36 protein-coding genes (1 of these 36 cut by a window edge) are annotated in these 41,577 nt (G+C 49.8%); 10 read left to right on the forward strand and 26 right to left on the reverse strand.

The genetic code is table 11. From position 1 onward, the window contains the following. Window positions 1–738: the 5' portion of a M24 family metallopeptidase gene (locus ACN0YR_RS18980; RefSeq protein WP_417850786.1), read on the reverse strand. 384 nt of this gene lie to the left of the window's left edge; the window shows 738 of its 1,122 coding nt (coding positions 1–738); it begins with the start codon at window positions 736–738; its stop codon lies off the left edge, out of view. A 216-nt stretch (window positions 739–954) separates the two neighbouring features. On the opposite strand from ACN0YR_RS18980, the gene ACN0YR_RS18985 reads away from it, so the two are divergent. Together ACN0YR_RS18985 and ACN0YR_RS18990 are read left to right on the forward strand one after the other, a co-directional pair. Next, entirely contained in the window at window positions 955–1,692 is a 738-nt protein-coding gene (locus ACN0YR_RS18985; RefSeq protein ID WP_417850787.1) for a DUF4339 domain-containing protein, read from the forward strand. Window positions 1,693–1,768: 76 nt separating this feature from the next. Further along, window positions 1,769–2,503 carry a HisA/HisF-related TIM barrel protein gene (locus ACN0YR_RS18990; protein ID WP_417850788.1) on the forward strand — a complete coding sequence of 245 codons (735 nt, stop codon included), beginning with the start codon at window positions 1,769–1,771 and terminating at the stop codon, window positions 2,501–2,503. Window positions 2,504–2,548: 45 nt separating this feature from the next. On the opposite strand, the gene ACN0YR_RS18995 is transcribed toward ACN0YR_RS18990, so the two are convergent. From ACN0YR_RS18995 to ACN0YR_RS19015, 5 genes are all read right to left on the reverse strand, one after another. Continuing rightward, window positions 2,549–4,630: an alpha/beta hydrolase family protein gene (locus ACN0YR_RS18995; protein WP_417850789.1), complete on the reverse strand. Its 2,082-nt coding sequence runs from the start codon at window positions 4,628–4,630 to the stop codon at window positions 2,549–2,551. A gap of 69 nt (window positions 4,631–4,699) precedes the next feature. Next, complete coding sequence (locus ACN0YR_RS19000) at window positions 4,700–5,596, reverse strand: alpha/beta hydrolase (protein ID WP_417850790.1); 897 nt, start codon at window positions 5,594–5,596, stop codon at window positions 4,700–4,702. Between the two features lie 92 nt (window positions 5,597–5,688). Continuing rightward, window positions 5,689–6,456, reverse strand: coding sequence for a 3-ketoacyl-ACP reductase (locus ACN0YR_RS19005; RefSeq protein WP_417850791.1), 768 nt, complete (start codon window positions 6,454–6,456; stop codon window positions 5,689–5,691). A 21-nt stretch (window positions 6,457–6,477) separates the two neighbouring features. Then, on the reverse strand, window positions 6,478–7,521 hold the full coding sequence (hemE, locus tag ACN0YR_RS19010) for a uroporphyrinogen decarboxylase (protein ID WP_417850792.1): 1,044 nt from the start codon (window positions 7,519–7,521) through the stop codon (window positions 6,478–6,480). A 260-nt stretch (window positions 7,522–7,781) separates the two neighbouring features. After that, window positions 7,782–9,323 (reverse strand): DUF4080 domain-containing protein, encoded by a 1,542-nt coding sequence (locus ACN0YR_RS19015; protein WP_417850793.1) that lies wholly within the window; start codon window positions 9,321–9,323, stop codon window positions 7,782–7,784. Between the two features lie 492 nt (window positions 9,324–9,815). Between ACN0YR_RS19015 and ACN0YR_RS19020 the strand changes: the two genes are divergently transcribed. Beyond that, entirely contained in the window at window positions 9,816–10,349 is a 534-nt protein-coding gene (locus ACN0YR_RS19020) for a DUF456 domain-containing protein (RefSeq protein WP_417850794.1), read from the forward strand. A 103-nt stretch (window positions 10,350–10,452) separates the two neighbouring features. On the opposite strand, the gene ACN0YR_RS19025 is transcribed toward ACN0YR_RS19020, so the two are convergent. Genes ACN0YR_RS19025 through ACN0YR_RS19035 form a run of 3 tightly spaced genes read right to left on the reverse strand, consistent with a single transcriptional unit; the run spans window position 10,453 to window position 13,523 of the window. After that, the gene (locus ACN0YR_RS19025) at window positions 10,453–11,379 is read right to left on the reverse strand and encodes an inositol monophosphatase family protein (protein WP_417850795.1); all 927 of its coding nucleotides are present in this window, start codon (window positions 11,377–11,379) and stop codon (window positions 10,453–10,455) included. Window positions 11,380–11,382: 3 nt separating this feature from the next. Further along, on the reverse strand, window positions 11,383–12,252 hold the full coding sequence (locus tag ACN0YR_RS19030; protein ID WP_417850796.1) for an ATP-grasp domain-containing protein: 870 nt from the start codon (window positions 12,250–12,252) through the stop codon (window positions 11,383–11,385). Then, window positions 12,249–13,523 (reverse strand): hypothetical protein, encoded by a 1,275-nt coding sequence (locus tag ACN0YR_RS19035; protein WP_417850797.1) that lies wholly within the window; start codon window positions 13,521–13,523, stop codon window positions 12,249–12,251. Before ACN0YR_RS19035 ends, ACN0YR_RS19030 begins: the two co-directional genes overlap by 4 nt. A gap of 458 nt (window positions 13,524–13,981) precedes the next feature. Here ACN0YR_RS19035 and ACN0YR_RS19040 point away from each other — a divergent pair, with 458 nt between their 5' ends. After that, complete coding sequence (locus ACN0YR_RS19040; protein WP_417850798.1) at window positions 13,982–14,572, forward strand: hypothetical protein; 591 nt, start codon at window positions 13,982–13,984, stop codon at window positions 14,570–14,572. An 18-nt stretch (window positions 14,573–14,590) separates the two neighbouring features. Here ACN0YR_RS19040 and ACN0YR_RS19045 read toward each other — a convergent pair whose 3' ends face one another. The 3 genes from ACN0YR_RS19045 to ACN0YR_RS19055 form a co-directional block, all read right to left on the reverse strand. Then, window positions 14,591–16,345, reverse strand: a complete 1,755-nt coding sequence (locus tag ACN0YR_RS19045; protein WP_417850799.1) for an NCS2 family permease — start codon at window positions 16,343–16,345, stop codon at window positions 14,591–14,593. A 181-nt stretch (window positions 16,346–16,526) separates the two neighbouring features. Continuing rightward, a complete protein-coding gene (locus tag ACN0YR_RS19050) occupies window positions 16,527–17,972 on the reverse strand; it encodes an MFS transporter (RefSeq protein ID WP_417850800.1) in 1,446 nt (481 codons plus the stop codon). 417 nt (window positions 17,973–18,389) lie between these two features. After that, window positions 18,390–20,303, reverse strand: a complete 1,914-nt coding sequence (locus ACN0YR_RS19055; RefSeq protein WP_417850801.1) for a divalent metal cation transporter — start codon at window positions 20,301–20,303, stop codon at window positions 18,390–18,392. Window positions 20,304–20,594: 291 nt separating this feature from the next. On the opposite strand from ACN0YR_RS19055, the gene ACN0YR_RS19060 reads away from it, so the two are divergent. Then, on the forward strand, window positions 20,595–21,728 hold the full coding sequence (locus tag ACN0YR_RS19060; RefSeq protein ID WP_417850802.1) for a methyltransferase: 1,134 nt from the start codon (window positions 20,595–20,597) through the stop codon (window positions 21,726–21,728). Window positions 21,729–21,893: 165 nt separating this feature from the next. Here the strand turns inward: ACN0YR_RS19060 and ACN0YR_RS19065 are convergent, their stop codons facing one another. The 6 genes from ACN0YR_RS19065 to ACN0YR_RS19090 all read right to left on the reverse strand — a co-directional run bounded on the left by ACN0YR_RS19065 (window position 21,894) and on the right by ACN0YR_RS19090 (window position 28,161). Then, window positions 21,894–23,135 (reverse strand): PQQ-binding-like beta-propeller repeat protein, encoded by a 1,242-nt coding sequence (locus ACN0YR_RS19065; protein WP_417850803.1) that lies wholly within the window; start codon window positions 23,133–23,135, stop codon window positions 21,894–21,896. Window positions 23,136–23,217: 82 nt separating this feature from the next. Beyond that, on the reverse strand, window positions 23,218–24,174 hold the full coding sequence (locus ACN0YR_RS19070; protein WP_145199546.1) for a cation diffusion facilitator family transporter: 957 nt from the start codon (window positions 24,172–24,174) through the stop codon (window positions 23,218–23,220). Window positions 24,175–24,258: 84 nt separating this feature from the next. Next, window positions 24,259–25,554 carry a PQQ-binding-like beta-propeller repeat protein gene (locus tag ACN0YR_RS19075; RefSeq protein WP_417850804.1) on the reverse strand — a complete coding sequence of 432 codons (1,296 nt, stop codon included), beginning with the start codon at window positions 25,552–25,554 and terminating at the stop codon, window positions 24,259–24,261. A gap of 164 nt (window positions 25,555–25,718) precedes the next feature. Continuing rightward, window positions 25,719–26,192 carry a hypothetical protein gene (locus ACN0YR_RS19080; RefSeq protein WP_417850805.1) on the reverse strand — a complete coding sequence of 158 codons (474 nt, stop codon included), beginning with the start codon at window positions 26,190–26,192 and terminating at the stop codon, window positions 25,719–25,721. Window positions 26,193–26,297: 105 nt separating this feature from the next. Continuing rightward, window positions 26,298–27,119: a DUF2310 family Zn-ribbon-containing protein gene (locus tag ACN0YR_RS19085; RefSeq protein WP_417850806.1), complete on the reverse strand. Its 822-nt coding sequence runs from the start codon at window positions 27,117–27,119 to the stop codon at window positions 26,298–26,300. A 70-nt stretch (window positions 27,120–27,189) separates the two neighbouring features. Continuing rightward, a complete protein-coding gene (locus tag ACN0YR_RS19090; protein WP_417850807.1) occupies window positions 27,190–28,161 on the reverse strand; it encodes a sugar kinase in 972 nt (323 codons plus the stop codon). On the opposite strand from ACN0YR_RS19090, the gene ACN0YR_RS19095 reads away from it, so the two are divergent. Together ACN0YR_RS19095 and ACN0YR_RS19100 are read left to right on the forward strand one after the other, a co-directional pair. Next, entirely contained in the window at window positions 28,153–28,347 is a 195-nt protein-coding gene (locus ACN0YR_RS19095) for a hypothetical protein (RefSeq protein ID WP_417850808.1), read from the forward strand. The two genes, ACN0YR_RS19090 and ACN0YR_RS19095, sit on opposite strands and share 9 nt — an antisense overlap. A 74-nt stretch (window positions 28,348–28,421) precedes the next feature. After that, window positions 28,422–29,555 carry an alpha/beta hydrolase family protein gene (locus ACN0YR_RS19100; protein WP_417850809.1) on the forward strand — a complete coding sequence of 378 codons (1,134 nt, stop codon included), beginning with the start codon at window positions 28,422–28,424 and terminating at the stop codon, window positions 29,553–29,555. A gap of 32 nt (window positions 29,556–29,587) precedes the next feature. Here the strand turns inward: ACN0YR_RS19100 and ACN0YR_RS19105 are convergent, their stop codons facing one another. From ACN0YR_RS19105 to ACN0YR_RS19140, 8 genes are all read right to left on the reverse strand, one after another. After that, window positions 29,588–30,499 carry a hypothetical protein gene (locus ACN0YR_RS19105; protein ID WP_417850810.1) on the reverse strand — a complete coding sequence of 304 codons (912 nt, stop codon included), beginning with the start codon at window positions 30,497–30,499 and terminating at the stop codon, window positions 29,588–29,590. A gap of 71 nt (window positions 30,500–30,570) precedes the next feature. Then, entirely contained in the window at window positions 30,571–32,007 is a 1,437-nt protein-coding gene (locus tag ACN0YR_RS19110) for an FHA domain-containing protein (protein ID WP_417850811.1), read from the reverse strand. Continuing rightward, window positions 32,007–33,596, reverse strand: a complete 1,590-nt coding sequence (locus ACN0YR_RS19115; protein ID WP_417850812.1) for a response regulator — start codon at window positions 33,594–33,596, stop codon at window positions 32,007–32,009. Before ACN0YR_RS19115 ends, ACN0YR_RS19110 begins: the two co-directional genes overlap by 1 nt. A 123-nt stretch (window positions 33,597–33,719) precedes the next feature. After that, the gene (locus tag ACN0YR_RS19120; protein WP_417850813.1) at window positions 33,720–36,572 is read right to left on the reverse strand and encodes a response regulator; all 2,853 of its coding nucleotides are present in this window, start codon (window positions 36,570–36,572) and stop codon (window positions 33,720–33,722) included. 1 nt (window position 36,573) lies between these two features. Then, window positions 36,574–37,947 carry a methyl-accepting chemotaxis protein gene (locus ACN0YR_RS19125; protein WP_417850814.1) on the reverse strand — a complete coding sequence of 458 codons (1,374 nt, stop codon included), beginning with the start codon at window positions 37,945–37,947 and terminating at the stop codon, window positions 36,574–36,576. 84 nt (window positions 37,948–38,031) lie between these two features. Beyond that, complete coding sequence (locus tag ACN0YR_RS19130) at window positions 38,032–38,556, reverse strand: chemotaxis protein CheW (protein WP_417850815.1); 525 nt, start codon at window positions 38,554–38,556, stop codon at window positions 38,032–38,034. Between the two features lie 85 nt (window positions 38,557–38,641). Further along, window positions 38,642–39,013 carry a hypothetical protein gene (locus ACN0YR_RS19135; RefSeq protein WP_417850816.1) on the reverse strand — a complete coding sequence of 124 codons (372 nt, stop codon included), beginning with the start codon at window positions 39,011–39,013 and terminating at the stop codon, window positions 38,642–38,644. Window positions 39,014–39,069: 56 nt separating this feature from the next. Next, window positions 39,070–39,399, reverse strand: coding sequence for a hypothetical protein (locus ACN0YR_RS19140; protein WP_417850817.1), 330 nt, complete (start codon window positions 39,397–39,399; stop codon window positions 39,070–39,072). Window positions 39,400–39,780: 381 nt separating this feature from the next. On the opposite strand from ACN0YR_RS19140, the gene ACN0YR_RS19145 reads away from it, so the two are divergent. The 3 genes from ACN0YR_RS19145 to ACN0YR_RS19155 all read left to right on the forward strand — a co-directional run bounded on the left by ACN0YR_RS19145 (window position 39,781) and on the right by ACN0YR_RS19155 (window position 41,354). Further along, window positions 39,781–40,152 (forward strand): rhodanese-like domain-containing protein, encoded by a 372-nt coding sequence (locus tag ACN0YR_RS19145; RefSeq protein WP_417850818.1) that lies wholly within the window; start codon window positions 39,781–39,783, stop codon window positions 40,150–40,152. A gap of 48 nt (window positions 40,153–40,200) precedes the next feature. Continuing rightward, on the forward strand, window positions 40,201–40,356 hold the full coding sequence (locus tag ACN0YR_RS19150) for a hypothetical protein (protein WP_417850819.1): 156 nt from the start codon (window positions 40,201–40,203) through the stop codon (window positions 40,354–40,356). Between the two features lie 713 nt (window positions 40,357–41,069). After that, entirely contained in the window at window positions 41,070–41,354 is a 285-nt protein-coding gene (locus tag ACN0YR_RS19155) for a ferredoxin family protein (protein WP_145199584.1), read from the forward strand. The last annotated feature ends 223 nt before the right edge of the window (window positions 41,355–41,577 follow it).

Raw genomic sequence — 41,577 nt, forward strand, 5'->3', positions numbered from 1 at the left:
GCAGTTGTCCGCATAGTACCCACGGTATGCTGGCCCGAGATCAAGAATGTATAACTCTCCATCAGCTGCAATTCTTTGCCGCGGAGCACCGCCGGGAGAGTTGCACTGATAGTCATTCCCCAACGCGGTCAGTGGCTCTCCTGCTTCAATCACAGCAGCGGCGTGCAGCTGATTAAAGACTTCCAGTTCAGAAATTCCGGGCTGAATGATTTCCCTCGCCTTGGCATACATCGCCTCCGTACAGGAAATCGCCTTGCGGATCATCTCCAGTTCGTCGGTATCTTTTCGCCTCCGAAGCTTCCAAAGATCGACATCAAGATCTGTGAAGTTGGGATTTGAACTGCTCAAGTTACGAATCATCAAATTTCCGCCAGCGGTCCCTTCAAGGCCAACATGATGCTTTGACTCAGAGCCGACTGCCTCGAACAACACTTTCAGCGCAACCGCGAGTTGTTCCTGTCGCAATGTCGAATGCCACTGTGCTGCGAAGGTGACACATTCATCAACAGCCGCTTCTTCAGGTATTTGATTTGGTGCCGCCAGCGTACAATTCCCGTCAAGTTCCAGACATAATGCCGCCTGCATCAATCGATGGGTTCGGACACCGGTCAGGTACTGAATATTTTCCCGAGAGGTGATGATCGCCCGATCAAGAGAATGTTGTTCCAGGACTTTTTTGAGACGCAATTGTCGCTCACGACATAGTTGGGGTGAGAGCACGGGAGAATGTTCGGTCATGTTGTGATTTATGCTGAATTGACGGAATGGTTTTGCGCAATGGTTTTGATGTTGAATTGTGAGAATCCAATGGAAGCGTTGCAAGGACAGCGTACAACATCAATGAAAATGTGAAGCAATCAAACTGGTCACCGATGTCGGGGCAGTTGAAAACTGACACCCTCGAAGAGTAGCCTCACACGAGACTGAATTGGTTTGAGAAGAAGTTGCTGAATTATGGCAGTTGAGTACCACTATCGACTGAACGGAGAGATTCATGGGCCGATCGCTTTTCGTGAATTAGTGATGCATGTCCGTGAAAAAAGACTATCGACCGATGATCTCGTCAAAGCGGACTGGGATTCCCAATGGGTCCCGGCAGCAACTGTTGTCGGGTTGTTCCACATGGCGGGTCGAGACGATGTTCTGGCAATTTGGGAAGCTGAACAACGAGAAAAGCAAGCATCGATTGCCGTTGTTGAAACGAACGAAGATTCAACGGAAGCAGTCCCTCCCGAGATTGGACGATTTCCTCGAATCCCGGGCAATTTGAATCGTTCGCCAATCCTCAACAACTTAGAGGACGACCCGGACGATTTTGATCTCACTCGCGAAATCGCAAACGTTGCTGCAGAGGCATTGAGTGAGAGATCTTTCAAACCAAAGTCGCTGAGGAGAAAAATCGCAGATGCTTCTCATTCGTTCTTTTCCAACGCTGTACTCTATCGATGGTTCCGATTTGGCTCAGCGATCGTATCCGCAAATCTGGCAGGCATTTTGATCGTGAACTGGTCAATTGCGAACATGCAGCGATTTCCCAAACCGGGGCAAAGTCAAACTTTTCCCGACGAATTCCCCTTTTGGGGTGAATGCACTCCGATACTGTTCATCACACTCTTGGTTGATACCATGCTCCTGACTGGTTTTCTGGGTTACTGGGCTGCTCGAGGAGTAGAACTTATCCTCGACGATTAGCGCATGCTCAATGATGTCTCACAGAAGCAGGATGTGAACACTCATTCGAAAAATGTTATAGAGCAGGAGCAGGCTGTTGGAATTGATTCCCGTACTTGACCTGATGAGGCATCAAGTTGTTCGTGGTATCGCTGGAAACCGAAAGGAGTATCAGGCGAATGAGAGTTGCCTCCTTGAAGGCTCGGATGCAGTCGAAACCGCTCTCGCATTCAAAAAACATTTCAACAGCGACACCCTCTACATCGCCGACCTTGATGCATTAACCGGACATGGAAAATCAACCGCAGAGATTTCCGCGCTCAGCGAGACGGGTCTCAAACTCATCATCGACGCAGGCGTGGTTGCTCCGCAGGCCGCAGTCGATCTACTGGAATGTGGAGCGACTCAAGTCGTCGTTCCACTCGAAGCGTTGCCCAGCATGAACGCCCTGTCAATTGTTCTGAGCGAGATCGGACGAGAGCAAACAGTTTTCAGTCTGGACTTAAAGAACGGCAAACCTCTTGAAAAGAGAGACCAATCTCGACCGCCGCTTGAGATTGTCAATGAAGCGATTTCAGTCGGCGTTCAGAAAATTATTGTCCTCGACCTCGCTGGTGTGGGAACATCACAAGGCCTTTCGACCGTGGAACTCTGCCAACAAATTCGAAGTGCTTACTCAGACGTCGAAATTATCTCGGGCGGAGGCGTTCGTTCACTTTCAGATCTGACTCCGCTGACCGACTGCAACGTCAACGGAGTCCTCATTGCTTCAGCCCTGCACGATGGACACATCACCCCCGCGCAGTGGATGCAATTTCAACAACGCAAATAATGCAATCATTATCCGCACAACACGGGCAGTCTAGACCGAGGCTTATTATTGAGAAGGCTGAACGTTGAATTTATCAATCTTCCACCCCAGTTGTTGAGCCACTTTCTCAACAGATTTCCAAGCGGCGTCTTGTTCAGGACTTTCACATTTTACGGTAAGTGACTTCACCTGACTCGCTGCGATCAACAAGGCTTGTGGTTTTGTCAAAAACTGCGAAACCTGCAACAAGTACGGACCATCCCGCAGATCGTCACTCAGATTGACGAGGTCGATCTTTGAGTCCTTGGAGATAAACATCGAAGCAAACAGCAGCCAATCTGCAGCTTGGCCTCTCCCCTGGATGTGCAACGGGACTTCTTTAATTTCTTCCAGAGTGTTGATTCCTTGAACAATGTCATGGATTTGAACACTATCTTGAGTTTGACCGAGGAGCGCGAAACGTCGTTTGATTTGCGTTTGCTTCTTTTCATTTGTGTTCCATGCCGTTGGGCCAACTCCTCGCGGCGGAAGAATCACCAATGTTTCTCCGGGTCGGTGATGAGGAAGTTTCCCTTCTGTTTTTGAAGTTTGCACCTTCGAGAAGTAAGGACAATCCGGGAACTGAGTTGCAAGACGCGGGTTGATTTCTGACCAGAGTTCAGCGTCGCACACAAATACACGGACACCTTTTGACTTTGAAACATTCTTTTGATTCAGAATAAACATCGGTAACGAATAAACAGCATCTGGATGATATTCGATCACGGAAAGCGTCGCGTCATCGCTCTCCCATGACTGTGAGGGTTTCGAAGATGTGACATCCGAGCCGGGAACCTTTGGTGAGTTCAGAAAGCTTCGATACATCAGCTTTAGCATTGCTGTCGTTCGGAGAGCATCGAGCTCTTTTTGAGTTTGCGGTAACGTATCACTTGCCATAGGAACAAAGGATTCCTGAATCGAGGTGACTCGTTCATCCTTGGGCAGTTCATCAAAAACCTTGAGTTCTTCCGGAGTGAACAACGGTGTCGCTGTCACATCAATGAGTGGATTCTCATTTTTCAAGAATCGATTCATCCAGTGAAACGCGTTGACTCGCAATTCCTGAGTATCTTTGTGAGGTCCTTCAGCGATGTTCAGGCCGATATTTCCGAGAGCATTATGAAGCTCATAGATGCGGCGAGTTTTCGCATAGACATCGACTACCCCATCAAGTGGGAAGATACGGTCTTTATCTGTGTTGGAAATCAGCAGTGGGCGTGGGGCAACCAGCGAAGCCAGCATCGGGAAATCCCAGGCAAATGTGTTGACCATATACATGCAGTCGCAATGCCCTTCCACACAGCCATCAACAACATGGTTGTGCATATTCGTAATTCCAGCTACGGGAACAGCAGCCTTGATGCGATCATCAAGAGCCGCGACCCACCATGAATACGCTCCTCCACCTGACCGACCGGTGACACCAATTTTTTCTCCGTCGACCTCGGGGCGGGACTGCAAGTAGTCGAGCGAACGAATGCAGTTCCAGGCTTCGACTCCGGCTGATGTGTAACCACGATTGAGCCACCACCACATGCCGTACTTGTATGTTCCATGGTGAATCCCTTCGATCTCACCAAGCTGAATTGTATCAATCATCAGGCAAACGAAACCATTTTTCGCAAACCATGCTCCATGATGTTGATAGTGCGTTTTATTCCCGTAGCTCACTCCATCCTTTTTGACTCCTCCATGTCCACAGACATAGAGAATCGCGGGGAGCGGTCCCTCCTGCTTTTCGGGACGATAGAAATTCGCCGTCACATACAAACCTGGCATTGCTTGAAAATGCAGGTTTTCAACAATCACACCCTCTCGCGTGTGCGTGCCGGTCACGACTGGTTTCAACGGAGAACGTTCTGGCCAAGGCTTGAGACCTAACATCTCCTGAAGTTGCGCGTGACGCTCTTCCCGCTGCCTCGTCCAGTCTTCAAGCGTTTTGACATCTGCAAGAGAGTCATTTGTCACGATTGCGGTTTGAGCAGCGAAGTACTTGGCAAGAAGTTCGTCGCCAGTTGATGTGGCCGAATCTTGAGCATCGCAGGTCGTACAGATGATCAGGGAAAACGCAACAAAAGAGCCGAGAAGATGGAATTTCAACAAAGACAAAGCTGTTCTCCTGGTGTCAGAACTGGGGCGGGATCAGGGAGGGAGGGGACATTGTGTAACGAGTGGCAATTACTTTTCAACGGAGTCTTTTTCGTCTGCAGGTCGCCAAAGCCATCGCAGAGAATCAGGAAGAATTGCACCCCCGTGAATCCCATTGTGACCACCTTCACCATAGACGAACTTATGATCGTATTTTGCAAAAGCTAAAGATTTCGCCATCTGTTGATTCGCTAAAGGCCAGTTCCCATGCTGGTTGTCGAGGTCCCCGGAACCATCTTGAAGAAAGACTCGAATTGGCTTGGGTTCTGTCTTACGGATCAATGCATGGTAGACATGACCACCACGAATGTTGGTGAAACTGCCGACATGGCTTAAGACTTTGCGAAACTCATCTGGACGTTCCCAGGCAACCGTCCATGCACAAATTCCTCCTGAACTAATCCCGCAGATGGCGCGCTGTTCAGGATCTTTCGTCAGGTTGTAATTCTTGCCGACCTCGGGCAAAATTTCTTCTAGCAGGAATCGAGAATATTGATCGGAGAGAGTGTCGTATTCGAAGCTTCGATTTTGCGGTCGTGGTTGCCAACCACGTTTATTGGGGAGTTCCTCTTGCAGATAGCCCGGGTCGATGAAAATCCCGATGATCGGAGGTAACTCACCTTTGTGAATGAGATTGTCAAAGACAACAGGCACACGGAACTGCCCCTTTTCATCGAGGTAAGTGTGACCGTCTTGAAAGACCATCACTGCGGTCGGGGTGTCTGCATCGTATTGTTCAGGAACATAGACTGAATAATGACGAATCGATCCCGGGAACACTTTTGACTTCCAGACATGGTTCGTCACCGTGCCGCGCGGGACTCCTTCGTGACGCATGGAATCTTCACCGAGTTCGTACTGTTCGTCCCCAGCTAAACAAACTGTCACCATCCCCATCAATAGCAGCAAAGGCATCAATCGCAACATCGTTCATCCCGATTTAATTGAGTCTCGTTTTGACCCTGCATGTTAGTGGTGTCGCCAATGCCCTCGCAAGGACAGCAAGGGCTCATCACTGATCAAAGAGAATGAATGGTCATCCCGCCATCGATCTTTAGAACTTGTCCCGTTGCATATGGAATTTCTCCTTCAACCAGGGCGCGAACAGCTTTGCCGACATCTTCTGTTTCCCCCCACCGACGTTCAAGCGTGAGACCATTTGCGATGAGCTCGTCGTACTTCTGAGTGACCCCGGAAGTCATGTCACTCCGAATGACTCCTGGTCGGACTTCGTAGACATCAATTCCAAACTCAGCGAGTCGAGTTGCCCACAGATCCTTTGCCATTCCAAGAGCCGCTTTCGAAAGGCAGTAATCACCACGGTTCACCGAAACGAACTCCGCAGAAATCGACGAGACAAAAATCACGCTCCCGCGGACTTCTGCAGCATCTCGACTTGACTTCATTAGCTGCGCCGCAAGTTTCGTCAGAAAGAATGGCCCCTTCAAGTTGATATCAATCACCTTGTCAAATGCCTCTTCGTCCGCCTCCAGAATGTCCTTGCGCCCGGGGGACGTGATCCCTGCATTGTTGATGAGCGCATCAAGACGGCCGAACTTCTGTTGCGTTGCGTCAATCAGTTTCGTTCGATCATCCGAGCAACCAATGTTCGCTGCGCAGTAGGCAACGTCGACTTCAAGCTCTGAAAACTCTTGCAAGACATCTTGAACCTGGTCAGCAGGTCGCACTCCATTGAGCATCAGCGACCAGCCAGACTGCGCAAGTTTCCTCGCGATCCCCAACCCAATTCCTCGGGCTCCACCTGTAATCAGTGCAACTTTCGACATGAAATCTCAACTTCCCAATTCTCAGTTTGCACTGAGCTCGTGAACCATTTGAACGAGAGCTTTGACATGGTCGGGATTCATATCTGGCTGGACACCGTGACCAAGATTAAAGATATGACCAGGATGACCAGCATTGGCATCGAGCACAGCTTTAGTACGACTTTCGAGCACATCCAAATTTGCGTAAAGCGAAATCGGATCAAGATTCCCCTGAATCGCTCGCTCGTTGCCAATAATCTTGCGAGCCTCTGCCAAGTCGATCCGCCAGTCGATTCCAATCACGTCACCGCCAGCTTCGACCTGGTCCGGAATCAAAGCAGGATTGCCAGTCAAAAAGTTGATCAATGGAGTCTCATCCTGAACTGCTTCAATCAACTTCTTTGTGTAAGGCTGAACGTATCGTCGATAGTCAGCGGGAGAGAGACAACCGGCCCAACTGTCGAAAATTTGCACCGCTTGAACACCCGCGTCAATTTGTGCGTTCAAATATTTTCCGAGCGAATCGACCAGCCGATTCATCAAGGCATCCCAGGCACCTTCATCGTTGTACATGATGGTTTTCGTGCGAATGTAGTTTTTCGACCCACCACCTTCGATTGCATACGAAGCAAGTGTAAACGGAGCTCCGGCAAATCCCAGTAGTGGAATATCGCTCGGCAGGTCGTTGCGGATAAGCTTGATCGCATCGAAAACATAGCTGAGAATTTCAACGTCATCGACCGCCTTGACTCGATCTATTTCACTTGCTGCCATCAGCGGATTGTGAATGACCGGACCTTCGCCTTTGACGTACTCAAGATCAAACCCCATCGGTTGCAAAATCGGTAGCAGATCCGCAAACAGAATCGCAGCGTCGACTCCTAAAACTTCGCGTGCGGTCAGTGTCACCTCCGCAGCCAGTTCCGGAGTTTTACAGAGATCAATGAAAGTTGTCTTACTGCGAACTGCCATATATTCAGGCAGGTAACGCCCGGCCTGTCGCATGATCCAAACTGGTGTACAATCGGTTGGCTCGCAACGAGCCGCTTTCATGAATCGACTATTATAAAGTTCTGGAGTCATCATCTCTTCGACTTCTATTCAAAAGTGTGGTCACGTCGCAGTTCGGTTCACTCACCGAGAGGAATTCTATTTGTCTCTACGGAGATCATAACAATCAAACGTAAATTGTCAGCGAGGATCTGCATTTACAAATTGATCCAGATCATTTTCGATGCTGCCCCTGCCCGCGAAAATCACTTTCGTGGCTTCAGAGACTATCTGTCACGAGAGAGAACGCCTGTATCATTTCGGGGAAAGATCAAGAAACACGGCACTCTGACAATTCACTTAGTCCCCGCGTTTCCCACGACATGGCGAGATTGTCTCTGCGGCAGTTCTTTGGCTTCATGAGTCCGTTTTCGTGGATGTGGGAGATCGAATTTCCTCAGGAAGTGCGGTCGATCCTCTCGCCCCCCACGTGTGTAATCATTCCAGATCGCATGGGCAACAACTTCCTCGGAACGTTGCTGCACCTGAACGAGAAAGTTGAACATCCGCTCCGCCAGTCGTGTAAGTGGAATCCCATGTGACTGCCCTTCGCGAGCATAAAGCCAGTCGGAGAGTTTAAGAAATTCGACGAACGGAGAATTCGCATCGCTCCAGATCAGTTCGCGAGATTCCAAAAAGTTCCCGCTGTTGCCAATCAAATCCCAGAATTTCGCAAACCGACGCATCCGTTGAAGATCCTCGAACGGAACAAGTTTCGTGCTGAGAATTTCATAAGGTGCGGACTGGCTGTAGATCATCTCCCAGTCTTCATCATGACGCGTGATCGGCGTCCCGCGCAACCGTTTGAGGATTCCGACTTGAATCTCTTGAGGATTCAGTTTGAGCAGCCGGTCAAAACCGGTTCCAAAGCTTTCAACAGTCTCTCCCGGAAGTCCGACAATCAGGTCGGCATGAATGTGGACGCCGGTTTCTTTCCGCAGGAACTGAAAATTCTCAGCCAGCTTTTCGTTGTCCTGTTTCCGACTGATCAAGTCTCCAACGTCGTCGTTAAATGTTTGAACACCAATCTCGAATTGCAATGCTCCCGGCGGAAAGCGGGAAATCATTTCTCGCAGCGAATCAGGAAGCCGGTCTGGAATCATTTCGAAGTGAAGAAAAAGATCAGGGCGATACCGATCCAGAAAGAATTGCAAAATCGCCTTGCTGACTCGCATGTTCAGATTAAACGTACGATCCACAAACTTGAACTGCTTCGCACCACCATCGAGAAGGAGTTGCATCTCCCCGAGAAATTCGTCGACATCAAATTGACGAACGGGGATCTCCAAAGCAGACAGGCAAAACTCACATGTGAACGGGCAACCGCGCGAGGCTTCCACATAGATCACACGATTCTTGATGTCCTCTTCCGTATACAAATGATACGGCATCTTCACTTCAGAAAGTGCCGGAATCCCACCGGGGATGATTTTTTCAAGCGGAGGAGATTTCGCCAGCAGCTTTCGACAAAGTTCGGGCAACGCAAGGTCAGCTTCACCAGTGACCAGATAGTCCGCCATCTGCACAATCTGTTGTTGTTCGCTTTCGTAGCTGACCTCTGGTCCACCGATCACAACTGTGATGTCAGGTCGCAATTTTTTGAGATCTGCGACCAACTTCGTTGCTGGTTCAATGTTCCAAATGTAGACGCCGACTCCAACGATCTTCGGATTTTGCGAGATGATCGATTCTAGAACGTCCGCGAGATTCTCATTGATGCCAAACTCCAGCATCGCCGTCGATTCCGCCAACGGCCCCATATTCGCTATAAGGTAACGCAGCCCAAAGGAACTGTGCCAATAGCGAGCATTCAATGTTGTCAGGACAATATCAGGCATGAAGTACCGAAGAGGAATGGAGACCTAGAGCATTTTCAAAATAGAACTGGTCCTGAAACTTGAAATTGCTCTCTCAAACGTTGAGGAAAGCGACGATTCCAGAGGTTTTCGGACTGGTTCTAAAATAGTTGTGCGTGATGAATCGCGTGGCAGTGAGCGATTCATCGGATGATAAGCACTCTTCACAGCCACAAGAACCACAAATGTTTTCTAGTGCAGATCCAATTTTGGTCATTACGTTCTGCCTCGTGGCAAGCAGTCTATGAAGTTACGAAAGTGAGTTTCACGGGCACGTCCAACGTTGAAAATGCTCTCGTTGAGTTGTCATTGTAATCGGGAATGAAACGCCGGACACTTCAAGTCTCCGAAGATTTGGACGAATCGATAAAATGTTTGGACCGAACGAATCAACGCTGGGTTCAAACTCGGTATCGTCTCAATCATAGCAAATCACGCTAACCAATTACGTTTTCGGACAGGCCTGAAATTCTGATGATCTATTTCTACGCAACAATTTTGCTGATCGCGAATTTACTCGCCTGGTCTGCAACGATCTTTATGGCTCCGGGGAACTGGATCATGGTCGCATTGGCAGTCACCTATGCCTGGTTCCTTCCCGAGACGGAAACCCCACATCTGAGTTGGACGATCGTCGGTGTCAGTTTCATTCTGGCAATTGTCGGAGAAATCGTCGAGTTCTCAGCTGGCGCTGCGGGTGCGGCCAAGCAAGGAGGCTCAAAACGTGGAGCGATCTTCTCAATCGTGGGGACTATTGTCGGAAGTATCGCCGGTGCCATTCTTGGGCTTCCCATTCCAGTGATGGGAAGTGCCATCGCAGGAATTGCAGGAGGAGCGATTGGTGCCTTCGTGGGAGCCTATCTGGGCGAACAAGACCGCTTCCATGGTGAGCGAATCGCAATTGGAAAAGGAGCAATGATAGGCCGATTGATCGGCACCGTCGGCAAGATGGTCGTCGGCGCGATCATTCTTTTTCTGATTACTCTCGACAGCTTTGTAGATTTCTAGCGCAGCTTTCGAATTGGCTGGCATGTTCTGCCTCGTGGCGAACAGCATTTTTTACTGGAGAAATGCGTTCTTCGCGGGCACACGGTAGGACAAACTGCTCTCATCAATCGGAATAACGGACTTGGCTCCAGTCTTTTGCAAGGTCCACCAATATTTTGAGTTTCGATTCGCAGTCTGCTGTTGCGACGATGCCGGGTAATCTCAGCATTGATGCGCGATCGTCCATCCAGGTTTCATCGAAGTGAACAGCTTCACCATTGTGAACCCACACACTGTTCCCACCCAGCATACGAGCAATTTGCATCGAGACGGGGTAGTCGTAGATATTCGGGCTGTGAATGAGTGAGCCTCCGAAATCACCAGTCGCCAGGAGTGGGTAGATACTGCCCGGCGTGTCGTCCGGAGCAAATCCTTCAAGTCCCGCGTCGGTAACTTTTTGAGCATTCACCGGGTCGTTGGCTTGAAATCCGATCAAGTAGATCTTCTTCGAATTGGGACGAGTCGCGATATCGATTGGCGGCATGTTCTGCAAACATTCCAATGCCGTGACCGAGGTGTCATCCGGCCCGCACTTGAGTGTTTCGTCGTAAGCTAAAGTCCAGGTTCCGGTTGGACCAGCTTCCGGACAGAAGACCAGGGAGAACAACACTTCACTTCGATTTCGTAAGTGAATCATCACGGAATAGCCGTCTCCAGTCCGGTCACGGAACTGCTTTGTCCCATCGATCGGATCGAGAGCGATCGTCAACTCCGCCTGCTCGTTAAAGACGTCGAGGTCTCCGTTCTCTTCTTCCGCTTCCAACCGGCATTCACGCAAAATGGGAGACCTGTCACGCAGCCCGGAGACGACAAGTTCCTGAACAGTCAGATCAGCAAGAGTCAGTGCGTCGGTGTTGGCATTCCCTGATGACTTGCCTTCAAGTGCGATGTTGAACGTTCTTAGTTTCTTCGCGATTGCCCCAGACCAACGTACGAGGTCAGGAGTATCATTCATAAGTGCAGCGATTACACTCTCGACGGACAATGACATCAGCTATCTCTCCAAATATTCTATCACTCGATCTGCGACATCAATTTGAGTCGCTTGAGCAAACGCTCTCCACCCCGGAACAGCGTTCACCTCAATCACATAACAACGTCCCGCAAGATCGTACAACAAATCGACACCAGCGAAACACGCATGGACGGTTCTCGCTGCAGAAAGTGCAAGATGAGCTTCTTCATCTGTTACCAGATGAGTCGCAGCACTCCCATTTCGAGCAATATTCGTCCGAAAGTCACTCAGGTTTGTGCGCTTCATGGCACCGAGAATCTGGCCATTGAGCATCATCACCCGCACGTCATATCCTTCGTGGTGAATAAATTCTTGAATGTAAAGAACGTTGTTGAGACGTTCGAGGGTACGAAATGAACGAAACGCCAGATCCGGATCGGAAAGACGGAAGATCCCTCGCCCTTCTGCACCAAAGATCGGCTTTACGACGACATCGCCGCCGAGAGTCTGAAATGCCCCCATCGCTTGATCGGTTGTTTCACAAACAATCGTACGTGGAACAGGAATTTGAGCCGCCGCCAGACGTGAAGTCGTTAGAAACTTATCGACTGCACATTCAATCGCACGAGGATGATTAAGAACCGTTTTCCCAGCCTGATGCAGTTGCAACAGCACATCCATGCGGTACACAACCTGCTCGAGCGAGCCCGGCGGCATCGTCCGCACAATGATGGCATCAGTCTCGAACAGCGAGTGGTCGTCGCCAGAGATGTCAGTTGACGTCCCGTCCACTGAACTCGTTAGAGTTCGAAAGTCAACCCGTTGACACGCATGCCCACGTCGTACGGAGGCACGTGAAAGTTCATCGACATACCAACTCCCCTCGTTCCCAAGAACAGAGATTTTCACGTGCCACTCGATTTCATGTTGGGGGAGGTTTCCGGATCTGAGTCGGGCTCCATCGGTTCCATTGGCTTCTCAGTTGTCGGGCTGGTAGCTTCTTCGTCGGTCGTATCGTTCTCAGAAACGTTCTCAACCGGAACCAACTCTGCCTCCTCAAGTTGAGGACGCGCAACCTGCACATGTACCAGAAAGCTCGAAGGGAAAAATGGTGTCTCAGGAAGTTCGCTCCGTTCTTTGATCCAAAACTCTTTGGTTCCGACAGGAACAAGAAAGTAGAGATCCCCTTCCGAATTCTCGTGGACGCAAGGATACATCGCATTTCCAACGCTGGCGTAACAAATTCGTCCTAAACCTTTTACGAATGAGTTGTAGACGACCGCGTTTCGATAGTTCGGCAGAGTGCTGTTTTTCTCTCCTTCAGGAGCAGCGGCCCAGTCTTTGGAGAGTGAAATCAAGCCTGCTTTCAACTCATCGAGGCGTGCATCTTCCAGAGTATCTAGATGATTTTGATAATACTGATCGACAGCCTCTAGTTGCAGAATCGGGACTTTCACCAAATCAGCCTCGCTGCCCGGACGAAGAGAAATTTCCAACCCTTTTGAACCGGCACTGAATTGCAAGTTGACAAGATTGCTTCGAACGGCGCTCGGTCTTTTGCGGACTTCGTCCACGATTTGCGAAAAAACGTTCTGATCGATGCTGAAGTCAGTCCCCTTGATTTCAAGACGAATGCTTTGATTCGGATTCAGACGCTCCCCCTCAAGGAGCCCTTCATATGAGGGTTGTGAACTCATGTAGAACCAGAATCCAACGATGACAAAAACACTTCCAAACAGAATTGGAGGAATCAACCCGCTAAGACTGGCTCGCTTTTTTTTCCGGCGCCGAATGTATTTCGAGGTCACCGGATCATCGGTCACCGGGACAACGGGAAGTTGACCGAGAGTTTGTGGATCTTTAGGGGCATTGAAATCGGGAAAAGCAGTCGTCTCGGCAGGAGGCTCAACCGCCCCCTCAGGAGGTCCCGCTAAACCTGGATCAGCTTGCCCTTGAAGCGGATCTGCTGCCGGAAGTTGCACTGGATTTGCGTCCGCAGGCGGATTGATCGAGACGTCTGTACCAGATTCAGCTGAAGCTCCGGATTGAGAGGCCGGAGAAGGAATTGTTGGAACCCTGAGACGTGTTTCACACTTCGGACAGCGACCAATCTTCCCAGAGGCATCGTCGCCAACCCGAACAGTCGCAGTACAGTAAGGACAATGAAATTCAATAGCCATAAGTTTTTTTCACAAATGCTTTAACGAAACCTGATCAAGTGATCGCACCTCCCAAGTCTTGCTGAACTTGTAGAAGTACATGACTTGAACTCTCTCACAGGCTTGTCGGCCCGCCCATCAGACGTCGCTGGAGACAGCATTTCGATGCTTGTCGTACCGGTGAAGAGCGGTTTCACGTGATAAATCACTCATCTCCACGAGATCGGTCACGTACATCTTTATCAAAAATGTTCCAGTCCAGTTTGAATGAACCACTCAGGAGTAACAACAGGGGTGAAAAGATCTTCAGAAGAATTCTTCGCTCTTCTTAATCATCATCACCCGACTTTGCTGTAAAATCGAAATTTTCCTAGCGAGCAATACACCCGCACAGAAAATTTACGCTTCTTTTTCAGCATGCTATTGCATCCGACATACAGTTGACAAGATTCAACAATTGCCGCACCAAAGAGGCGACCATGGCTGTAAAGAAGAAGAAAGAACAACGGTCCAAGTTCTATATCAACAAAAGAATCCAGGGAAAAATCCTCTGGAGATGTGCCATATTCTGGGTCGTCTATCACTTTTTGATGATTCACACACTGATGGCCTTTGAGTTCATGATGTACCAGATCGCGATTTTTAACGGTGGGCCTGTCATCAGTTTTACGGACTTCTATTCCGGTTTTCTCAGCAAGTATCTCCCCCTCATGCTGACTGCTGCCGCAATCTTCCCGATTTTGGCTCGCGATCTCATCAAGATGAGTCACCGCATTGTGGGGCCACTCGTGCCGTTTCAGAACGCAGTGAAGAAACTCAAAAATGGAGAACTGGTTGAAGAAGTTGAGCTGCGCGACGGTGACCTGCTCATCGAATTCCAGAACGACTTCAATGACTTCCTGCGCTGGTACAACAAAAACAACGCTTCAAATTCTACCGCACAAACTCCCCTCGAAGATCAAATCCTCAGCGACGCGCAAAACTTGCAAGACGAAGTCTCTTCATCAAACAAGGCGAAATCTGCTCCTCTCAGAAATCTGGACAGTCACCCATCTGTTCCTTCTGAATAAGAGGAGAATCACGTTGAATCACGCATGAGGCTGCACCGGTTGCGAACTTGCCCAGCGGGCGAGTCCGATGAACAGCAGCCCACAAAGAAGATAGCTGATCGCAAGATCGTTGGCACGGTAATAGACTCCGCCAGCTACCGGTTCGACAAACCGAAACAGAAAGTCAAACGTGATCCCGTTGTAGACTTGATACGCATGCATTGCGCCGAGAAACGTCAGCAGAGACGCACAGAGCATCCAAACGCCAGCTGCGATAAATTTTCGGTCAACCAGGCATGCAGAGACCGCTGCCAGAATCATACATGTAAAAATGTATCCACGCTCCATGAGCAGCAGACCGTGAACCAGAAATCCGTTCACTTCTGCTGTCGGATGAGGATTTTCTACGGCAGCGACGACTTTCTTCAGATCTTCTTTCTGCCCGCCTTTAGATGAGGCGCCTTCAGATGGGGCATCGTCGGCTTTCGCTTCAGTTACTTCAACAGTTGGTGAAATGACCTGTTGCAGCGAACGCCCCTGGGCCATCATGAGTGTCCCCATCATCACCACCGCTCCCCAAGCCGCGATTGCAGGAAACAGACCGACTGCGACTGCCGGAGCATGGTTTTCAGGAACTGCTCGAAACGCCTGAGCTGTGATGATCACACCAATCCACAAGACAATCCCCGCTCCCACTTCAATGGGAACAATCCCAGCGACAAGGCTAATGAGCCCAGTCAATGTGAGCGCGACAATGACCACTCCGTTGAGCGTTGAATAGCCAGCTCTGGCCCCCAAAGACTTCCACCCAGGATGACCAATATAAATCGTTGTTGGAAAACAACTCCCAAACAACGCAGCGACAATCGTGCCAATTCCATTGGCGGCCATCGAAGGTGCGGTGGGGTATGAATCCCCAGCAGCCTCAGCAGATTCGATGTTCTGCAGACTTCCGACCACGTTGAAGAGTCCCATGGGAATGATCACCGAGAGAAGTGGCAATATTTCTTGAACGTTTTGGGCGACGGACCAGAGTGCTTCGCCCGACCAAACCGGCAAGGAAAGTCCAACATTCTCAGTCGCTGCTTTGACGGCATCAATCGACGCAGCCCCAAATGTCAGCCATTCCGGAGCTGATGGAACGGCTCGCTGTAAGAGCATCAATCCCCACGCCAAGGCTGTCCCCAAAGTGACGGCAAGCAATCCACTCGGTAATCCCAGAGGTAGCCGAATTTGTGAGAATAAGCCAATCAGGACCAGCGCCAGAGGCAACATTGCGATCAACGGCTTTTGAAAAATCTGGAGCGTGAACGTCATCGCGATGAAGCCGATCGCGATCCCCGCGAGTGTCGAAAGTAGTGCCGCGCGTGGCGTGTTGCGACGAAGTTTTTCGGCGACGAACGAACCGACGAGTTCAATCACGCCGCTTCCCAGGCAGGCGACTAACCCCATTTTCCAGGCAGCCTCAGCACTCCCCGTCTTCTGGAACTCCGGCCCCATCACAAAGAAGATATACACAATAATCGAAGGAGTATTGATACCATACGGCAACGCCGTAACGTCATCTCTCCCAGTCTTCCTGGCAAGCCGATGTGCTTGCCAGGCATAAAATAAATTGCCCACCAGAATGCTGATCGCAGCTCCGGGCAAAATCATTTTGTAGAGAAACCTCGAATTCTCTCCCGTCATTCCGCAAAACAATTCGCAGAACGAAATGATCACCAGGAACTGAACCAGATTGTCGATGAATAAACCAAAAAAACCGTCGAGGTCGCGTTTAACGAAAAGTTTCATATTCCTGGCGGCGGGTTGTAGACATAACTTATGAACCGAAGTTGCCTGCCGCAATCTTCGCTAGGTAGAGCAAATTCAATCTTGGTCTTTTCGTTCTTTCGTGTGGCGAGCAGTCGGTCAAGTCATGCAAGTGACATGCACGGGCACGACAAGCACGAAAATGCTCTCATTCTGCTCACTCTTACACGACGGTTTCACCCGGTGTTGCTTCAGCGATTTCTGGTTCTGTGACGTCTTTGTCGCTCATCTTGTCGTGGAAGAACAACGCGAACACAACGAAGACAACGCCAGCCATGATGGCCGGGAAGAACCAGAACTGTTTCCATTCAGCCATCGTTGAAGCAAGGAGTTGAGGATCAAGACCTTCCGGCAAGCTCCGAGAGAACATTTGGGAGAACGATTCGAAAAAGCTCATCCCTTCATCCGTACCACGTGCGGTAATCAACGCTTCATTGTATTTCTCAGAACTTACGACCTGCTTACCGATCTCTCCGATATGCCAGTTCAAAGGAATCGGACCGAAGCTTCCTCCGAACGCAATTCTGAAACCAAAGAACATTCCGATTCCCTGCGTCAAAAAGACAAGCAGGCCTTGAGCTTGACCACGAATATCTTTGGGAGCTTTGTCGTCGGTGTACATGAATCCGGTGACGAAGAAGAAGTCGTAACAAATCCCGTGGATGAGGACAGCAAGCAACAGCATCCAGGTGACCTGATTTGGTGCACCGAAAGCGAACAGTGCGTAGCGAATCACCCAGCTTGCCATGCCGATCAAGATCATGTTCTTCAATCCAAAACGTCGGAAGAAGAATGGAATCAACAGCATGAAGAAGATCTCAGACATCTGCCCGAGAGTCATTGTCGCTGCCGATTGAGCGAATCCGGTTTGATTCAGGTATGTGGAGGTCAGCCCGTAATAATATGCCAACGGGATGCAAATCAGGGTTGAGCACAGGGCGAAGATCGCAAAGTTGAAATCAGCCAGAAGTTTGAATGCATCGACCATCAAGAGTGATCTCAGGTCGACCGGTTTTCCTTTGAGAGGAGGAGGAGTATTCGGGAGGAAGAAACAGAAGACTCCCAGCAAGATCGAAGACGAAGCTCCCATCCAAAAGAGGTTAAAGGAGTTCGACCAACCGAGGCCACCGCCGATCAGTCCGGCGACAATCCAACCAATCGTTCCCCAGACGCGAATTTTGGGGAAGTCGTTCTGCGTGGGGATGTGAGTAAACGCGATGGTGTTTCCAAGACCGAGAGTCGGCATAAAACACAATGAGTGAATCAGGATCAACCAAACGATGGTATTCCCTGCGTCGCTTCCGGAAGCGGCTGCGACCTGCGGGATGACAGCCATGACTAAGCCACCAATCACGAGAAGAGCACCCATCACTTTTTCTGATGCGAATAATCGGTCGGCAACAAGACCCAGAAACAGAGGCGCGAAAATCGCAGCAATCGGAACACTCTCGTACGCCCCACCTTTGAATGCGGATAATCCGTTTGAGTCCAAAACGGCTGACAATGTTGCAAACCAGGCTCCCCAGGTGAAAAACTGAAGAAACATCATCAAGGAAAGTCGTGGTGTCATTCCGATCATGCCACCGCCTGTATTTGTGTTGTCATTCATATTGAAAATCTCAAATCAAAATTCTTCAGACTACGGAGATATCAGTTCAACGAAATTAAAGTTGGTGCATCGAAAAGTCACCAGTCACACTCCCTGAATTCTTCTGGTCAAGACCGGGCAGAACTTGATGACAGGAAGTCGCACAATGTTGCCAGTTTTCACAGTACTGTTTGCTTTGAAAATTTTGGGTGACACAGGTTGCAACGAAGATGGTTTATCTGAATTCGTTGCATCGTGACGAGAGCTCATCCTTTCGGAAAAGCATCTCCGCAACTCCTTCAACTCACAGTATCCAGTTCAAAACAGGTTCTGCGACCTGAGTTCACTCTCTCAAACAACGAGAATCGTAGTCATTTCGCAAGTTACCGGACTGGTTCTACTGAGAGTTGCTCGCCAAAGGTTGTGTTCAGGTTCGAATTAAGCGGGTGACTCCTTCTTGCTTTTCAGCACAGCACCAATGATGACCGCCAGAACAAAGCCTCCCAGGACAATGAAACCAACTTTGGGATACTTACTGGAAGAGATGCTGTACAAGCTACCAAATGTCGCAACTCCAGAAGCGATCAACATCAGAACATTCCAACGCACTCTGGCGAGCCCCTTCGGCATATTTTCGCCCAGAATATTTTTCGAGTTCATCATGAAGAAGAACGTCCAATAGGCGATCGGCAGCAACATCAATCCAAACATCGATGTTGGCACAACAAGCCAGACCGACGCTTTGCTCCACAAGAATGGACCGAGCGAACCGACGAGCCCGGCAGCCAATGCCCCAATGCGATGTGGCCAACCATGCGGCGGCACGCCAAGCATTTCACAGACCGCAAAGCCATTGATGAGCATCAGAATGATAATTGTGGATATCGCCATCCCCAAGACGCCGACTCCAAACAAGTATTGAGAAGTCTTGGCACCAACAAGTTTTTCTAAAGATTGGGCAAGGTTGAAGGCGTCTCGTTTCACAAGAGCCGCTGCCATCCGCAGGTCACCGTCGGGGAGACCTCTGCGAAGTTCATTGAGCTTGGAATCGTCTTTGGTCTTTTTGATTTCCGCCTTGATCGCATCCATTTTGTCTTTGCCGATTTCCTTCGCAATTCTCGCGTCGAGAATCCCATTGAAATCGCCAATCAAGTTTCTAGCAGGAGCGGGAGCATCTTCACTTGGACGATAGATCTCAACGAGACCATCTTCCACTTTTCCATGGAATTGTGTCGCAGCTGCAATCACAACACAGCCAGTTGCGAGCATAAACGGAATCAGCAGTCCTGTGCTAAGGTCGAAAATTGCCAAGCCACGGAAATCACGATCCCAGCCACGTTGAAGCATCGAGTACGGCAGCAGGAATGTCATATTGATTCCGACCGCAGTCGCGAACGCAGCGATCATCACCTTTTGCTGCTCACTGACAATCTTCGTGGTCCAGTATTCACTGTAGGAACCGGTCGCTGAAAGCAATTCATCAAATGCACTACTCGGATGAGTAAGCAAAGTCGTATCCGGAATAAATCCGGCAAGGATCGATCCCCAGTCTAAAAGCCCTCCCATTGAGAGCTTGATGACGACGGCAAAGAAGCTCAGAACAACCATCCCCACCATACATTTCAACAAGATCTCAAAGACCTTGATTCCCCAACCACCACTGCCGTAGAAGAGGATCACAATGCCACCGGCCAGGAAGAGAATCGATGCACAAATGAAGTTGTTTCGAAACTTCAAACTCTTCGTCAAGGCATCGATTTCATCTGCTTGATCCTCTCCAAGTCCCTGCGAGGAAACCTCAGCTGCAATCGCGGCATCTCCCAACATCGCGGGAGCAAGATTTTGTTGGATGGCAGCGGTCCCCAGGGAGAACTGAGGCATACACCAGACAAAGTTTGCCATCATCGTCGCTAAAAGCCATCCCCATCCGAGGATTGGGCTCACGTGCTTATTGATCGAGGTAAACGGCCGTTCATGAGTGGAAAGTGCAACATAACCAATCGCGCTGAGCATGATGATTCCCAGAATCATCGCCAGCGGTTGCAACCACATCAGGCCGAAACCTGCCAACACCCCTAGGTACAAACTGCTTCCTAGCGACCCGCCACCGAGGGTAATCGCACTTTGCAGCCAACCAGGGCCGGACAATTTGGTGAAAGCCCAAAACAGTGGGCCAGTTCCCTTTGCGCGAGCATCGTTAATGAGCGCACGATCTTGTTCGATTTGGGGAAGTGCGGTCTGTGATTCCGCATCTAGAGGCTTCGTCATGAACCAGGTCTCGGAATTCGTATCGAGGAAATTCTTGCCAACAATTTCATCATGAAATCGATCTGGCGAAGCATGAACAGACACGTTCAACTCGCCCAGATTCCATTGGTGAACTGGTCAACGTATCGGGGCGAACGACCGGACGCAAGCATGCAGGAGCAGGACAACGGATGATTTTTTCCCCCAAGCCATTAGGATCACGCATCTTTCGCAGGTTTCCATCATTCAGACTGGCTGACGAGAGCGGATCGGAGTATCGTCTGCTCTTGTCGCGGTGAGACTGTTGCAGAGAGTCCAAATCGCCGTATTTTTCGATGAAAACATGAATGAATTCGCTCGCATCGAGCGGTTCGACCTTCTTTTTAGACGCACCCGATGAGCGAAGAATTTTCCGAGTACGAAGAAGACGGAACAGAATACAGGCTCCCACGTTCCGAGCAGTTAGCCATCAATGCCGCCTCGGAACTGACAGCTAGCAGAGTACTGTGTACTTCCGTTGGCCGAGGTCAGTGCGCCATGGATATCGCAGATCGGCTTCCTGATGCGGAGGTGTACTGCCATTACGTCGAACTCTTCCCCGCCAGCGAAACCGCTGAGTGGTGTGACGAGAAAGGTTCTCGTGTCCGAGTACTCTGTTCCGCAGACCTCCCGGAAGAAGAGTTTGACCTGTGTGTCCTGCCAATGTCTCGCTCCGGCGAGAGCGAACTCTCCCGCGATTTGCTCCAACAGGCGTACGACAGACTCTCCATGGGCGGAATATTGATTGTCACCATCGATAACGCCAAGGACAAATGGTTTCACCATGAAGTCGAGAAGATGGGCAAGAATCTCACACGTTTGCAAAAGCGGAAAGGGGTTACCTATCGGCTCAAGAAATTGAAACCACTGAAGAAGCTGAAAAACTTCTCCGCAGAGTTTGCATTTCGTGATGGAGAAACTTTGGTGAAGGCCGTCAGCCGCGCCGGAGTCTTCAGCCATCGCCGACTCGACGTCGGCGCTCGTGCTCTTATCGAAACAATGGAAATTCACGAGAACGACCATGTCCTCGATATTGGCTGTGGAGCTGGCACAGTTGGACTGACAGCTGCGATGAGAGCCCCCGGAGTCGCCGTCCACTTCGTCGACGCCAACTCCCGTGCCATCGAGTGTGCACTCGCCGGCGCAGAGTTAAATGGAATCGAAGACGTCGCTGCGACACTCTCTCACGATGGATCAGCTGGCAACGACGACGAAGACCTCACTGGCCAGTTCGACATCGCACTTGGCAACCCGCCCTATTATTCACACTTTAAAATCTCAGAAATCTTCCTGCAGTCTGCACTCAAACACCTCAAAGCTGGTGGACGAGTTCACATCGTCACAAAGCAAACAGAATGGTTGGAAGCGAGAATGGACCAGCTGTTTGACGAAATCGTAGTCACAGAAATCCGGGGATACTCGATCGTCAGCGGCATCCAGAGACCCGCCCCTTCCGAGGTAGTTGCTGAAGTGACTGATCTCGAGATCTGAGGCCGAAAGCTGAGCAGCCCTCATCTCGCAACCAAGGCTACAGCCAGGTTAATTGGATAAGATCGTGTTCGGTGACGCATCACTGGTCGCTGAGACTCTCATAACATCCGGGTAGAAAATAGGGAGCATTCCAGCACCATAGATGCACTCAGTAGATTGGCTCAACTATTTTTTGACATCTACACAAACCATTTCCGCGCCATCCCTTAGATACAAGCGCCCCTGGCTGAGGGACGGTGCTTGCCGGGTTTCGCCGATGAGTGAGGCCCGGCCGAGTTCTTGAAATTTCTCGGGAGTGGCTGCCACGATGACAAGTTCTCCATCCATCGTACTACACCAAAGCTTCCCGTCAGCGGCGATCAAGTTTCCTTTGCCGAATCGTTTTTTTTGCCAAATCAACTTGCCTGTTTTTGCTTCGACACAAGCCAGATTGGTCACCGGCCCGGCGCTGCCTATGTTGTCAAATCCGTACAGGTAGCCGTCGAGGAGGATGGATGTTTGCCATTCATTCCGGAAGATGCTGCGATTTCCAAACGAGGTCCAGATTTCATTAATCTCTCCTCCGGATTTTGCAGGAACATTTAGCAATGCTGTCCCATGATTCTCGCCGGCGGAAATCAAAACGTTTCCATCGACAGCGATCGGTGTCGCGATGTTGCAGTGATAGTCGGTGATGTAAGGATAGCTCCAGAGTTCTTTCCCGGTTTTCGGGTCCAATCCGAAAACACCCTGACCATGAAACACAACAAGTTGAACTTGATCGTGAAGTGAAAGCAGCGTCGGTGAGGAATACCCGGCAGCGTTGCCAGTGCCTGCGGTCCAGGCGATCTTTCCTGATGATCGATCAAACGCAGCGACCGTCGCTTTTGGTAACCCGACGGTGATGATGACATGTTCAGAAGTGAGGATCGGCGAGCAGGCAACGCCGTATTCGGCTGGCTTTCCGCCAAATTCTTGAACAGGATCAACACTCCATTTTTTTCCACCATCGGTTGCGGAAAAACAGCCAAGAATTCCTTCTCCGGAAACTGCGAAAACGTTTCCCTCATCAATTGCAGGCGTCGAACGAGGACCGTCACCCATCGTATTTTCGTAGGCAGGTGCGAGTGGAGATCTCCAACGATGATCACCAGTCTTTGAGTCAATGGCAATCACATATTGATATTGGTCGTTTTGAGCCAACGTGAACACTGTCTCGCCGACTACCGAGATTCCGGACATCCCCACCCCGACCGGAGACCTCCAGACAACCTTTGGGCCATCTTCCGGGAATTGGTTGAGCAGATTCGTTTCTTTCGAAATTCCATTTCGCTGTGGGCCGAGGAACTGGGGCCAATCTTCCGCAACTGCGATAGAACTAAGAGTGCTCAGGAAAATTAAAGAGTATGACAAGAATCCGTGCATCATGCGTCCATCCAATGGGGAACAAAACAATCGTCGCGACAGAGGGCAGCTTAATCAAAATTCACATTCAATGTGAACATAACAGTCAATGCGAGTGTGGGTGTTGCGAATGATCAGCGCCGAGAACGAGACAACTTCCTACTCCAGTTTCGCTACAAACAGGGTCCTCTGAACTTTCAACTTGAAGCGTAACGTGATCAATGCCAAACGAGTTGTGCAGATGTCCCCGTACAACATCCAGCTTGAATGGCTCCGTCGCATCTGCATCGACGACAACATGTGCGGAGAGACTTTTCAAACCGCTGGCGATCATCCAGACATGCAAACAGTGGATGTTTTGCACAGAAGGGATCTCCTTGAGGTATGTCTCCACTTCAAAAACATCAACATCCCTGGGAGCATTCTCCATCAGAATCCCGATCGACTCCTTCAACAGGTTCCAGGATGAGTAGAGAATCAGGATACAGACGAGAACCGACACAACAGAATCGGCCCAGTTCCAGCCGAATTTCCAGACTAGAAACGCAGCGATGATCACGCCGACACTCCCTAAAGTGTCGCCCATCACATGCAACCATGCCCCGCGAAGGTTCAAGTTATGTTGATGGTCCCCATGCAACACTTTCAGACTGATGAGATTGATCAAAAGCCCCCCGACGGCGATCCACATCATCGGCCCGGCTAAGATTTCTATCGGAGAGTTCAGCCGGTCCCAAGCTTCATGCAGGATGCCTCCTGCGACCACAAACAGCAGTGCCCCATTCACCGCAGCTGCGAGAATTTCTGCGCGGTGAAATCCAAAAGTTTGCTGCGGCGTCGGTTTACGAGTGGAAATCCAGGCAGCAAACAGACTGATCGTCAGCGCAGCCATGTCGGAAAACATGTGTCCGGCATCGGCAAGCAGGGCGAGAGATCCCGTCCAGAGTCCTCCGATTAACTCTGCAACAAAATAAATTGCCACCAGCGATAATGTGATCGCCAGCTTGCGTGTTCCCATTGAGTGTGATGATTCCGAATGATCATGCGAACAAGATTCGGCCATCGAAATCAATTTCCTTATTCATCCTCAAAGGGAGATTTCGCCGCACATACGAAAAGCGCGGCGAAATCGAATTTGCCGCAGCCGTTATTTTTCGGCCTTGATTGCATAAAGTGCTTTATAGGTCCGTAGATAAAGGACACCATTTGAAACAACCGGCGATGCAGTGATCGGTTCGGACATTTCATTCTCGGCGACGACTTCGAACTTTCGTCCCGTCTTCAACACGGTGCAAAATCCATCTTTCGCACAGAAGATGAGATGTCCATCCACAACAATCGGAGTTGAGCGATGTTGTGAAGTATGAGTTCGCTCGTAATACAACTCTTCGCCTGTCTTCAAATCGACGCAGAAGACGCGACCATCTTTACGGAAGAAGTAGACAAGTCCTTCATGGACGATTGGAATTGAAACATCTGGAGTTTTATCCATTGCCCAACGAACGACCTGTTCCTTCTCAGTTGCGTTTCCGGACAATGCCTCACTGACTTTCAGTGCGATTGTCGGTCCACGTTTTGCCGTCGGAATGATGATCGAACCGTCGACAACTCCCGGCGAAGAAACGAAACGGAAGGTCGGGTCTAACTTTCCGGGATTGTACTTCGAAGGACCGTTGAGCCCCTCGAATCGCCATAGCTCAGTTCCATCTTCCAGAGAGTATCCACCGGTAAAGTCAGCTCCGTGAGTGACGAGGAAAGATTGCTTTCCATCGTCATAAACGAACGGTGAGGCATACGAGTGCTTACATTCAAAGGTTGCGTTACTGGGACGGTCGACCGCCCAGATTTCCTTGCCGGTTTTACTGTCGAGTTTAATCACCTTGCCGACGGTGTAATCTTCACGCATTTCGCCATGAATCAACTGCAGGTAAAGATCTCCCTTGTACAAAATCGGGGTTGATGTCATTCCGAACTGAATCGAGAAACGACCATACTTTTCCTGAACGTTATACGCCCAGACCTCTTCACCATCGACGGTGTAGCAAGCCAGATCGCCCGTCCCAAAGAAACACCAGACATGTTTCCCATCGGTTGTCGGTGAAGCTGAAGCTGAGTTCCCTTCACCGCTGCGGGCGTCTTGATTCCCTGTAGCGACTTTCTTTTTCCAAAGCTCTTTCCCGGATGTCGAGACCGACATCAACACCAAATCGTCACCCTCTGCGGAGGTCAGGAAAATCTGATCTTCCCAGACCACTGGAGTTGCCCCAGCTGATCCAGGCAATTCCAATCGCCAAGCGACATTTTTTGTTTTTGACCACTCCACTGGGATTCCAGTTTCATTTGAAACTGAATTTCCGTTAGGTCCTCTCCACTGCGGCCAATTTTCCGCAAGGGAGACAGCAGGGAGCATGCAGAGAGTTAAAATCAGACTGAAAGTTTTCATTATTAAATTCTCATCACAAGAAGTTATGCGCACGATCTGTGAGTCTCTCAATTGCACAGATTGCCGTCAATGCAGTGCGACGAGTTTCGCCAAACAGTCGTATCTGTGCAACTCGGAAGACATTAACAATTACCGTTTTACTTTTTCGAGTTCATCTGGACGTATCAACGATTCAAGTGAACCGGAACTTCAATATGGAGAATTCCATGATCACGGATAACGTTCCGACCATGTTGAACCGAGTTGAAATTTGAGATCACCTCTTTTTTGTATCCTTGTTTTGAAACGGTGATCCTCCAATCTGGGAGTTGAAATGAGTATTTGCTTCCAAGTATTCCATTGGAACTTGTAAACTGAACTTCTTTAAGATCGCAGTCCACTTCTCCTGATTCATTGGACTTCAGAGAGACGCTCATTGCGTGGGCGGCTAGTTCTTCGTCAGCAAGTATTGTTTCAAGCTGGACCGAAACATCTGAGAGGAATTCACCCGTTACCGCATCAGTAATGATGAAAAGAATTCGGAGATCGGTTCGACCGATGCCTTTTGATTCACTGAATACACCGACGAACAATATGAAGGCGATCACCGCAATCATGAAAAAGAGAGCTGTTTGCCTGGATACCCGGAAAGCAGACACTGCGTGCTCCAATAGCTCACGGTGGAGAGACGTTATATGATAGCGAGCTTCGACAGACTTGATCACACCAATGCTTACCGAACATCTGTCGAGAAGTCGTTCAACTCATTTCTCTTTTCGGTACTCACCGATTCTTGCGTGTCGTTCGTCATCGAAAGAAAGTCCTTGATGGCCAACAACTCGACAACCTTCACAACGAAAATAAAATTTGTGAAATGGTTCTAAAGGCTGTGGAGAGACTTTAACACGCCAGCACTTCCCACAACCAGGACATTTTCGTTGCTCTTCATTAACTCGACGCCCCCAATACCTATGCAAAAAGTAGTAAGTAGGTTTGTTGGTCGCCCTCTCAATTTTCTGACATAGCTCTCTTCCCTCGGATGAGAGCTCGCTATTTGGATCGACGAGTTCTCGGTAAGCAGGAATTTCCAACGCCCCGGACTCGAGCCAAAGTTGGTCGATGACTTGATAGCTTCGTGTCCAATGTCCAATGTCTTCTTTTACAATCCCGTCGAGAGGCAGTAAATAATGCGGAATCGACCGCCCAGTCTCTCCACACGAAACAGAACCATGCACGGCATTGGCATGTGTCCACAAAACCAACGATGAAGAATTTTTCCAAGAAGGGAATCGTTTAGGAACGTTATCTTCCAAGAGCGACCACCGAGGTGATTGTTCAAAATAGGAGACCAGATGCTCCAGAACCTGTAATGCTCTTTGCGAATGGTACTGCTTTCGGATTGATGTTGGCCTTGCCAGATAGCATTGTGCGATCAGCCGTCGGTTTGACCAGCCTAGCACATAGTTTTGACCAATTTGGCCGTTTCGAATCAGCAGGGAAAGATACCATTCCACTTCCTCAACGATTTCACAGGCTTGTGTGCCATCACTGCGGTCACTTCCGAATTCAGTACTTGCCAAATACATTCGCCCTCTCCCATTGAAAAGCATCCAAAACCGTGGCGGTGGCAATGCATGTCCAACATTCGCTCCGGACTTACCGTTTCACTTTTCCGATCCCCTGACCATTCATGAGAGATTCCACTTCGTCAACACTTAAGAATGAAAAGTCTCCGGGGATAGTGTGTTTGAGAACTGCTGCGGCGGTGGCGAAGTTCAGGGTTTCTTCTGGTTGCAGTTGGTTTAGAACTCCTCGGATGATTCCAGCTGCGAAGGCGTCTCCGGTGCCGATGCGATCCACTGAGACTGTTTGATAGGTTGAACTCTTGAAGACGGTTGCTCCGTTAGAAAGCCTCGCGGAATAATGGTTCACACCCTTTTCATCGATTTCGCGGTCTGTAAATGCGACCCATTGCAAGTTGTACTTCGCAGCCAAAGCGGTCAACGCTTCATTACCACTGGCCTCGACTCCAAAAAATGTCGATGCATCCGCTTCGCTGCCCAGGAAAATGTCCACACTCGGCAGGACTTCGCAAAACACTTTTTTCGCTTCGTCGAGACTCCAAAGCTGACTGCGATAGCTGGGGTCAAAGCTGATCGGAATTTTCTTTTCCTTTGCCACGCTAAGCCCTTCGAAAAGAAGGTTACGCGTTCCGGGACTGACGAGTGCCGTCCCGGTGAAATGGAATAACCCTGCGTTTTTCAAAAATGCTTCCCAGTCAATCATGCCCGGTTCGAGTTCACGAAAGCTGGTGGCATCGCGATCGTAAATGACCTGTGAGCCACGCTGACCGGCACCGGTTTCGACAAACAGAATCCCAAGACGGTTTCCGGAACGAACTACAGAATCGGTATTCACGCCGTAGCGGCGCAAATGGTTGAGACACATTTCTCCTAAATCGTTCCCCGGCACAGCGGAAGCGATTGAAGTCTTGAGCCCCCACTGCTGAAGAGCGACCGCAACGTTCGCTTCCCCCCCCGTGAAGGTGAGTCCGAAACTGCTGGCTTGAACAAATCGTTGATGTCCCGGAGTATCCAGCCGTAGAAGAAGCTCTCCAAAGTGAGCCACATTTTTTTGATTCCCAAAACTCACTCTATTGATCTCCCTTCAATTATTGTCCATCCTAACGCTTCAACTGCGACTGGACGCCCCGCCTCTCCGATTCAGTCACACACCGAGAACGACACGCCAAAGATCGTGCCTGAGAACGCAGACAGCATGAGAGTCAAAGTTCGACAGGTCACGGAACTGTAATACAATTTTGCAATACGTTATTGCCTTCATACGTTTGTTGACAGTGTGAAGGACTGTTTCAATATGGAATGAATATGAATATCTCGTATCGATTTTTCAGCTCTCTGCTGTTGATCTGTTTTGCTTCAGGGGCCATCGCTGAAGAACCGAACACTCTGGGGGACAAGATCGTCCCAATTGAGAAGTATGCACATCCTCCGAAAGAACTCGAAAACGACTTCGGAGATTTTCGCTCTCCTCTTCTCAGGAAAGATGGTACTCGCATCACCACTCCTGAAGAGTGGAAGAAACGTCGAGAGGAACTGCGAAGTGAATGGCATCAAATGATGGGCGAATGGCCTCCACTCATCACCGACCCGCAGGTCACGGTGTTGGAAACTGAGAAACGTGAGAACTTTCAGCAGAGCAAGATCCGCTTCAAATGGGCCCCTCATGAAGAAACAACCGGCTACCTGCTCATCCCCGAGGGAAAAGGCCCATTCCCCGGAGTTGTCACAGTCTATTACGAACCAGAAACCGGGATTGGCCTTGGTAGTGAATACCGAGATTATGCGTACCAGCTGGCTCGGCGCGGCTTCGCGACTCTTTCGATTGGGACCACTGAAAACTCAAATGCCAAGATCTACTCGATGTATTACCCATCGCTGGAAGATGCAAAAGTTCAACCCCTCTCGATGCTCGGGTATGCTGCCGCGAACGCCTATTACGTTCTCGCAAACCGCCCTGAAGTCGACGCTGACCGCATCGGTATTGTGGGGCATTCGTATGGTGGAAAATGGGCAATGTTTGCGTCGTGCCTGTTTGATAAATTCGCCTGTGCAGCCTGGTCCGACCCTGGAATTGTTTTCGACGACACACGCCAAAGCATCAACTACTGGGAACCCTGGTACCTTGGCTATCACCCCAAGCCGTGGAGGAAACGGGGGTTGATCACTAAAGAAAATCCGGGCCGGGGACTCTATCCAGAACTTCGTAAAGAGGGTCGTGACTTGCACGAGCTCCACGCCTTGATGGCTCCACGACCGTTTCTGGTCTCTGGCGGTGCCGAAGACCCCGTGGAACGCTGGAAGGCTCTCAACCATACCGTCGAAATCAACAGAATTCTTGGTGCGGAAAACCGAGTCTATATGACCAACCGCCCGAAGCACTCCCCGAACGAGGAAGCCAATACAATCCTCTACAGCTTCTTCGAGAAACATCTCAAGTAATGCATGCCAGAGACTGAGCGACGCAGTGGAAGTTACCAGATCAATGAGAGGTGCATACGTAAATCGCACTCATTTTTCAGGTAACGGACAATATCTCCGACACGTTTGAGTTGTTGCTCAGAGGTTCCTTTGACGGTTTTGCGGGGCTTGAATCCACGTGGGAGTTCTTTTTGTGAGGACTCACACTTGTTGTTCGCGTTTTCGGCCCTGCGTGTCGCTTCGAATGCGATTGAAGCGACATCGTGATCTCGCGGGACTTTGACAGCTCTGTTGAATTCCTTTTCAAGTGTTTTATCAGTCAGCGAAGACATGACGAGTTCAGATTTAAACCTCTGCCATGCCTGAAGTTGCCGGGATGGAGTGCCGTCGTAAGCCACCAACGGAGTGAGTGAGAACGCCTCAACCGCGAAGAACACGTTCGCATTGGGGTGAGCAGGATCTTGCCTTCCCTTGGAAAGTCGCACGTGGTTGACTTCAAATCGAACGCCACCGCCTCCGAACTCTCGATTCAGTTTTGAGATCTCGAACAACAGAAGCCCAACCTGCATCGCGGTCGCCTGATTTGGGCGAAACAGCATACACAACGGAGCTGTTGCGCTCCCGTTCGCTTCCAGGTCGAGGTTCTTCTTCAACGAAGGGACGCCGATGTTTTCTTGAATCTCTGTCGAAACCTCATAAGGAGAGACTTGGTTTTGTTGAACATCGACTTGATGACCATTTGTGTTTTCAGCTTCGCGATCACGCTGCCGTCTCCAGGCATCGCGTTCTCGATCAAAATCATCAATCGCAATCTCAAGTTGCTGTAATTGCATGGAAATGTATCGCTCGAAGCGTTTCCCTGTTTGATCAAGTCTCCGTGCGACCTCCAGCAGTTCCTGGCGGTACAGCACTAAGTCCTCCATATCAAGATCATCAGTCGTTGTTGCAGCAAATTGTTTATTCATGAGTCGGTCTCAACTTGTCGAACCAATCAGTAAAAAAAATGTCGTCAGCCACCGGCAAATGCTTCAAGCACTTAGCCGAGTCGCCCCCACAGGTTCAATAACCGTGATGACAACGATGGTGACGAGTTTCTTGAACTGCCCGTTTCTCTCACATGATCTCTAAATTCTCGAAGCCGGAGTTCTGCTTCATCAAGCACGCCCCCTTCACGATCACTCGGCTCGGAATCGGCGTGCGCTTTCTGCATTTTGACTTCAAGGTCGTGCCGCATTCTGGCAATCTCAGCCCGTTCCCGAGAAAGCCGAATCTCTTCTTCCCGCGAAACGGTTCCCTGAGCTTCTTTAACTTTGACTTTCAGGTCCGCAATTTCCTGTTGAGCGGATTCCATTTCTTCTTGAGCCGCTGTAATTTGCGTCCGTAAGTTTTCGGTCAATCGTTGCAAGGCTTCGGTTTTGGCACTGGTCGAGTTCGCAGAGAGAGCGGCCTGAGTTTCGGTACGCTCCTCCTGAAGATGTTTCATCTTGATCTTGAGTTGCTCATTCTCGGCTTGCCATTCTTCAGAAAGAAGTTCAAACCGTTCCTCGAACTCTCCCAACCAGCGGGCAAGCTGTTCCCGTTCATCCTTTTCAGCCTGATTAGCGTTGTCTGCTGCGAGTACAAGGTCCTGCAGAACGCGAATGTTTTCATCTTTTTGGTGCAACTCACTCAGCAAGACTTCGAGTCGATCGACAAGCTTCTCGACTTCTTCCCGCGTCGGCAGATCTTCATCATCGACATGATCAACAAACGCTGCTTCAGGGAGATGAGTCGCGGAATTGGTTCTTAATTCTTCCTGCAACGACAGAACTTCCTCGCGAAGCAATTCGATCATTTCCTGTTGGAACGGATCGGACGCAACCGCCTGATTTTGAAGCTGTCGCGAATCCAGTCGCTCACGAAGCACTTCGAGTTCCGCCTGAGCCTCTTCCAGCTCAATCGTCAAAGAGGCGACCTTCGCTGAATGATCAACAACAGGAAGATGACTTGTCAGCCCAGCAATGTCGTTCAGCTGAATTGACTCGACGCCCAGTCCGTTCTCCGACTCTTCCTCTTCAAAAGTCGGACTCTCGGCCTGGCCATCGGCTGATTCAGTGTAATCCGGTTCAACGACAGGATTTGAATAGGTGTTCGGAGCTGGCTTACTGTCGCGCAACTTCAGTTCGATTACGTTCTGACCGACTCGAACTTCGCAGTCATAGTTGACATCCACATCTTGAACCCGTGCCTCGTTGACATAAGTTCCGGTCTGCGAGTAACAGTCTCGCACGTTGACAACTCCGTCGATCACAGAGAGCAGGCAATGCAGCCCCCCCACTCCTTCGCTTTCCAGACGCAATTCCGCAGTCCCATCGGATCCAACGGAAACGGTCTGACCTTCGCGTAGAACGCGGGTGATGTATTCGCCGCCAGGAATCTGGACCGAAATGGTCGCCATGGCAGCTGTATTTTCGATAAAGACGTCGGTGCTCATTATTTGGATTCTCCCATGGAGAGAAGTTCACCCATATCGAGGCCGGATGACTTGCCCGACGAAGTTTTCGATTCAGGAAGCAAGTTCAAGACATCGAGGACTTCGTCGTATGAATAAGGGCGGTGAATCACGAGAAGCTCAGAAAGCTCGGCAGCCAGCGGAGGACAGTTTCCTTCTTCAGGAGCGATCAAACCGATCGGAGTGGTCGCGAGTAACTCCGCAACTTTTCCTTCAAGGCACTTCGGTAACCGAAGTTCGTCCTCACCTGTCACTTCGACTAACAAGTAATCAGCAGCTTTGCGATTGACTAGAAGTTGTAAACCAAATTCGTCGCGGACCACTTTTCCTGACCAGGGGTTGCTGGAATCCGCGAGAATTTCTCGCAGCAGGGATGAGCCTTCCGGATTTGATTCGAGCGCCACAAGATTGCGCCCACTGGCGACGGTTTGGACATCGACCCAGTCGGCAATGCGGAAACCTTCGAGGCAGCGATAAGTTTCTTCGAGTGAAAGGTCAACTTTCTCTGCGAGGAGTTCAGTTGCAATCGGCTCTGTGCCAAGGTGTGTCAGCAATTGGAGTTGCTTGGCTCCCAAACCTGATCGATCCAGATTCTGTCCACGCAACCCACGTCGAATCCAACCTTTGTTTTCTTCAATCGACGTATTCTCATCGTTGCCACAACTCATGGACGCTTCAACCAGGATCCCTGCAAGACTACTTTGCAGCGGAGTTCTGCGGAAGAGTGCCGGAAGTTCTCGCGACGCACTGAAAGAGAATGCAATCGGAGTCTTTTCGAAACATTGCCAAGTTAAATATGCGGCCTGGAATCTCAACAGGGTTCGCAAAAGTCGAGGATCGAGAACCTTGCGGTCTAACAGCTCAACAAAACCGTCAACCTGAGAATTGAAGCCACTGCTCATCGTGAAACGCAGAACAGGCGCCAGTTCCTTCAGTGACTCCGGCAACTTCGTCGCGACGGCTTCGGGAGTGACTGACGAGGAAACGACAGCCTGAATCCGTCCCTGATCAAGATAAAACCAAACTCGATCATGCTCCAATTCGACTTCCAGAACTCCATGCTTGTTCCCGTTGTTCAAGAAGTCGAGGACTTCACGCAGAGAAACCCAACTGAAATCCCCCGAGAGCGAAGAATCTGACACTTCTTCAACAACTTCGGGAACAGCTGTTCCGTCCGATTGTGAAGAAACAATCATCGCTCCAACTTCGAGAGCGTTCGCAATGGTGATCTTCAGAAGTTCGGGTTTAAATGGTTTGGGAAGCGAGTCCACAACATTGGCGACATCCATGTATTCCACATACGCTTGCTTACGAAGCGTCGATGAAACAACAAACGGGATGCTCCGGCACTCCGGCATCGCAATGATTTTTTTGCAGACTTCAATTCCGGTTGTTCCGGGGAGTTGATGATCCAGCAAGATGATATCTGGAATCAGTTGCGGAGCGAGTTCGAGTCCTTTCTCTGCAGTTGGAGCGAGAACCACTCGATATCCCGCTTGCGAAAGATGGCTGTCCACCATTTTTCGAATCGTTGAACTATCATCAATGACTAAAACTGTCTGTGTCGACATTCATGTTCTCCAGAACTTGTATAATGTTGTTCCAAGTGTATGAACTCAGAACTGATCGATAATCTGAATATGGCCTCTCAAACACTGAGTAAATTTTTCCTCAGTGAGTTTCCCGGAGAGCTACTAAACACTTGCGGAAGCTGCTGTTTTCGAGTGGCGGAGTGCCTGGGCAATTGATTTCACCAAAGTGTCGTTAACAGGTTTGGCAAACATTCTGATCACCCCTAAGTTCGCAATGGTTTCTGCAGTTTGTGGATCACGTCGACCGGAAACGACAACCACTGGTAAGTCGGCAAATCGATCAACTCGTCGAAGAGCCGTAATGAATTCAATTCCGTTCATCCGCGGCATGTCGATATCGGAAACAACTCCGTCAAAATCGCCGTTCCTCAAGATGTCCAGCGCTTCAGCCCCATCTGCTGCCTCGACAATTTCAAAGGAATGCTTCGAGAGCTTTCGGTTCATCGCTTTTCGCACACTCAGCGAATCATCGACAATGAGAATTCGCGCCGAATTGGCGTTCAATCCCCGCAGGTTTGCCGACTTTTTCCAACTGGAATTTCGAGCATTTTGTTCCGATGAATTTGCCGATTCTGCTTGATTCTTCAGCTGATTCGCAAAATCAGAAAGACGAGGAACATCCAGCATCAAAACTGTTTCCGCTTCACCGGAGAGTGTCACTCCAGAGAAGCAACCGTGATGGCTAAGTAAACGAGGCAAGGAACGTACAACTACTTCCTCCACTCCGACGACGGCGTCGACAGCGATGGTCAGTTTTCCTTGAGTTTCCGCACTCGAATTCTGTCGTCCCTCAGCATTGAGATTCTGACGCAGCGAGATGATTCGCTGGCTTGCTGACGGAAAGGAAGGAATCCCCATCAGGTCACACAAGCTGATTACATTGACATCGGGACTGACTTGCCCGTCGGTTTGTGTTCCAAACACTGAGTGCATTGGCAGTGCAAACAACTGTTCTCCCGAGCGAACAACCATTGCATGCTCAATCGTAGAACGCAGCGGGATCTCCAGCACGAAGGCTGTGTATTCACCAACGACCGATTCAATCGTGATCCGTCCCCGCATGCTGCGAACCATTGAAGCGACAACATCCATCCCGACGCCTCGACCAGAAATCTGGCTGACTTCCGTTTTCGTCGAGAATCCAGGCTGAAGAATCAGTTCGCGCAATTGCTCTCGTGATGGAGTCATTCCAGGGGTAATGAGTCCCAGTTCACGTCCCCGTTGTTCAAGTTTCTGCTCGTCCAGTCCGCGCCCATCATCACGGATTTCCAGGTAGAGTGAGGTCGCATCGGACCAGGAATTCAGCGTCACTTGTCCTGTCGCCGGTTTCCCGAGTTTCTTACGGTCTTCGGCTCCTTCAACACCGTGGCTGACCGCATTCCGAATAATATGCATCAACGGTTCGTACAAACGTTCTTGCAGCGACCGCTCTGCACGTGTTCCCTGTCCTTGAAATTGCAGTTCAACGGACTTCCCTTCTGCTTTACTGGCATCGCGAGCCACGCGATACAGTCTTCGGAACAGTCCGGCAATCGGCTGTCGACGAAGTTCCATCAGTTCGGTTCGGTAGCAGCCGATCAAATGAGAAATCGTCGAGTTATCCTGAGAAAGTGGGTCAAAAACCTCCTGAAGCGTTCGCCCTAACTCCGAGACATCTTTGGCGATTTCTGAAATCGAAGCTGTCAGTTGCTTGTTTCGGTTTTCCTGTTTCTGGACGCTGTCTTCTTCGTTGACCGATTGATGATAGTTATGCGGGTCGATCTCTTGAGGTCCAGCATAGGTGTCGACCAGTCGTAAACGCATCGCACAGTTACTGACATCATGATGCAAATGTCGGAGCGATCCGACATACGTTTCACGTCGATTTCGCAACATCACAAGCTCGGCCAACAGGTCCATCAGCCGATCGAGGCGGGATGCTTCAATTCGAACGTACGTTTCTCCCCCTCCATCAGTCGCCGTTTCGCCAGATGAGGCTGGAGCTGAATAATCGGAAGCAGGTGCTGGCTCGGAACTGTTGGGAACAAGTTTTTGAAGTTGCTGACGAACGAAATCAACCCCTTCAAGAAGTGGGTCCGTCTGAATCTCTTCACCGGCTGTAGACATCGCTTCAACCTGGTTTTCCAGATTGTGCAGATACTCCGCCAGCCCAGTCAAACCGACTGTCCCGGACGCTCCTTTCAAAGTGTGAAGCTCACGGCAGAACTTCTGAAGTGGCTCGACATTCTTTTTGTCGTTGTCCAATTCGAACAGGCACATCTCCATGCCAGCCAGACATTGCTGAGCATCATCCACATACGCAGGAATCATCTCAGGATCTTCGAGTGTCTCCTGAACAATCGATTCTTTGTTAATGACAGACGGTTTCCCAGCAGCCACGGGACGATCTACAAAGACGTCCTGAAACGCTGTTTCGGAAGCTGGCTTCGGCTCAGGCGGTAAGCTCATCCCTCCCATGGTTTCAAGCGTTGAGAGCAATGCCGAGACATCGACAGCTGGAGCTTCGACATCTTCGCTGACAGATTGTTCATCGATCAGAAGGTTCTCATCTCCCCAGGATTGGCTGCCAGCGTCTTGCCAAACGTCATCATTGTCTGCGGTGAATTTCTCCGAATCAGCCAATAAATCGAGGTATTCTCCCCAGCGGGCATCCAGAGAATCGAGTGTTTCCTGAATCGCAGTCAGCGAGTCCGGGTAGTCGTTGAGAGACTTCTCAACAGTAGGTAATGTTTCGTTGCAGTAGGCGAGAATCTCTTGGCAATACTCTTCGCTTCCACCTTCTTCTTGCCAGGTTTCTGCCAGTGAGGTCAAATCGACGAGTGACGCCGAGAGCGTTTGCAGTTCGATCGCACCGACGTCATTGGCTGCATTGGCAAGCTGAGAGAATCGCGAGCGGACTGCAGCAACTGCTTGCGAGCCCGAAAGGTCATCGGAATGATTATTTTGGGGACTCATATTACACCTCATCCGATTCGTCGTCAGCAAAGACGAGATGTTCTCGATCGTGCATGTTCACCCGTTTCTGCTCAGGTAACTCGCGTCCCCGTTCGGATTGGTGCTGGCGAGCTTCGTCATCGCAGTTGAACATCGGAGCCATCCACAATTCGAGATCTTTCGTCACCGAAACGACTTCCCCGGCAGAGGACTTCACATTCGTTGCACGTTGATGAATTCCATGGGAAAGTGTCGCCACTTTTTGCATGACGTTGATCATGTCTTGCGTTCCCCGGAGTTGATTCATGGTGATCCGTGAAATGTCCCCTACACGCTCCGCTGAATCCGTGGAGGTCTGACTGATGCGTTCCAGAGCGACTCCCGCTTCATTCACACGAGCAACCCCCTCTTGCACTTGTGTCCGTTGTTCCGCCATTGCGGAGATGGTGTCCTGAGTTTCCATTTGGATGGACTCAACCAGATCGGCAATTTCACGAGATGCAGTGCTTGTATGTTCCGCCAGTTTGCGAACTTCTTCAGCAACGATGGCGAATCCACGTCCCTCTTCACCGGCCCGCACAGCTTCGATTGATGCGTTCAGAGCCAGCATATCGGTCCGTGTAGAAAGTGTTCCCATTGTTTCCACAATCGAACTAATCTCTTGTGACCGCTCACCAAGTGAAAGAACTTTGCGTTCTCCAGCTTCCACGTAAGCACGAATGTTGTGCATCCCCTCGATCAGCTTGTCGATCAAATTCTGGCCGAGAACCGCCGCTTCTCGAGCATCAATCGCAGATTGATTTGCAGACTTTGCGTTGCTCAAAATGAGATCGATGTTTGTCGAAAGCTCTTCAACGTTTTGAATCGACCCATCCAGGGTCGTCGTTTGATTCTGCGCATCCCCGATTGTCTCATCTGCTCGATTCGAAATCGCTTCGACGTGAGTCAAGATCCGGCCGACTTCGGCACCGACTGCCCGCGAGATTTTTGCAAGGACCTGTGAGAGCAAACGGCCATCCATGCTCACTTTCTTTGATGAGCCATTCTTGGCACTTTGCGGAGAGAGTTGCTCCAGGACTTTCTGGATTCCCAATCGTCCTTCACGCTTCCACTCTTCAGACTGCCCAACGAGTTTAGCCAACTCATCCAATTCCGGGACTCCAGAATTGATGTCGGAAACCAATTCATTGCGATCGATACAAATGACGATTTTGCGAATGGCCTTTTCGAACCACCAGACTGCCATCGTCGCCGGAAGGATCACTCCTAACGGCAACACCATCGCATAAAACATCAAAAGCGATTTCTCAGGAGATTGACAGATCAGTCCGACAATCCCGCCAGCAGAAAGCGCTGTCACGGTGTGTGTAATAAATAACCGAAATCGATATGTCATTCGTCTCTCTCCGAGGTGTGGTCCTCGATTATCTACAGTGCGGGGCTATCCGAATGTTCTAGAACTGGTCTCAAAACTTTCTGTTCACTTCTCTGGTACAGAGAAAGTTCGCGATTCCAGAGGTTCTGAAACTGCTTCTAGAGATGAACTCTGTTCAAAATCCTGTTCTTTGCTCTGGAATGCAGGATTGAGCTCACGAGACGCTAATTCGTAAATTCGAATGCTGTCCAAAATGCGAATAATGTTGTCGTTGTAAGTTGCCCAACCAATCACGGTTGAATCCCAACCTTCGAGTTCTTCCGGTGAATTAGATGGCTCAAGCTCGACCAGTGTGTCCAGTTCATCAACGAGAAGCCCCCAGTCACCGTCACGCTCTTCGATGATCATCAGGTACTCATCGCTTCCGTAAGGTTCTTCCGGAAGAATGGCACTCAAGTTGAGTACAGGCACAAATTCACTTCGAATATGGCTCAACCCGGACAGGAACCGGTTAGTGCGAGGGACCGAAACAAATTTCGGTCGCGGCATTACTTCGCGGATCACCTGGGCAGGAAGTGCAAGCCAGACTGAACCACGCCGGAAAACACAATAGGTTGGCTTTTGGGTCATTTCAGTTTCTTCAAGTCTTAAATTCGTATCTAATTTCGTAACTGTTCAGTGATGTCGATCAGGTTCGCAAGTGCCATGAAAACAATCAGGACGACTCGCTAACTGATTGTTCATGATTCGTTTTGAGTCTCTGCTCAATTTTCAAAGCAAGCTCTTCCAAGCGAGAGTTTTGTTTCGGATCAGAACTCTTTGGTGGCGGAGTCGATGAGAGATCATCTCGCAAGACGGACGTAATACCGAGTTCCTGAGCCGCTGAGATATAAGCGGGTCGCTCACTTCGGATTTCATTGCCCCGCACATCTTCCCACAATGTTTTTTCCAGCTTCAAAACGATCTCAGACACAGCTTTCCAGTCCTTCAGGAAGAACTGTTCGATCGATGATCTCCATTCACGCACCCCTTCAACTGAAAGGGAGCCAATGTTCAATTGATTTGAGGAGTTCTTGCGAGTTGTCATTCCAATTGCCAATTAAATAGGAAGAAATGAAATTGAGCAGCAAAGCGGAAGTTGAGCTATCGAATGATTCCACCGCTGACAAAAGCCTCATCTTCAAAGTAGCGACACCACCGCACCTGTACTTTGAACTCACTTGGAAGTTGCTTCACTTGAGTCACAGGCTGGCAAACATATTCAGAATCCACCGAGAGGGGCTCAAAATGCATCAGAGAAATCCCAATCGCATGCTCCCCCCCCTTTGTATCCATCGTGACATCACGCACGATTCCACTAATGGCGCGGTCTGCAACGATAATTTTCACCTCAACCGGGAGCGGAGACCGCTCACCATTACGACGACATACGGGTGTCGAAGTTTTGCTTGTGCTTTTAGAGGATGAAGACATGCTGGTCCCAAGTCGGAAAGGCTCAAGTTGTGTCAAAAAACAATTGGTCTCATGTGGAACTTATTTCATCAATCCAGGGGAGAACCCTGAATTCCGAGAAGATTCCAACGAACGTTTGACCGCTAGTTGAATCAATTTGTCAAACAGATTCCTGAGGATTTTTCTGCCGCATCAAAAAACGCATAACCGCGTCATTCAGTACGTTGCAAAAAATCAACGTCAGCAAAGTTCGCTATCAGTATCTGGTCTCAGCCATTTCCGAGTGGAAATTTCGCAACGACCCGGATCTCAAAGAGCATGATTTCAGAGAAGACTTGAACATGTCGAAGCTGTATTCAAGAATGCCTGTTTCCTCCACGAACACTTGAAGTGAAACTGATCATGGCGAAACAACACGCACCGCGATTTCTGGATATCGTCAACGATGCAAAATCTCGGGTCGCAGAATGCACCGTTGACGATGTTCGGCGAATGCAAAACGAGCAGGAAAAATTTACTCTCATTGACGTCAGAGAAGAGAGCGAGTTCGCGAATGGGCACTTGCCCGATGCCATTCATCTCGGAAAAGGGGTCATCGAAAGAGACATCGAGAAGAGCGTTGCAGATGTGAATGAGAAAATCGTGCTCTACTGCGGAGGAGGATTTCGATCCGCGCTGGCTGCCGATGCACTTATGAAAATGGGATACACAAATGTCATCTCAATGGATGGGGGCTGGAGCGGATGGAAAAACGCTGGATACGAGACCGTCTAAAACAGATCCAAGATTGGCCTGCAGATTCGGCCTCGTCGTGAGCAGCCTGTGAAGTCACGACACGAAGCTTTGAAAGTGAGCATCACGGGGACGACAAACATCGAAAATGCCGGAGTGCTCGCTTTACAGTCAGACCGAATAAAACCGGTTCTCTCAAGAGAGACGCTGAACACCAAACTTTGGGGTGAATCGACAACACTCTAGAGCATCTTTCGAATTGGTTTGCAGGATCTGCCTCGTGGCGAACAGCATTTTTACTGGAGAAATGCGTTCTTCACGGGCACACGGTAGAGCAAACTGCTCTAGTGTTTCCTGTTTCTGCGAAGATCGCTTTTCAAATGAGGAATCGGTGCCGCGTCCCCCTTTGACCGCTGAACACTCGAGTCTCAATCCATTCGATCACGAAGAGCACTCTCAAAGTTGCCCAGACTCCTGCTGACTGGCCACGAACCGTGACAGAACTTCGCCATCCTTGAGAATAAACAAAGCGTCGCAAGTTGAGACACGGTCTCAATATGACACAGTAAGCCCTCGAACTAGCCGCTATTGTCTTGACACCTGAAAATTGCGGTCCTAAAAATTGACCATATAGAAGATTGACAAAAGTCCTTCCAAACAGAAATCCGATTCATCCGGAAAAGTGATTGATTCTTTCCATTTTAGAATGACTCACTAATTTTGAATGACTGACAATTTTGCTGAGACCATCCTGCTGAAACCTTCATCCTAAGATCTTGCCACCAACTGAGATGTCGATGGTGGGGCTTTCGATGGCTGTTTCAAGCTTCGATAGAGCGATATCATCTTCACAAACTGCAATTCACTTATTTAGCCAGAACAATCAGCGACTGATCAGGATCATGATTGGCCCTTTGTTCTAAGATTCAAAAGAGTTCATCAGGGAAAAGGAAAGTCAGATGACACACGTCGTTGCGGAACCATGCTTTAACTGTAAATACACAGACTGCGTCGTCGTTTGCCCAGTCGAATGCTTCTACGAGGGAGAAGCAATTCTTTACATTCATCCAGATGAATGTATTGATTGCGAGGCATGTGTGCCTGAATGTCCTGTTGAAGCGATCTTCCACGAAGACAACCTCCCTGAAGAATGGGCTGGCTACACAGAACTGAACGCAGAAATGGCTCCTAACTGCCCAGTCATCACTGAAAAGAAAGAAGCGATGGGCGGAGATGTCGGCTAAAGAGTTCGCCAATGAGACTCCAGTGATCATTCCTCTCGTTAGAAGAGCGATCACTGGTCCTGGTTTTCCCGGTAAACTGGAAACCTATAACGCGAGACAAGTTCGCAGATCGTAAAACGCAGAACCTAAGAGGCAGAACCTAAGAGGCAGAACCTAAGAGGCAGAACCTAAGAGGCAGAACCTAAGAGGCAGAACCTAAGAGGCAGAACCTAAGAGGCAGAAC

The organism is Thalassoglobus sp., from assembly GCF_048270125.1.
GTDB lineage: Bacteria > Planctomycetota > Planctomycetia > Planctomycetales > Planctomycetaceae > Thalassoglobus.

Excerpts from the sequence above, each read along its gene's own strand:
- ACN0YR_RS19110 (WP_417850811.1), bottom strand. The coding sequence starts at position 32,007 with ATGAGCACCGACGTCTTTATCGAAAATACAGCTGCCATGGCGACCATT.
- ACN0YR_RS19015 (WP_417850793.1), bottom strand. The coding sequence starts at position 9,323 with ATGCCTGATATTGTCCTGACAACATTGAATGCTCGCTATTGGCACAGT.
- ACN0YR_RS19100 (WP_417850809.1), top strand. The coding sequence starts at position 28,422 with ATGAATATCTCGTATCGATTTTTCAGCTCTCTGCTGTTGATCTGTTTT.
- ACN0YR_RS19145 (WP_417850818.1), top strand. The coding sequence starts at position 39,781 with ATGGCGAAACAACACGCACCGCGATTTCTGGATATCGTCAACGATGCA.
- ACN0YR_RS19050 (WP_417850800.1), bottom strand. The coding sequence starts at position 17,972 with ATGAATGACAACACAAATACAGGCGGTGGCATGATCGGAATGACACCA.
- ACN0YR_RS18985 (WP_417850787.1), top strand. The coding sequence starts at position 955 with ATGGCAGTTGAGTACCACTATCGACTGAACGGAGAGATTCATGGGCCG.
- ACN0YR_RS19115 (WP_417850812.1), bottom strand. The coding sequence starts at position 33,596 with ATGTCGACACAGACAGTTTTAGTCATTGATGATAGTTCAACGATTCGA.
- ACN0YR_RS19025 (WP_417850795.1), bottom strand. The coding sequence starts at position 11,379 with ATGTCATTGTCCGTCGAGAGTGTAATCGCTGCACTTATGAATGATACT.
- ACN0YR_RS19130 (WP_417850815.1), bottom strand. The coding sequence starts at position 38,556 with ATGACCCAAAAGCCAACCTATTGTGTTTTCCGGCGTGGTTCAGTCTGG.
- ACN0YR_RS19075 (WP_417850804.1), bottom strand. The coding sequence starts at position 25,554 with ATGAAAACTTTCAGTCTGATTTTAACTCTCTGCATGCTCCCTGCTGTC.
- ACN0YR_RS19125 (WP_417850814.1), bottom strand. The coding sequence starts at position 37,947 with ATGACATATCGATTTCGGTTATTTATTACACACACCGTGACAGCGCTT.
- ACN0YR_RS19120 (WP_417850813.1), bottom strand. The coding sequence starts at position 36,572 with ATGAGTCCCCAAAATAATCATTCCGATGACCTTTCGGGCTCGCAAGCA.
- ACN0YR_RS19140 (WP_417850817.1), bottom strand. The coding sequence starts at position 39,399 with ATGTCTTCATCCTCTAAAAGCACAAGCAAAACTTCGACACCCGTATGT.
- ACN0YR_RS19020 (WP_417850794.1), top strand. The coding sequence starts at position 9,816 with ATGATCTATTTCTACGCAACAATTTTGCTGATCGCGAATTTACTCGCC.
- ACN0YR_RS19060 (WP_417850802.1), top strand. The coding sequence starts at position 20,595 with ATGAGCGAAGAATTTTCCGAGTACGAAGAAGACGGAACAGAATACAGG.
- ACN0YR_RS19070 (WP_145199546.1), bottom strand. The coding sequence starts at position 24,174 with ATGGCCGAATCTTGTTCGCATGATCATTCGGAATCATCACACTCAATG.
- hemE (WP_417850792.1), bottom strand. The coding sequence starts at position 7,521 with ATGATGACTCCAGAACTTTATAATAGTCGATTCATGAAAGCGGCTCGT.
- ACN0YR_RS19105 (WP_417850810.1), bottom strand. The coding sequence starts at position 30,499 with ATGAATAAACAATTTGCTGCAACAACGACTGATGATCTTGATATGGAG.
- ACN0YR_RS19040 (WP_417850798.1), top strand. The coding sequence starts at position 13,982 with ATGGCTGTAAAGAAGAAGAAAGAACAACGGTCCAAGTTCTATATCAAC.
- ACN0YR_RS19035 (WP_417850797.1), bottom strand. The coding sequence starts at position 13,523 with ATGGCTATTGAATTTCATTGTCCTTACTGTACTGCGACTGTTCGGGTT.
- ACN0YR_RS19005 (WP_417850791.1), bottom strand. The coding sequence starts at position 6,456 with ATGTCGAAAGTTGCACTGATTACAGGTGGAGCCCGAGGAATTGGGTTG.
- ACN0YR_RS19085 (WP_417850806.1), bottom strand. The coding sequence starts at position 27,119 with ATGTATTTGGCAAGTACTGAATTCGGAAGTGACCGCAGTGATGGCACA.
- ACN0YR_RS19135 (WP_417850816.1), bottom strand. The coding sequence starts at position 39,013 with ATGACAACTCGCAAGAACTCCTCAAATCAATTGAACATTGGCTCCCTT.
- ACN0YR_RS19045 (WP_417850799.1), bottom strand. The coding sequence starts at position 16,345 with ATGAAACTTTTCGTTAAACGCGACCTCGACGGTTTTTTTGGTTTATTC.
- ACN0YR_RS19065 (WP_417850803.1), bottom strand. The coding sequence starts at position 23,135 with ATGATGCACGGATTCTTGTCATACTCTTTAATTTTCCTGAGCACTCTT.
- ACN0YR_RS19000 (WP_417850790.1), bottom strand. The coding sequence starts at position 5,596 with ATGTTGCGATTGATGCCTTTGCTGCTATTGATGGGGATGGTGACAGTT.
- ACN0YR_RS19155 (WP_145199584.1), top strand. The coding sequence starts at position 41,070 with ATGACACACGTCGTTGCGGAACCATGCTTTAACTGTAAATACACAGAC.